This is a genomic window from Rhodococcus sp. NPDC003383 (assembly GCF_053589115.1).
Genome location: NZ_JBSFRG010000007.1, coordinates 115,344 through 172,257 on the forward strand (window position 1 = coordinate 115,344; position 56,914 = coordinate 172,257).

Genomic DNA, 56,914 nt, shown 5'->3' on the forward strand with positions numbered 1-56,914 from the left:
GCCGACCGCCTCGACGAGGCCAGCGAGCTCGCCGCGAAGGTCGCGCAGGCCTACACCGTCGGGCATCCCTCGGATCCGGGGTCCAAGCTCGGCCCGCTGGTCAACGCCACCCAGCTCGCGCGGGTCCGGTCCTACATCGACAAGGGTGTGGAGGAAGGCGCCGACCTGGTCCTCGACGGTCGCGAGACCGGCCTGACCACCGGGTACTTCGTCGGCCCGACCGTGTTCGGCAAGGTCACCGAGGACATGACCATCGCCCGCGAGGAGATCTTCGGGCCGGTCCTGTCGATCATCGGCTACCGCGACGAGGACGACGCCGTGCGCATCGCCAACAAGAGCGAATACGGGCTGTCCGGCGGCGTCTGGTCCGCAGATCCCGCCCGTGCCGAACGAGTGGCCCGCCGGATGCGCACCGGCCAGGTGTACGTCAACGGCGGCGCGTTCAACACCGAAGCGCCGTTCGGCGGCTACAAGCAGTCCGGCCTCGGCCGTGAAGCGGGCGTCTTCGGGCTCGAGGAGTTCCTCGAGATCAAGTCGATCCTGCGCTGATCCTGCGCTGATCCTGCGCTGGTACGCACAGGTCACCCGGCCCGACGGTCCGTGTACGGAAATATCTGTGCACCGACCGTCGGGTCGGGTTTTCTCGCGTAGTGCCCGTTCGCGACACGCGTAGGCGACTACGCGTGACATTCCTCACTCGCGGGACGATGGTCGTAGTAGAGACGCGAGGAAGAAGTAGAGCCATGTACCAGCCGGCGGCAGAAACGACCATTGCGAGCAGCAGCGGTGAACGCGGCCGAGGCAACGGCACCCTCGAGGGCCTGACCCTGACCGTGGACCGGGAGCGGATCGCCGGGCTGCGCGAAGTCCTCGAAAGCAAACTTCCCGACCTGGCGCCGTGCGCGCGGCTCCTCGCGGGGGACGCGGCACCGGAGATCCTCGACCGGGCGGTCGCGCGGGCCGTCGCGACGTGGCGCGGGCCCGTCGGACCGGAACTGTGCGCGTACGTGCTGAGCTGGTTCGTCTATCTGCAGCGTCCGCGCAAGGCCCCTCGGGTCGCCGGCGAGAGCCCGCGCGGTGACGTGCTGTTCGCGACGCTGCCGCCGGCCGAGCAGCTGGCGATCGTGCTGGCCGCCTACGAGGAGCTACCCGCCGATCGGATCGCCGCGGTCGTCGGCCGCGTCCTGGCGGAGTTCGAACTCGAGAAGGTCGCGCCGCTCGACCCTAACGCGGGAGCACGGTGAGGACCCGCACGATGTGGTCCCGGAACTCGGACATGTAGTTGCGCAGGAACGTCTCCGTCGATTCGTTGCTGATGCTGCCGTCGTCGCCGAACACGTCGGGTGTGTAGTGGATGTACGCCTCGGGGGCGGTCATCAGCCGGGCGTTGCAGAACGCCATCACCCCGCGCAGGCTCTGCTGGCCGACCGCGGTACCGATGGCGCCTATGGACGCGCCGATCAGTGCGGTCGGCACATGATCGAAGGAATTCTGGCCCCACGGCCGCGACGCCCAGTCGATCGCGTTCTTCAGCGCGCCCGGAATGGACCGGTTGTACTCGGGAGAGACGAACAGCACCGCGTCGACCCCCGCGATCGCTTCCTTCAGTGCCGTGCCCTCCGGCGGAAAGTCGGCGTCGTAGTCCGGGCTGTAGAGGGGCAGGTCCTTGATGGGGATCTCGACGAACTCGAGATCGTCCGGTGCCAACCGGATCAGGGCCTTCGACAGCGTCCGGTTGATGGACCGCGACGAGAGACTTCCGACGAAATAGCCGACGGTGTAGGTGGTCATGGGGAAGCGTCCTTCCAGGCTCGGGCAACCCGACGGGGAACTCCGCCCGAGTATCCGCCGATCGTGGTGCCGCCACGGCCCTTTCGGCCGATTCCGGCCGGTCGGCCCACCCGACTTTCGGTCACCGTGACGGCAAACGGTGGCGGTGACCCGGCGGCGGGCTAGCGTCGAGAGGGAACCAACCGGCATTTCGTGAGGAGCACCATGGATCTCGGCCTCGAAGGCAAGCGCGCGATCGTCACCGGAGGCAGCCGCGGTATCGGCTACGCGATCGCCCGAGCACTGGCGACCGAAGGGGCCGACGTCGTGATCGCCGCGCGCACCGCCCACGACCTCGAAATCGCCGCGAAGGCACTCGCCGACGAAACCGGGCGGCGGGTCGTCGGGGTGCCCACCGACACGGGCGACCAGGACTCGGTGGACGCTCTCGTGGCGCGCACCGTCGAGGAGTTCGGCGGCGTGGACATCCTGGTCAACTCGGCCGCCACCCCGTGGAGTGCCAACGCCCCGACCGATTTTGCCGCGACCACCGACGATGTGGTTCGCCGCGAGGTCGAGATCAAGGTACTCGGCTACCTGCGGACCGCGCGGGCCGTCGCGCCGCACCTGATCGACCAGGGCTGGGGCCGCATCATCAACATCAGCGGCCTCGGGGCACGGGCGGCCAACTCGATCGCGCAGACCGTCCGGAACGTCAGCGTCGCCGCGCTGACGAAGAACCTGGCGGACGAACTCGGACCGCACGGCATCAACGTGACGGTCGTGCATCCGGGCCGGACCCGGACCGAGCGGCTCGTCGCACAGGTCGCCGCACGATCCCAGGAGACCGGGATTCCGGTCGAGGAACTCGAACGTGAACTCGCCCAGAACTCGCTGCACCGGCTGATCGACGCGAGCGAGGTCGCCGATGTGGTTGCGTTCCTGGCCTCCCCGCGCAGCGTCGGCATCACCGGCGACGCCGTCGCCGTCGGCGGCGGCGTACCCGGAGCGGTCTACTACTGATCCGACCGCGCTCGGACACGAGAACGGCGAAGCCCCCGCACCGAATCGGTGCGGGGGCTTCGTTCGCCCGTGGGCTGAGGTCAGGAAGCCAGGCGCGTACGGCCGAGACGCAGCAGCGTCAGCGCGAGGGTGTTGCCGTCCTTGCCGAGCTCGGTGAAGCGGTCCAGGACCTGCATCTCGTGGTTCTGGGCCTCACGCGAATGGCCGGTGGCCTTCGCCGCAACCCCGATCAACTGAGACAGCTCGCAGCGCCGCTTGATCACCTCGAGAATCTGGGCATCGAGTTCCTGGATCTCGTCGAACAGATGAGCCAGTTCGACATCGGCCGAAACGAGCTCGACCTCGGTCGAAGCGGCCTGCTCGGCGGTTTCGATGCCAGGCGAATCAAGCTGGACAGTCATGCAGATTCCTCCGGTCTCGTCTGAATCGTCACAGATTGTGTCGTGTCGATCGCCGAAGGTGTTACTCATCCGTACACAAAATTCCGCGTGTTGGTACGACGCCATCCGATTCCCCCCGGTGAAACTTGGTCTGAGCAGCATGAATACGGCAACTGACTCTCGAGTATGGTGATGATCACACTGGTGCTCGAGATGTTTGTGTGCATTATCCAGGTCAGTGGGACTACTTTGGCGGTTTCTCGACCAAATGTCCAGTTCCAAGCGTGTCTACCCGTCTGGAACGCCGCGCTGCGGTAGCGTTCGCGCCCAAACCGGCACCGGCCGGGGGCGGCGGGGTCCCCTGGCGCTTCCGGAAGGGGAATCGCAGTGGGACCGGCGTTCACAGGGCGCGACGACGAACCGGAATCCGCGCCGTACGCCCCACCTCTGGAGCGACCCCCGGAATGGCCCGCCGACTCGTTCAACCGCCGGGTCGCCCTCGCGATCGGGTTCGCAGCCGTCTTCTTCGTCCTGGCGCTGTGGCGCGCCGGCACCGCGGCCGCCGAGTCGGGTGCGGTGACGCGGTTCTTCCTCGTCCTCGCGGCCCTCATGGGACTGACCGCCCTGTTCGGCTACACCTACTGGCGACCGCAGCGCGGAGCACCCGGTGTGCGGTTCGTGCCGGCCGGCGTCGCCGGGACCACCGAGGTGCGCTCGCGACGATCGGTGTTCGGGTTGCTCGTCGCGATGGTGGGATGTGCCGCCGCGCTCGCCGTCGGCGCCGCCGTCGAAATCTTCGTGTTCAGCAGCGGATTCCCGTGGGTGAGTCCCGTGCTCGCGCTGCTGGGCGTTCCGTGCGTGGCGTTCGTCGTCGAGGTCCTGCTCGGCCACATCCGCTCCGGTTCCCTGCTTCTGGGACCGGACGGGGTCCGGCAACGCGGCTGGACCGTGGAGTCCTATCTGCCGTGGGTGTCGGTGGCCGGGGTGCGCGCCGACCATCACGGCTACCCGGAATCGTGGGTGCTCGGCACCCCCACCGCGGCGTGGGCCAGGCGCCGCACCAGCCGCATCTTCCGCCTGGACCGGATGCCCGGGGAACCGATGATCGAAGTGGACTCGCGGCGGTTCGACATCGACCCCGTCCTGCTCCACCGGGTGCTCGAGTTCTATGCCCGCTTCCCCGAGATGCGGCGCGAGCTGGGCTCGCCACGGGCGGTGGAACGGATCCTGCGGCAGGACCTGAACGATCCTCACCAGCACTGATCGGTTCGTCGAGTGAATACGAACGGGGAGGGGGTATTCCGATCGCCGTCGCGCGGGTAACTTGGATTACATGCGGTACTGGCACTGGGTGCCAGACGTAGTGAACGCTTCGAGCAGATGGGACAGGAAATGACCACACCGGAACCGATCGTCGTCGTCGAAGGGGCACGGACCCCGGTCGGCAGCTTCGGTGGCGTCTTCAAGGACGTACCGGCGCACGAACTCGGCGCCACCGCCGTCAAGGCCGCCCTCGAACGGGCGGGTGTGGCAGCCGAGGACATCGACGAGGTCGTCATGGGCTGCATCGGCCAGGTCGGCCCCGATGCCTACAACGCCCGCCGCGTGTCCCTCGCGGCCGGCATCCCGCAGTCGGTCCCCGCCTACACCGTCAACCGCCTGTGCGGCTCCGGCCTGCAGGCCATCTGGTCGGCCGCGATGCAGATGCGCTGGGGCGGCGTCGACCTCGCGGTCGCAGGCGGTGACGAGAACATGTCGCGCATGCCGTTCTACGACTACTCCGCGCGGGCCGGCTACAAGCTGGGCAACCACACCCTCGTCGACGGCACTGTCGGCATGCTCACCGACCCGTTCCACAACATCCACATGGGTGTGACCGCCGAGAACGTCGCACGCAAGTACGGCATCACCCGGGAGCAGCAGGACGAGTTCGCCGTCGAATCGCAGCGTCGCGCCGCCGAACCCGCCGCCCAGAAGGCGTTCGCCGAGGAGATCACCCCGGTCGAGATCGGCGGCCGCAAGCCCGTCACCGTCACCACCGACGAACACCCCAAGCCCGAGACCACCATGGAGACGCTCGCCAAGCTGCGCGCGGCCTTCGAGAAGGACGGCACCGTCACCGCCGGCAATGCGTCGGGCATCAACGACGGTGCCGGCGCGGTCGTGCTGGCCCGGCAGTCGGTGGCCGAGGAGAAGGGCCTGCGGGGCCTGGTCACCCTCGAGTCCGTCGCGACCGCCGCGATGGAACCGGAACTGATGGGCTACGCCCCGGTGCTGGCGCTGAAGAAGCTGTTCGAGCAGACCGGCACCACGCCGTCCGACATCGACACGATCGAGCTGAACGAGGCGTTCGCGTCGCAGGCGGTCGCCGTGATCCGCGACGCCGGACTCGATCCCGAGAAGACGAACCCGTACGGCGGTGCGATCGCGCTCGGCCACCCGGTCGGCGCGACCGGTGGCATCCTCACCGTCCGTGTCGCCAAGGATCTGGTGCGCCGCGACCTCGAGCTCGGCATCGTCACGATGTGCATCGGTGGCGGCCAGGCGCTGGCGGCGCTGTTCCGTCGCATCGGCTGACGAACGGGTGCGGTGGGAGCGCCGGTGCGCTCCCACCGCGAACCGCGGCTCAGATGCTGCGCGGCCGATCCGCCCAGTAGGGCTCACGCAGCGAGCGCTTGAGGATCTTGCCGGTCGGATTGCGCGGCAGCGCATCGACGATGTCGATGCTGGTGGGGCACTTGAACTTTGCGAGATGTTCGCGGGTGTAGTCGATGAGCTCGCTCTCCTTGACGGTGCTGTCCGGGGTCGGGACCACGACGGCCTTGACGGTTTCACCCCACTTCGGGTCCGGCACGCCGATCACGGCGACCTCCGCGACCTCGGGATGTTCGACGAGTACCCGCTCCACCTCGGGGCAGTACACGTTCTCCCCACCGGTGATGATCATGTCCTTGAGCCGGTCCTCGATGTAGACGAAACCGCCGTCGTCGACGCGACCCATGTCTCCGCTGCGCAACCAACCGTCGACGATCGCCTCCTTCGTCGCCTCCGGGCGGTGCCAATAGCCCGGGGTGGTCTGTTCCGACCGCCACCACAGTTCCCCGACCGCACCGGGTGCGACGTCGGTGAGCGTGGCCGGGTCGACGATGCGCATCTCCACCCCGGGCAGCGGGGTGCCCGCCGACGCCATACGCGCGACCTGCGCCTCGTCGCGGTGCACCTCCGGCAGCAGCGCGGTGATCACCCCGGCGAGTTCGGTCATCCCGTACACCTGGACGAACTCGGTGTCCGGCCACGCCGCCAGGGCCGCGCGCAGCAGCGGCAGCGGCATGGGGGCGGCGCCATAGGTGATGCGGGTGAGCCGGGAGAACGCCGCGATCGCCTTCTCGCCGGCGGCGAGCACCCCCGCGATCACCGGCGGCACCAGGAACGCGATGTTCGCGCCCTCCGCGAGCCCGCGGAACAGCGACGGCGCATCCGCCTCGCGGGTGAAGACGCAGCGGCGCCCCGCGTGAATGCCCATCGCCGCGTAGCAGGTGCCGCCCACATGGAACAGCGGCATCGCCACCAGCAGGCAGTCGTCGTCGGTGAACGGCAGCACCGACATCACCGCCTCGGCGTGCGCGGCGAGGTTCCGGTGGGTCAGCTGCACACCCTTCGGGTGACCGGTGGTGCCGGAACTGTAGAGCAGCAGCGCCGTGTCGTCCGCGGAGACCTGCGGCAGCACCGACGGCGGCTCGGAGCGCGCGATCAGCGGTTCGAACTCGTCGTCGTCCCCGCCGACCACCAGAATCTGCGGGGCCGCGGTGAGACGGTCCCGGATGGCGTCGATCTGCTCGACGAATTCGTTGCCCACGAACAGGATTCGGGGTTTCGCGTCGTCGAGTACGTAGACGAGTTCGTCGCCGGCGAGCCGGAAATTGGGAATCGCGGTGGCTGCGCCGAGCGCGGACGCGGCATACGTGACCTCGATGCAGGCGAGGTTGTTCTTGTCCACGAACGCCACGGTGTCGCCGGGGCCGACCCCGGCGTCGGCGAGGGCGCCGGCGAGGCGCGTCAGCCGCTCGTGCCACTGCGACCAGGTGTGGCTGCGGTCGAGATACCGCACGGCCTCGGCATCGGGCGTGGTGCGCGCCCAGTGCGCGACACGTTCGATCAGGGTGGGTCGGGTCGACTCGGACATCCGAAGAGCCTCCTTCTCGCCTGCGGCGCCGTGGGGGGCGAGCGCCGCGACATAGCCCAGAGGCTATAGAGGGCCGGTGCCGCCGTCCCGGGAATCGACGGACCCGCTGCCCGACCCGGATGCCCCGCGGTCGCGGGGAAGGGGGCTCAGTCCAGCGGGCGCAGGTGCCGGTTGTGGCCGTCCCAGTGCACGTGGGTGGTCACCGCCGAGCTGTCCTCGAGGCGCCGCACCTCGTAGATGTCGAGGGCGGGAACCTGTGGCACACAACCCCACAGGGCGTGCCCGGTCATGACGAAGTCGATGTCGAGCCGGACCAGCAGACCCATCAGTTCGCCGATGGTCGGATCGTCGATCTTGGCGAACGCGTCGTCGAGCAGCACCAGCCGCAGCGCGCGGTCCACGTCCGGCAGGCTCGACAGATAGCCGTCGGCCGCGGCGAACAGCGTCACATACGACACGAACCGGGTCTCGCCCTGGGAGATCTTGGCGCGCTTGGAGATCCGCCGCTCCTGATCGGGTTCCGGACCCAGGATCGTCACGTCGACGGTGTGCCAGTTCCGGTAGTCCAGCGCCTGCGCGAGGTGCGCGGCGTACCCGGCGGACGGATCCGTCGTGTGCGAGGCCTCGACGCGCCGGCGCAACAGGTCGATCAGTTCCGACCCGTTGCCCGGCCCGGTCGGATCCGCCAGCAGCGCGGTGATGCGGGCGATCTCGTCGTCGCCGCGGTTGGGCACCCACCCGATGCGCACCCCGATGCCGTGGCTGGTGCGGCTCCCCGACAGGCTCGCGTTCATCGCGTCGACGAGTTCACCGGCGCGTTCGATGCGGCGCCGCAACTCGTCGGCGACCCCGCCGAGCACGAACCCGGTGAACACGTCCCGTTCCCGCTGGGTGAGCGCGCGCCTGCCCTCGTCGACCCGGGCAGTCACGTGCTCGAGGACCTCCGTCGGGGTGCCGTCGGCCCCCGCCCCCGAGATCCGGACCACGTGCACGCCGTCGTCGACCGTGTGCTCGACGTCGAGCTGCCCGGACACCGCCCGCGCGAGCTGCTGCAGCGCCGCGAGGACCCGGTTCTGACCGGCCGCCTTGACGGCGGGCAGTGCCGCGCGCACCGCGTCGGCGACCGCACGCACCGTGTCCGGATCGTCGGTGTGGGCCAGCGGGTCGACCTGCACGTCCGTGGCGGCGGCGATCGACGGCAGCTGCAACCGCGCGGACAGCGTGGCGGCCGCGGCCGCGAGTTCCTCCCGGTCGCGGACCAGACGCTCACGGATCGCCGAACAGCGTTCGCGCACCTGCGCGACGTCCTTGCCGAGCTGTTCCCGGTGCGCCTGCGTGCGGCGGCACTGTTCCTCGGTGCGGGCCTGCTCGGTGACGGAGCTGGACAGTTCGGCCTCGAGCTCCGCGACGCTCATCGCGACGGCTTCGTGCTGCGCCGCCACCACGGCGGCCTTGCCGTGCCACTCGTGCCAGCGGGCCTCGGCGACCGCCTCGGCCTCGACGCGCCGCGCGCCGCTGTCGGCGAACCGGTGGACGGCGCGGCTGTGCCGGTCGCGGCTCGCGCGCACGTCGTCGAGGCCGCGGGCGAGGTCGACGCATGCGCGCCCGGCGTCGGCGCACGCCTCGACGACCGCTTCGAGGGCCGCGACGTCGGACGGCATCTCGAAGTGCGCGCACGTGGCGCGGTGGGTGTCGAGGTCGGCGGACCAGCGGGCCCGTAGCTCGGCGGCCCGGTCGCGCGCCGCGACCGCCGCCTCCGCGCTGCGCCTCGCGCGCGCCTCGTGCTCGCGGGTCCGGATGCGGGCCTCGCGCAGCGCGATCGACCGCGGTGCCGTCGGCAGGTGGGTGTCGAGGTCGCGCCGGTCCTGTTCGAGAGCGCGGCGGCGCTCGGCGCGCTGCGCGGCGGCGACCTCGACGGCGGCGAGCTCCGCGGCGATCTCGTCGAGACGCTCGGCGTGGCGGCCGGGTGCGTCGGGGTCGCCGGGGTGGTGGCCGCCGATGAACCGGGCTTCGTCGGCGGTGTGCCGTCCGCGCAGCACCCCGTTGTGCCAGCGCCCGTCGCGGGACACCGACGCGATCGCGCCGGCGTCCTCGAAGCCGATCGCGGCGAGCACCGTCGCGATCGCCGTCTCCGGCACCGGGGCGGTGGGGGAGGGGACGAGCACCGTCGACAGCGGATTCCGCGGCGGTTCGTTGCGGGGCGAGACGAGGACCTGGCCGGACTGGGCGCGCAGGCGGCCGTCGCCGTCGACGGTGGCGGTGAGGAGACCGGCGGCGAGCAGTGCCGCTTCCACCCCGGCCCGGTCGTCCACGCCGAGACTGTCGGCGAATTCGACTGCGCGCCACAGGGGTACACCGTCGTTCTCGCGTCGCCACGGGGCGTCCCCGGGTGCCTGCTGCCGGTCCGCTTCGAGGGTCTTGCGTTCCTCGAGCAGCGCCGTGCGGATGGCATCGGCGTCGTGGTCGGCGAGTTCGAGTGCGGCGAGTTCGGCGGCGATGCCGTCGCGTGCGGCGCGGGCGGCGGTATCGGGGAGCCGGTCGAGTTCGGTCAGCGCCGCGTCGGCGTCCGCGCCGCCGGTGCCGGTGAGCGCCTCGAGATCCGTGGCGAGCACCTGCAGGAGTTCGGGCCCGTCCTGTTCGACCGTGGGCAGCAACCGCACGGTGCGGGGATCGGTGATCCAGGCCCGCCAGCGCCGGTTGAGGTCGATGGCGGCGTCGTCCCGGACCCGGGTCGACTCGGCGAGCTCGGCGCGGTCGCGTTCGGCCTCCCCGGCGGTCCGTTCGGCGTCCGCCTCGGCGGCGTGGACGGTGCGTTCGGCGGCCTCCAGGCGGCGGGCCTCCTCGAGCCGCCGCCCGGCACGGTCGCTGCGGCGCTGCGCGGCGATCGCCGCGTCGTGCGCGGCGTCGCGCGCCGATTCGAGGTCGTCGGGCCGCAACTGCAGGTCCGCGACGGCCGGACGCACCTGCGCGGCCGGCACGGTGTCGCGGTCGGTGCGGACCGGTTCCATGCGCGGCGGGGCGGTGTCGACGTGCAGCAGCAGTTCGGTGGGGAGGGCGGTGTGCGGCATCGACGCCGCGCCCAGGCGTGCCTTCGCCTCGGCGAGCAGCTCGGCCGAGCAGGACACCGCGGCGGTGAGCTCGTCGACGTGCTCGGCCGCGACGTCGGCGTCGACCTGTTCGTGGTGCCTGGCCCGGGCCGCACTGTCGAGTGCCTGTTCCGCGGCGTCGGCGAGGGCGGCGACGGTGGCGCGGCGCTGCGCGAGATCGTCCGCGTCCCGGAACAGCGGGCGCGACTCGAGGCCCCGGACGGCGCGTTCGAGTTCGTCGAGCTGGTCGCGACGTTCCCGCAGGCGGGTGTCGGCGGCGGCGGACTGGGCTTCCAGATCGGCGGCGTCGGCGTCGGCCTCGGCGAGTTCCGCCGTCGTCGTCGCCACCCGGTCGGCGGCGTGCGCCGCGGCGTCGGCGGCCTCGCGCAGCACGTGCGTCGCGTAGCGACGGTACACCTCGTGGAACTGTTCGAGATGTTCCCGTGTCTCTTCGAGATGTTCCTGGGCGGTGCGGGTTTCGGTGAGCCCGTCGAGACGGTCGCCGGCGGTGGTGAGCAGGTTCTCGCTCAGCGGCGGCAGCGCGTCGGACAGGATCTGCGGCAGTCGTCCCTCGTCGATGCGGTTGCCCACGTCGGGGGAGCGCAGTGTGTGCAGCAGCTGCAGCAGGCCGGTGTACCGGTCGCGTCCGGATTCGCCGCGCAGACCGAAGACTTCGGCGCGGACGGTGTCGCGGTGCTCCTCGGGGCTGCGGGTGACGCGGTCGGCGCCGACGGCGGCGATCAGGTCGTCGCGCGAGAGCGGCATCCGATGCTCGTCCACCAACGTCAGATCGTGGCCGACACGCAGGCCTGTGGTGAACAGGTGCACCTCGCTGCGATGCGCGGCCGCGCTGTAGCGGATGTGCGCGCCGATCGTGAAATATTCGTCGGGGCAGGCGAGTTCGATCCACAGATAGCCGACGCGGTTGTCCTGGTCGCCGGCGCCGGTGCGCATGAGTTCGTCGAGGTTCACCTTCCCGGCACCGGTCGCGTCCATGCGTTTGCGGTCGCCGTCGAGCAGATACGGCAACAGCATCTCGAGCGCGCGGGACTTGCCGGAACCGTTGGTGCCGCGCAGGATCAGCCGACCGCCCGAGAGCGTGAACTCGGTGTCCAGGTAGTGCCAGACGTTGACGATGCCGGCGCGCGAGAGCCGCCACCGCCGGGGATGGTGGGCCGGAGCGATCGAGGCGGAGGGTCGGGTCATGGCGCGGGTCTTTCGGTGTCCGTGTATGTTTCGGTGTCAGGTCGTTCGGCGGCGGTGGGGCGGTAGCGGGCGGCCGGGGCGTGCAGCACGAGTCCGCCGCCGTCCGGATGGGCCAGGTGCAGGTCGGACAGCAGATCCGTGATCTCGCGCCGCAGGGTGTCCGGGTCGCGCACGTACCGGGCCCGCCAGTCCCGCGCGTGGGTGGACACCAGGCTCGCGATCGCGGCGTCGACCGCGGCCGCGGAGATCACCAGATCCGCGCCCGGGGTCGGTTCGTGCTCCTCGATCAGCGACGAGATGAGAAGCAGTGCGGCCTGTTTCAGGGTTCCCGGCCCGGGGAACGACAGATCGGTGAGGGTGCCGTCCGCGTCGTACGCGAGGGCACCTTCGGTGCGGACCTCGAGGGTGAGCCCGAAATCCTCGTCGAGCCGGTGCGCCAGTTCGACCCGGTCACGGTGCAGTTCGTCGAGCTCGTCCGGGGCGAGGTCGTCGCGTGCGACGACCGGATCCTCGACGAGCCTGCGGTACAACCGCACCCGCGCCGGGACCGGCGGACCGCCGGCGTCCGGCGCCGGTGCGAGCACGTGGGCCAGCAGCGGGCGGTGCACGTCCAGCACCCCGTCCTCGCCGTCCCCGGCAGCCCACCGGTCGACGATCCCGGCGTCGTCGGTCAGCACACCCCAGTCCTGCAACGCCCGCAGCGCCGCCACCAGTTGCCGCCGGTCCGCGACCGGATCGGACCCGGCGATACCGAGCGCGGTGGCGTCCGCGTGGACCTGCTCGGCCAGTGCGGAGACGAGCACGTGATCGCCGATGCCCGGAGCGAGAAGGGCCGCGCACACCAGCGCCAGGTGGGCGTAGGTCGCGGCGCCGAACGGTTCGCCGCCGTCGCGCAGCAGCGGCCGCGGCGGTGTGCCCGGGGCCGGGGCGGCCTTGACCAGGCGCGCGAACGTCGGTTCCACGACGAGGGTGTAGCCGAGGCGGCTCGCGAACATCGTGCGCAACGCGGTCGCGTGCCGCCGGACCAGCGCCAGGGCGTCCGGGTCGCGGCCCGCGGTGAGAATCGGCTGCTGCAGCAGGGTGCGCGCCGCGTCGCGGCGTCCCGTCGCGTCCTGCGCGGCGGTACCGGTGCCGGTCGTCACAGGGCACTCACCTGCCACGAATCCACGGCGGTCGCGCGCAGCAGCACAGCGTGCACCGTCAGATCACCGTCCGGGCCGTGCACCACGGTGTCCGGTCCCGGCGCGGCGTGCAGGCACAACCCGAGGTCGCTGTCCTGCACCCGCACCGCGGTGTCCAGGGTGCGGTGCTGCGCGAGCAGCGCCGCGAGACGATCGAGCAGCAGTTCGCGTGCCGCGGCGGACACGGTCGCGCCGTGCAGGTCGCCGGCGGCGACCAGTTCGGCCGCGGCGGCACGGCGCGCCTCGGTGTCGGCGTGGGCGAGGGCCGCGATCCGCCTGCGGTCCGGCGTCGGGTCCGGCACGCGGGCGCTGTGGCCGCGGGGAGACCGGTCCCCGCGTTCCCGCAGCGACACCGGCACCGGTACCGGATCGGCGTCCCACCACGAGGTGCCCGGCCCGATCCGCGGGTCCGGCTCGTCGGGGCCGAGCAGCAGGTGCCGGCTCGGGTAGGCGGCGAAGTTCGCGGCGAACAACCGGTGCGCCTGCGCATCCGAGGATTCCGCGAACCGTCCGGCCAGCGTCAGCAGATCGGCACGCCGTGAGCCGCCCGCGCCGGTGGGCGCGAGCCGTCGTCGGGTGTGACCGAGCAACCGGCCCAGCGCCTGCCCGGCCGCCTCCCGCAACTGCTTCGGCCCGGCATCCGCGGCGTACCAGGCGGCGAGCTCCTCCCAGTCACCGCGGGTGCGGCCCGCGGGCCGCGCGACCGGGATACCGTCCGGAACGGGCGGGCCGGGAAGTGCCGCGAGCAGCGGATCGAGCCGGGGGATCAGCGCGTCCAGACGCGCCGCGATGACCGGGGTGTGCCGGGCGACGTCGCCGTCGAGCAGATCGACGTATTCGAGCAGCAACGTCTTGAGCCGGCCGAACTCGTCCCCGGACAGATCGAACCGGGCCAGCACGTCCGCGAGATACGCGTAGAAGTCGGCGATGCTGTCGGTGAACGTCCGATGGTGCGTGAACACGCTGGTGACGAGACCGGACACCGCCTCCGGGTCGGTGCGGGCCGTCCCCGGCGCGTCCGCGAGGCCGGCGAGATCCTCGGCGATCAGACCGAGCACCTCGCGGGCCACCTCGCGGGCACCGTCGCGCGCGGTCAGGACGGCGGTCGCCTCGCGATGCACCCGGCCGCCGAAGACGGACACCCGGAACCGATCCCGATCGGTGTCCGTGTCGACCCCCGCCGGCCGGGTCGCCGTCAGGTTGCCCCACTCGACGAGGCGGCGGCAGCGTTGCTCGACGACCTGCGCGGTCAACGGCCTACCCGGGATGCGGTCGGCGATCTCGGCGGCGGACAGATCGGAGGCGAGCGTGTCGCAGAGACACGCGACGATCGCGAGATAGTCGTCGGCGTCGTCGTCGGCGAGGTGGCGGAACAGATCGCGGCGGCGGTTTTCGCCCATGCCGTGCCTACCTCCCCACCCACGTTCGACGTACGGACAGGCTAACGGGGGACCGAAGACTTGGACCACCCGGTGCGGAAAACCATTGCCGGGGGTCGCGGCCCCGGAGATAGTGCGAACCGGCCGGTGCGACGACGCGCCGGAACGCGCACATCCAGGAGCACCGAGCGATGACACCTAGATCCGGGTCCCAGGCAGTCGAACGCGCGATCGCCGTGCTGGCGTGTTTCGACGGCGGCGACACCGAACTCGGACTCGGTTCGCTGGCCGTGCGCACCGGGCTGCCGGTGAGCACGACGCACCGGATCGTGCAGGCCCTCGTGCGCGGGCGGATGCTCGAACGTGTCCCCGGAGGGGACGGCTACCGGGTGGGTCCGGGTCTGTTCTCGCTGGCAGTGCCGCCGCTGATGCGGCTCGGCGTCGAGCACTGGGCGCCGGATCTGTACGCGCTGGCCGCGGACATCGACCTCGCCGCGAGCCTGGGGGTCGCGCGGTCCGGCGAGGTGCTGTCGGTATTCTCGGCCCGGCCCCCGTCCGGTGGCTGCGACGGACAGATCCCGCCCGCCGGCGAGGGTATCGACGACAGCGTGATGGGCCGCGCGATCCTGGCGTTCGGTCCCGCGCGGCCCCGATCCCCGGCGCTGGCCGCCGAACTCGAACTCGTCCGCCGCCGCGGATACGCCGTCGAGGTCCGGAACGAACGGTCCTCGGTGCTGGCGCTGGCGGTGCCGGTGTTCGGCAGCGACCGGCGGCCGTGGGGTGCGGTCGGTGTCCAGGCGGGACGCCGGCGTCTCACCGACCGTGCCGTCGGTGACGTGGTGTCCGCCATGCAGCGCGCCGCCGCCCGTATCGGCCGCCGGGTGCCTCCGGTCAGTGCCGAAAATTATTCCGGCTGAGTCTTTTTCGCATCGTGAAAAGCGGGTTCCGCCGGTGCTTCCCGGAGGGCACGGTGGTGACAGGCACCGGATTCCGGTCCGAACCACCGATCGATTCCACAGCATCGATTCCACAGTGAGGGAAACCCATGACACTCGCACCCGACACGCCTGCCGCCGCGGCCGGCACGTTCACGGTCACCCCGGTCGCCGGGCACATCGGCGCCGACGTGAGCGGTCTCGACCTGCGAAACCCGCTCGCGGACAACATCGCCGAGCAACTGCGCGCGGCTCTGCACGAATACAAGGTGCTGTTCTTCCACGGCCAGGAGATCGACCACGCGCAGCAGATCGCGTTCTCGCGCAACTTCGGCACCGTGACCCCGTCGCATCCGTACGACGACGAGGCGCCGGAAGGTTTCCCGGAGATCCTCGCCGTGGACAGCCGCAAGTACGAAAAGCGTTTCGGTCGTAAGAAGTACAGCTACGACAACCAGTGGCACACCGACGTCACCGCGGTCGTCAACCCGCCGGCCGTGACGCTGCTGCGCTCCGGGGAGGTCCCGGTGCGCGGGGGTGACACGACCTGGGCGAACCTCGTCGCCGCGTACAACGGCCTGCCCGAATCGCTGCAGCGGCTGGTCGACGGATTGCGCGCCGAACACCGCTTCGGTGGCCGCCGCCCGCAGTGGTCCGCGGACAGCGACTACGCCCGCCGTGTGCAGGAGAACCCGCTGGTGTCCGAACATCCCGTCGTGCGGGTGCATCCGGTGACCGGCGAACGGGCCCTGTTCGTGCAGCCCGGCTTCACCGCCCGGATCGTCGGCCTGTCCCCGTCGCAGAGCGACCGCCTGCTCGATCTGCTGTTCGAGGAGGTCACCAACCCCGCCTACACGGTGCGTTTCCGCTGGCGGCCGGGTTCGCTCGCGGTGTGGGACAACCGCGCCACCGCCCACCTGGCACCGACCGACCTCGACCATCTCGACGTCACCCGGGTGCTGTACCGCACCACCATCGAAGGCGACGTCCCGGTCGGCCCGGACGGCCGCGAGTCGGTCGCCCTCGCCGGTGACGCCTTCCGCGGACAGGAGTAGGACCATGACTGCCATCGCAGAACGCGCCACCGAGCCGACGGTCGCGCCGATCGCCGGATACCTCGGTGCGGAGGTCACCGGGGTGGACCTGAGCGGCGAACTCGACGCCGCGACCGTCGCGCAGCTGCGCGAGGCGCTGCTCGACCACAAGGTGCTGTTCTTCCGGAACCAGCCGCTCGACCACGCCCAGCAGATCCGGTTCACGCAGTACTTCGGCCGGGTCACCCCCGCGCACCCGTACAACTACGATCCCGACTCGCAGTTCCCGGAGATCCTCGAGGTCGACAGCCGCAAGTACGCAGCGCGGGCCGGGACGAAGAAGTACTCGTACGCGAACTTCTGGCATTCGGACATCTCGGCGCTGGTGAACCCGCCGGCGATCACGTTCCTGCGGTCCGAGCTGGTACCGGACGTCGGCGGCGACACCACCTGGACCGACCTGGGCGCGGCATACGCCAACCTGCCCGAGTCGCTCAAGGCGTTCCTCGACGGTCTGCGCGCCGAGCACCGCTTCGGCGGCCGGGTACCGCGGTGGGCGGCCGGCAGCGAGTCGGAACAGCACGTCGTCACCGAGCCGTACGTGACCGAACACCCGGTCGTGCGGGTGCATCCGGAAACCGGGCAGCGGGGGCTGTTCGTCACGCCCGGGTTCACCAGCCGCATCCTCGGGGTGTCGCCGCGCCAGAGCGACCGGCTGCTCGACCTGCTGTTCGAGGAGATCACCAACCCGGCCTACACCGTGCGGGTGCGGTGGGAGAACGACAGCATCGGCGTGTGGGACAACCGGATCACCGCGCACCAGGCGCCCACCGACCTCGACCACCTCGACGTGGTGCGGGTGCTGCACCGCACCACCGTCGAAGGTGACGTGCCGGTGGGACCGGACGGGCAGCGGTCCGTCTCCGTGATCGGCGAGCCCTTCCACGGGCGCGACTGACGAGGAGACACGGATGCCGTCGATGCTGCGAAGAAGGGTTTCGGTGGGCGCGGCCCTCGCCGCGCTGCTCGCACTCGTGTCGACGGCATGCGCCGGCCCGGCCGGGGACACCGGGCAGGTGTCCCCGGCCGGGAAGACGGTGCTGCGATACGAGGGCACGGCCAGTGCGGTCACCTTCCCTGAACTGGCCGAGGACCTCGGCTACTTCGACACGGTGACGTTGGAGTGGTTGGGCGACAACACGAGTGGGCCGTCGAGCATTCAGAACACCGCGACCGGCGAAACGGATTTCGGCTCGGCGTTCTACGGGGCGATCGCCAAACTGGTCGACGCGGGAGCGCCGCTGACCACGGTGATCGCGAACTACGGTTCCGACGGTGACACCGAGGAGGACAGCTTCAACGGGTACTACGTGCTCGACGGCAGTCCGCTGCGGTCGGCGCGGGACCTGATCGGCCGGAAGATCGGGATCAACACCCTCGGCGCGTACCACGAATACGTGATCAAGGAGTGGCTGTTCCGGGCGGGACTGACCGACGAGGAGATCGCACAGGTCGAACTCGTCGTGGTGCCGCCTCTGAACACCGAACAGTCGTTGCGGCAGGGGCAGATCGACGTCGGCAATCTCGGCGGGGTAGTCAAGGATGCGGCGCTCGCGCGCGGCGGACTGCGCCCGCTGTTCACCGACGTGGATCTGACCGGGCCGCTCGGGATCGGCGGGTTCGTCTTCCGGGACGATTTCGTCGCCGAGCATCCCGACGCGGTCGCCGACTTCGTGCAGGGCACCGCGCGTGCGTTGCGGTGGGCGCAGGTCACGCCGCGGCAGGAGGTGATCGACCGGTTCGTGGCGATCATCGAAGCCCGCGGACGCAGCGAGTCCACCGATTTCGTGCGGCAGTGGAAGAGCACCGGGGTGCCGACACCGGGCGGGGTGATCGCCGCCGAGGAGTTCGCGATCTGGATCGACCAGAGCGTGCGGCTGGGCAGTCTGCAGCCCGGTGCCGTCGAGCCGGAGGAGCTGTTCACCAACGAGTTCAACCCCTATGCGAACGGCACCTACCCGCCGGACAGCGGCCCGGACGGGCAGCCGGTCGGAGCTGCCGGCTGAAAAGGAGCTGCCGGCGGGCCGGGGGCGCCGGCAGCGCGTGCCCCGAGGCGATTCGTCGCCTCGGGGCACTCCCGTGTTCGTGGAATGTTCCAATGGCGGAACCGGATCGTTGTCACCGGATCCGGACCCGACCGAGGAGAACCGCGTGAGTGCACCGCAAACCCTGATGTATGCCGAGGACCTGGTGGTCGGCGACCGGATCGAATTGGGGACCCACACGGTCGGCGAGGACGAACTGGTCGATTTCGCCCGGTCGTGGGATCCGCAGTGGTTCCACACCGACCGCGACGCCGCGGCATCGGGGCCGTTCGGAAGCCTGATCGCCAGCGGAATCCACACCCTCGCGGTCGCGCAGCGGCTCACCGTCGAAGCCGCCTACGGACGGTGGGCGGTGATCGCCGGCAGGCAGCTGAGGCAGGTCCGGTTCCTGAGCCCGGTGCTGCCGGGATCCACGCTGACCGGGACCTATGTGATCGACGACGTGACGCTCGACGACCGCGGTCGCGGGCTGGTCACCGCCACCGTCACGCTCGTCGACGACGCGGGAAGGGCGGTGCTCGACGGGGTGGTCGAGTCGTATGTGCGTCGTCGGCGCTAGTCCCGATTCGTGTTCCGGGCCACTCGAGGCTTAAGGTTGCTGTGTGCAACAGAACGATTCTGTGCCCGGACCGGCCGACGCCGAATCCGACGCCTCGCTGCACCCGGCCGTCGTGGCCGAGGTGTACGACGAGTTCGTCCACCTCGTCCGGTACCTGATCGCGGGGGAACGCGCGCACAGCGGCGCGCTGACTTTTACGCAACACTCCCTGCTCGGGTACATCGCCCGAAACCCCGGATGCCGCGCGACCGACGTCTCGGACGCCTTCGGTGTCAACCGCTCCACCGTGTCCCGCCAGCTGCGCACCTGCGTCGACGCCGGCTGGGTCGCGGCGGAACCGGGACCGACCCGGCTCGGGCATCCGCTGAACCTGACCGACCGCGGCCGGACGGTCCTCGAGGACACGGTCGCGCGCCGACACGACGATGTGCGTGCGGGGCTTGCCGGTTGGAACCAGGATGAACTCGACCGGTTCGTCCACCTGCTGCGCCGATTCCGTCACGGTGTGGACACCGCCCCCGCCGCGACGACCGACCCGAACGATGGAGATGCCCGTGCGTGAGTACTCGACCCCCGCCCAGTTCACCGTCGGCGACGACGAGTCCGTCGTCCACACGGTCTTCGTGCACGCGGAGAAGACCCCGCACCGGGTGATGTTCTCGCGCCCCGAAGCGCAGGGCGAATGGGTCGCCGTGACCGCGAGCCAGTTCGCCGAGCAGGTCACCGGCGTCGCGAAGGGCCTGATCGCCAACGGTGTGCAGCCCGGCGACCGGATCGCCCTCCTGTCGGCCACCCGCTACGAGTGGTCCCTGTTCGACTACGCGATCTGGGCCGCCGGCGCGGTGTCGGTGCCGATCTACGACTCGTCGTCCACCGATCAGATCCGCTGGATCCTGCAGGACTCGGAGGCGGTGCTCGCCGTCGTCGAGACCGCCGGCCACGAGGAGCTGTTCGTCGACATGCCGGACACCCTGCGCCGGATCCTGCAGATCGACGGCGGTGCCGTCGACACCCTGATCGCCGAGGGCGCCGACATCGACGACCTCGAGGTCCGGACCCGCCTCGACGGCATCCGCGCCGACGATCTGGCCTCGCTGGTCTACACCTCCGGCACCACGGGCCGGCCCAAGGGCTGCATCCTCACCCACCGCAACTTCCTGTCCGAGGTCCGTGCGATCCTCACCTCCGCGGTCGGCGCGGTCGCCAAGCCCGGCAACCGCGGCCTGACCTTCCTGCCGCTCGCGCACGTGCTGGCCCGCGCGGTGGCGTTGGCGCTGTTCGAATGCGGCGCGGCACAGTCGCACTGGTCGGACTTCTCGACGGTGTCCGCCCAGTTCGAGCGGTACTCGCCGAACATCATCCTCGGTGTGCCGCGCGTGTTCGAGAAGGTGCGCGACGCCGCCGCCGGCAAGGCGGCCGCGGGCGGCAAGCTCAACGCCTCGATCTTCCGGTTCGCCGAGGAGACCGCCATCGCCTACAGCGAGTCCCTCGACCAGGGCGGCCCCTCCCTGGCGCTCAAGGCCAAGCACGCGATGGCCGACAAGCTCGTCTACTCGAAGCTGCGGGCGGCGATGGGCAACGACTGCTGGTACGCGATCTCCGGTGGCGGCGCGCTCAGCCCGAAGCTCGGACACTTCTTCCGCGGCGTCGGCGTGCCGATCTACGAGGGCTACGGCCTGACCGAGTCCACCGCCGCGCACAGCGTCAACATGCCCGGCGCACAGAAGATCGGTTCGGTCGGTCAGCCCTTGGGCGGCAACAGCACCCGCATCGCCGAGGACGGCGAGATCGAGCTGCGCGGCGGCGTGATCTTTCAGGGCTACTGGCGCAACGAGAAGGCCACCGAGGAGGTCTTCCGCGACGGCTGGTTCCGCACCGGCGACCTCGGCGAGATCGACGACGACGGTTACGTGTACATCACCGGCCGCAAGAAGGACCTCATCGTCACCGCCGGCGGAAAGAACGTCTCGCCCGGCCCGCTCGAGGACCGGATGCGTTCGCACACACTGGTTTCGCAGGCCGTGGTGATCGGTGACGGTCGCGCGTTCATCACCGCGCTGCTCACCGTCGATCCCGACGTGTTCGCCAACTGGAAGGCCGAAAACGGCAAGCCCGCCACCGCGACGATCGCCCAGCTGCGGCACGACCCGGCGCTGCGCGACGCGATGCAGACCATCGTCGACGACGCCAACTCGACCGTCTCGCACGCCGAGGCGATCAAGAAGTTCGTGATCCTCGATCGCGACCTGACCGAGGCGACGGGCGAGCTGACCCCGACGCTGAAGATCAAGCGCAACATCGTCACCGAACGCTTCGCCGAGGACATCGAGAGCATGTACGGCCACTGATCGCCGGCGTCGACAGATCCGATGCGGACCCACCCGAACACGGGTGGGTCCGCATCGTCGTCCTGGGTGGATCCGGAAGTCAGCCGCGGACGGCGGCGGCGAGCGCGGCGAACCGGTCGCTACCGGCGAGGTCGTCGAGCAGCACCGCGCGGCCACGACCGTCGGCGAGCGGGATCCGCCAGTTCGGGTATTCGTCGGTGGTGCCGGGCTGGTTCTGGCTGCGTCGTTCACCGACCGCGTCGACGAGTGAAACCGCCAGCAGCGCAGAGGGACTCGCTGCGATCAGCCGGTGCAGCGCCTCGACGGTCTGCGGGTCGGCGACGTCCTGCTCGGTGTCGTCGGGGTCGGCCGGCGGGAGCAGACCCCGGTCGCGGGCGAGCTGCAGCACCGCATCCCGTTCCTGCTCGGCTTCGGCGAGTTCGGCGTCGAGATCGCGTTCGAGCAGGCCGAGTTCCGAGCGCAACCGCACGTGGTCGCCGGCGAGATAACCCGCCGTGGGCGGCAGATCGTGTGTGGTCACCGACGTCAGGCACAGCTGCCGGTAGCTCTCCGGTGGCCGCGGATCGTGCCCGTCCTTCTCGAACCACAGGATCGACGTGCCCGCGACACCGCGACCGGCCAGGTACTGCTGCACCCAGCCCTCGAACACCCCCAGGTCCTCGCCGATCACCACGGCCCCGGCGCGCTGTGCCTCCAGCACCAGGATGCCGACGAGCGCCTCGTGGTCGTACCGGACGTAGGTGCCTTCGTCGGGGGTGCAGCCGTCGGGCACCCACCAGGTGCGGAACAACCCGAGGATGTGGTCGACGCGGAGCCCCCCGGCGTGCCGCAACGCCGCCCGCAGCACGTCCCGGAACGGCCGGTATCCGAGTTCGGCGAGCCGGTCCGGCCGCCACGGCGGCTGGTTCCAGTCCTGACCGCGCTTGTTGAAATCGTCGGGGGGAGCGCCCACCGTCACGCCGGTGGCCAGCGCATCCCCGAGTGTCCACGCGTCGGCACCGTTGCGGCGCACCCCCACCGCCAGGTCGTGCACGATGCCGAGATCCATGCCCGCGGTCCGTGCGGCCTCCTGAGCCGTCGCGAGCTGCTCGTCGCACACCCACTGCAGCCAGCAGTGGAAATCGATGCGGTCGGCCAGTTTCGCGCGCAGCCGCTCGGTGTCCGGGTGATCCGGGGACGGTGCCCGCTTCGCCCACCGTTCGGGGCGATCGCCGAACTTCTCGGCGAGCGCGCACCACAACGCGAAATCCGCGAGCGCCCGGCCACCCTCGGCGCGGAACGTCTCGAACGCCACCTGCCGGGACGCCGAACGCGGCACCCGGTACACGTGTTCGAGCACATCGAGTTTCGCGCGCAAGGTCGCGTCGCGGTCGAGCCGCTTACCCTTGCGGTTCGCGCGCGCGAACTTCGCCGCGTACGCGTCGAGCCGCTTGCGGTGCTTGGTGGGCAGATAGGCCGTCTCGGGGATGTTCTCGACGCGCACATACAGCGGATCGGCGAAGCGCCGCGACGAGGGCAGATAGGGCGACGGCTCGACCGGGGGCCGGGGATCCCCGGCGTGCACCGGGTTGACCAGCAGGAAGTCTCCGTCGTACGCCGCGCCGGTCACCGCGGCCAGATCCGCGAGATCCGCGAAGTCGCCCAGCCCCCACGACCGGCTCGACCGCACCGAATACACCTGGGCCGCAACACCCCACCGTCGCTTCTGCAGCAGCCGGTCCGCGGCCGCGAGCCGGGCGGGTGTCACCACGAGCGTCACGGCCGCCTCGACGTCGTTGCTGCGCGCGCGCAGCGTGTGCCAGCCCGGCGGCAGATCCGGCACCGCGAACGTCGCCCGGCCCACGAGCCGGTCGTCCACAGTGCGCGGCTCGACCCACACGTCGAGCTGCTCGGCCTCGCGTTCGGTGCCATCCTCGGCGACCACCCACACCTCGACGGGATCGCCGTGCGGCACATGCACCGGAAAGGTGCGATGCTCACCCTCGACGACGACCAGCGACGGGGGCAGCATCCGCCGCCACACCCGGTTCGGGACGTCCTCGAGGGACGCGGCGATCTCCTCGTCCGAGCCGGCCGGGATGTCGAGCGCCCCGAGCACCGCCTGCAGCGTGTGGTCGCAGACGTAGTGTTCCTGCCCGTCCCAGCCCCGGTACGAGCAGGAGACGCCGGAACGTTCGGCCAGTTCGCGGAGCTTCACCGTCGCCGTCACGGGATGCGATCATGCCAGGAAAAGGTCCGTCCGTCAGTGCGGAAGGAGCGAATCGTGCCCGACATCGAGATCGTCCCGGGAGACATCACCCGGATCGCGGCGGATGCGATCGTCAACGCGGCGAACTCGTCGCTGCTCGGCGGGGGTGGGGTGGACGGCGCGATTCACCGCGTCGGTGGCCCCGACATCCTCGAGGCCTGCCGGGAACTGCGCGCCACCAGGCTGCCGGACGGGCTGCCCGCGGGCGAAGCCGTCGCCACGACCGCGGGTCGGCTGCCCGCCCGGTGGGTCATCCACACCGTCGGACCGGTGTACTCCGCCCGCGAGGACAGATCTGCGATCCTGCGCTCGGCGTACACGCGCAGCCTCCTCGTCGCCGACGGTCTCGGCGCCCGCATCGTGACGTTCCCGCTCATCTCTGCGGGCGTGTACGGGTGGCCGGTGGACGACGCCGCCCGGCAGGCGGTCGCCGCGATCCGCGCGTCGGTAGCCGCCGTGGAGCGGGCCGTGATGGTCGCGTTCGACGCGGCTGCGGAAGACGCGCTGCGGCGTGCGGTGGCGGGGGAGGAGCGCGATGGATGAGGCCTTCCGGCTTCCATACCGCCCAGGCCGACCCGTGGCCTAGTCGAACAGGGTGGGCTCGTCCGGATCGTCGAACAGGGCGGGCTGTTCCGGCGCGGCCGCCTGGGCCGGCTTGTCCGACACCGCCGGGCGAGCAGGCTTACCCGGCTTCGCCGCCGGCGCGCGCGGCGACTCGTCCGCCGGCCTGTCGAGGAACTCCAGTGCCGCGGTGAGGGATCGGCCCGTCAGCTCCCATTCGAGCGCGCGGGCGTCGGCCGCCTCCATGCCGTCGTCGTCGCCGGCCGCGGCGCGCTCGAGCGCTTCGCACTCCCAGCCGACCTGCTGCTCGACCGTCATCGCGAGGAAACGCTGGAGCTCGGACGGTTCGTTGTCGCCGATCGCCGCGACCGTCTTGACCTGGATCTCCACCTCCCCGTGCAGGTGGAAGTCGCGCAGCGCCAGCAGCGCGAGCGGCAGATCGCCCTCCGACTCGGGAGTCCACGGCGGGTCCTCGTCGTCGTCCGGCGCGCAGACGTGGTCCGGCTCGCGCAGCAGCTCGCCGCCGAGATGGGTGGCGAACTCCACCTCCAGCGTCTCGAGGAACTCGGCCATCCGGTCGAGCCCGGACAGCAGGTGGGCGGGCACGAACGGCGAACTCGGCAGGTGCAGCGCCACCGCGACCCGATCCTCGACCAACACGAACTTCAGGTGCGGCCAGCGGCGGTTGAGATCGGCGACGACCTCCGCGGCGCGGGTACGGCCGGTGATGGTGTGCACAATCGGCGCGAACAGGTCCACCGTCCCCGAACCCTGTCCGATGCCGACGAACAGCAGCACCCCGGCAACGCGCAGCACGATGTCGCCGTCGTCGTCCCACGGCGGCGCCGACCCGATCCGCCGCTGCACGGTCGCCTCGACGAGCTCGCGCAGATGCTCCTCACCGGTCGGCTCGACGGCCACCGGCAGCGCAGGGACAGCGGGTGCCTCGCGGACCGTCGGGAGCGGCTCGAAGGCCGGAGTACGGCCGGGGCCGAACGTCTCGATACGCAGGAACAACGGATGGGGCACACCCCAGATCTCGCGCAGCGCCCGCACCGACACCGCCGCCAGCTCGTCGGACCAACCGGTGGGCCGGTCCATCCAGTAGGCGGGCGAGCCGCCGTCCTCCGGCTCGTCCGGGCCCCGGGTGGGTTCCTGCAGACCCAGCTCGGTCAGCAGCGCCCGATCGGCGGTGCTCAGGCGGCGATCGTCGTCGAGGTGCGCATCCGACGGCACCTCGACACGCACCTGCCCACCGTCCCACGCGTAGAACTGCACACACGGCCCGGCAGGCCCGGCGGACTCCTCGGCCAGCGGTTCGAGCACCAGGCCGTCGCCGTCGCGCATCGCCGCCACGTGGTCGGCCAGGCGCTCCCGGAATTCCTTCCACGCCCGTTCGACGTCGCGATCGAACCGGGTGCCGGCCTTCTCCCATGGCGTACCCGGCATGATCGACCTCTCTTCCGTGACCCGAACGATGTGCCGGAAAGACTAGCGGGGGACTCCGACAATCGACGCTGTCGCAGAGTGTGAGTTGCGATCGCGCTGATCGGAACGGTTCCGTCGCATCCGTGCGGCGCGTCATCATCGCCGCATGATCGGATCCGCCGTGTTCGGCCGTGCCCTCGCCGCCCTCCGGAAACTCGTGGACGCCACGGGCGTGTCCGAGTGTGCCGGTGACGCCGTGGCGACGGTGGCGATCAGGTTCACGCTCTGAGGCAGTTGCCCGCCGGCAGGCAGAGGCGCGGGTCCGTCGTGCCGCCCGGACGCAGACGCCCCCGCCACCGGAAGAGGTGGCGGGGGCGTCCGAATTCCCGTTGCGATTACGGGATGGTGAGCACCTGGCCCGGGTGGATCAGATCCGGGTTCGCGATGCCGTTCGCATCGGCGATGCGCTGGTACTGGTTGCCGTCACCGTAGACGCGCTCGGCGATCGCCCACAGGCTGTCGCCGGGGGCGACGGTGTGGGTGCGCGGCGCCGGCGGGGCCGGGGGCGCGGGTGCGGGCTCGGGAGCGGGAGCGGGCTCGGCGGGAGCAGCGGGAGCCTCGGCCTGCGCGATCGCGGTGTCGGTGGCCCAGATGGCGCGATCACCGGCGTACAGCACGACATTGCGGTCGTCCTGCACCGTCAGGCGCACACCGGAGTTGCCGCTGGTCTGCGACGCCCACACCGGCTCGTTGTTCTCCTTGTAGACGACGAAGTTGCCGTCCTCCTGAACATCCGCGCGCACCGCGCCGGAGCCGTTCGTCATGGCTGCCCAGACGGCCTTGCCGCCTTCGTTCAGCACGAGGTTGCCGTCCTGCTGAAGCGTGAGGGTGTAGGCACCGTTGTCGGACTTGAGTTCCTGGCCGACGCCGAGGCTCTGGCCTGCGTTGAGAGAGCTCACCGCTGTCCCTTTCGGATCGATGTAACACGGTCGGCGTCCGCTCGCGGCGGTTGCCGAGACGAACAGTACAGAGCGGACAGCCGGTGCACGTGGATTCGACACGCGTCCCGCGTGTTTCGACGACGCGCGTCACATCCGGCAATCGGCGGGCGGTTGGGCCACGTGGCCGAACGCGTGGATCACCCGGCCTGGTTCCGGGTGGCGCTCACGTCGAGGGCCCGGACAAAGGAACCGATCTCGGCGACCGCGCGAGCGCCCTCGGGCACCACGGCCGATGCGGCCTGGAACACGTGCACCTGACGTTCCCAGATCTGCAGTTCACACGGCACCCCTGCGGCGCCGAGTCGGTGCGCCATCAGCTCGGCGTCGGCGAATGTCATCTCGTGCGAACCGGTCTGGATCAGAGTGGGCGGCATACCCCTCAGGTCGGCATCGACGGGTGAGCCGACAGGTTCGTGGCCGGCGCCGCGGGCCGTGTCGACCCGCTCGATGAGGGAGGCCAGGGCGGGAACGGCCCGGCGCGGAAACAGCGCGCAGTGCCGCGAATTCGGGTGGTCGAGTTTGCCGTGCGGATCGAGGTCGGTCAGCGGTGACAGCGCGACGATGCCCGCGGGCCGGCCCAGGCCCAGCCGCAGCGACTCGAGCGCCACCGCGAACGAGAGGAATCCCCCCGCGGAATCGCCCGCGATCACGATGCGTTCGATAGGGACACCCTGAGCGAGGAGCCATCGCAGCCCGGCGACCCCGTCCTCGACGGAGTGGCGGATCGGGTGTCCGCGCAGCATCCGGTAGCCGACGTTGAGCACCGGGGCGCCGGTGGCCGCGGAGATCCGCGACACCATCTGCCGGTGGGTGCCCAACCCGCAGCACAGGAATGCGCCGCCGTGCAGATACAGGATGGTGGTCTGCCCACCCGGTACCGCCGTGTCGACGCCGGGCCCGGTGAGGTATTCGGCCGGACAGGTCGGCAGCTTCACCGGCCACCGCCGCGTGCCGGGCACCTGGGCGAGCGGAAACGCGAGCCGCTCGACGAGGGTGGTCGGCCACGGAAGGTTCGGTGCCAGCGCCCACGCATCGATGGCGGGGCGAACGGTCCGGCGCACCGACGCCGACAGCAGGCGGGACGCGGTGCTGATCCCGGCGAATTCGCGCACCAGCACGGGGGTGCTCACGAGCGCGATCGGGGCTGCGGTGGACAGGGCTGCGGTGGACAGGGCTGTACGTGCCAGTGCGGTGTTCATGCGCGGCCTCCTCGTCGCTGCTTTCGCTCGCCCCTTCCCCAGTGAATGCTTGCTGAACTCCGGATACCCGAGGGTACGACCGACGTAACATGGTCGGCAGGTTCGTAACTGGATAGAGATCCTCGCGAAAGGGGCACCGCAGGTGGGAATCATGTCCGTTACGGATTCGATATTCCTGTTCGCCGAGACCCGCGAACACCCGATGCACGTCGGATCGGTCCAGTTGTTCACTCCGCCCGCGGATGCCGGACCGGATTACGTCGCCGATCTGTACGCCCGCATGATCGGCGTCACCGACATCGACCCGCTGTTCCGCCGACGTCCCGGCGATCCGGTTTCGACGCTCGGGCACGTGTGGTGGTCCGAGGACCGCGACGTCGACCTCGAATACCACGTGCGGCACTCGGCACTGCCTGCTCCCGGCCGGTTCCGGGAACTGTTCGCCCTCGTCTCGCGATTACACGGCACCCTGCTGGACCGGCACCGGCCACTGTGGGAGATGTACCTGATCGAAGGGCTCGAGGGTGGACGGTTCGCGTGGTACTCGAAAATCCACCATTCGCTGGTCGACGGGGTGTCGGCGCTGCGGTTGCTGCAGCGCACCCTGAGCCCCGACCCGGATCTCGCCGAGCCGATCGCCCCGTGGCACCTGCCGCGCCCGGACCGAGCCGGCAGCGACGGCGCTGCGCCGTCCGGATCGTTGCTCGGGACGGCCGGAGCGTTGCTCGGGACGGCGCGGTCGCTGGCCGGTGATGTCGCCGATGCTGTTCCGGCCGCAGTGCGGATCGGGCGGCTCGCCGTCGGTCCGCGCAAGGTCGCACTGCCGTACGAGGCGCCCCGCACGATGTTCAACGTGCCGATCGGAGGTGCGCGACGGTTCGCTGCGCAATCCTGGGATCGCGAGCGACTCGCCCGCGTGCGCCGCGCCGCGGACGTATCGGGCAACGATGTGGTCCTGGCGATGTGCGCCGGTGCGTTGCGGGCATATCTGCTCGAACACGATGCGCTGCCGGATGATCCGCTGATCGCGATGGTTCCGGTGTCGCTGCGTCCCAAGGATCGGCCGGGCGACGGCGGCAACAGCGTCGGGGTGACGTTGTGCAATCTCGGCACCGACCGCGCGGACCCGCTCGATCGGCTCTCCGTGATCTCCGACTCCATGAGCCAGGGCAAGTCGCTGTTCGGTGACATGACCGCACTGCAGGCGCTCGCGTGGTCCGGGTTCATCATCTCGCCGCTCGGCCTGGCTCCGGTTCCCGGGTTCGTCCGGCTGACCCCGCCACCGTTCAACATCGTCATCTCCAACGTACCGGGTCCTCGGAATCCGTTGTACTGGATGGGATCCCATCTCGAGGGGATCTATCCGACCTCGATAGTCATGGACGGTCTGGCGTTGAACATCACGGTGACGAACACCGAGAAGTCCGTCGACTTCGGTGTCGTGGGCGGGCGCCGTGCGGTTCCGAGCCTGCAGCGGATCCTGGTGCACCTGGACGAGTCGCTCGTGGAACTCGAAGCGGCACTGCAATTGTCGTGACGGGAGGCCGGAGGGTCGAAGAGTTCCTGCGGCCCGACGGGAGTATCGCGACCTGCCGAACGAGCGGTCGTCGACGGCAAGGTACTACGCCGGCGAGCTGCCCGAGGAGGGGAGTTCTCCGTCAGCAGGTGCGACGATGCCCGGACAGGTTTCGCAGGGCTGTCCGCAGCCCGGTGCGGGAAGCCGGAAACTCGACGCCGGTCTCACACGAGGCGCGGAACTTCAGTTCGGAGGCCGTCTCCGGGGCATCGTCGGCGGTCGCTCGCAGGAATCGGTCGGGCAGTGCGAGCTTGTGGATGGTGCGCAACGTCAGCAGGTACTGCCGTGCAAGGGGGCCGGTGGTGTAGGGCAGGTCGTACTTGTCGCACAGTGCTTTCACCTTGGTGGAGATTTCCGCATAGCGGTTGCTCGGGATATCGGGGAAGAGGTGGTGCTCGATCTGGTAGCAGAGATTGCCGCTCAGGAATGCCATCACCGGGCCGGCCCGAAAGTTGGCCGTGCCGAGCATCTGCCGCAGATACCATTCGGCCTTCGTCTCGTTCTCGAATTCGGCGAGGGTGAACTTCTCGGCGCCGTCGGGGAAGTGCCCGCAGAAGATCACCACGTACGCCCACACGTTCCGCAGCAGATTCGCGGTCAGGTTCGCCGTCAGTGTTCGCCGCCAGCGGCGTCCGGTGAGGGCGGGAAAGAGCAGGTAGTCCTTGCCCGTCTGGCGGGCGACCTTCCGGATCAGCACTCGAAAGCGGTCGGATTTCCCGGCACCGGCAAGGTTCTGTTCGGCGTGTACGTCGTGCAGAGCGATGCCCCATTCGAACGTGGCTGCCAGCAACAGGTTCTGCAGCGGCTGCAGGAGATGTACGGGCTTCCACGGCTGGTCGCGGGTGATGCGGAAGACGTCGTAGCCGAGGTCGTCGTCCAGTCCGACGACGTTGCTGAACACGTGGTGGCGGTAGTTGTGGGAGTAGCGCCACTGCGACGAGGGGCCTGCCATGTCCCATTCCCAGGTGCTGGAGTGGATTTCCGGGTCGTTCATCCAGTCCCACTGGCCGTGGGAGACGTTGTGGCCGATCTCCATGTTCTCGACGCTCTTGGCCACGCCGAGCGCTGCCGTCCCGAGGATCCAGCCCGGCAGGCTCCTGCTGCCGTGGATCACCAGCCGCGCAGCGGCATCCAGTATCCGCTGGAAGGCGATGGTGCGGCGGATGTAGGCGGCGTCGGCGGCGCCGAGCGACTCGATGACACTGCGGCGGATGCCGGTCAGCTCGTCGCTGAGCGACTCGACGTCCTCGGCGGCGAGGTGGGCGTACTCCTTGATGTCGGAGATGGCCATGGTGTGCTCCAGGTTCCGACCTCACCCGGAAACCCCGGGTGCGGGGCGGCGAGAGCGACCGGCGGGAAGGACGTTCCCGAAGACGATGATCGTGACCGCTGCCCGAGGTCCACGTTGTAGGACCAGTCAACGCCGCCGCCGCCGAGGTGTCAACACTGTAGACCTACACACAAGGTCTACGGCAGAGGTCTACGGTGGAGGACAGTGAGTGAAGGAAGGGTTCCGATGGCCGAATCTCCCGCTCGTCCCCCGCGCAGCTCAGGCGGTGATCCAGGCCCGGAACGTAGCCCGATCACCCAGCAGCGAATCGTCGCTGCGGCACTCGAGATCGTCGACCGCGACGGCGTCGATGCGTTGTCCATGCGCCGGCTGGGCAAGGTCCTCGGCCGTGACCCGATGACCCTCTACCGTCACGCCCCGAACAAAGCCGCTCTCCTCGACGCCGTCGCCGAGAGCGTTCTCGAACAACTCCGGGTCGGCACCGACGAGGGAGATTGGACAAGCCAACTCCGGGAGGTCGCCCGGAACTTCCGCCGGTTGGCGCTCGAGCATCCCCACGTGGTCCCACTGCTGGTCACCCGGCCCCTCGAGACGCCCCTCGGATTGCGGCCCCGGGGAACACTGCGTCCGCTCGAAGACATCCTCACCCTGCTCACCCGGGCCGGTTTCACGGCGACCGACGCCCTGCACGTCTACCGGCCGCTCTTCGGCTTCCTCTACGGTCACGTCCTGAACGAACTCCAGGAACTCGTCGAACGACCCGACGAGCACGAAGACCTGCTGCGCCTGGGCCTGCATCGCCTGCCGATCGGCGAGTTCCCGCTCCTGCGCAGCCTCGCACCCGTACTGGCGTCGTACGACGGTGCTGCGGAACTCGAACGCGGCCTCGACATTCTGATCGCCGGCCTCGTCGCCACACTGCCTCACCCCGACAGCCCGGCCCCTGCGGCGAGCTGAATCCGGAAGTCGGTCGTTGCAGCCGTCCCGGACACGGTCCGCTGCCCGCAGCCATGTTGCGAAGATGGCTGAGGCACAACAGAAATGGGTGGATCAGGTCGAGGGTCGAGGAACACCACCGCAACCATCGACGGGGACCGCATTCCGCGCGCTCACCGAGTTGACGAGCGCGACGTGCGCCCTGTCGGCTCGCCGATCCACGACCGTGACACCGAGTGCAGGTCTACCGCATCGTCCGCGAGTAGAGTCGCTGTGACAGCCACCGAGCGTGGTGCAGTGTCACGCCCTCGACCGAAGGGAAGGACGGCCGCCATGTCTTCTGCCATCCAGCAGGCGCCCACCAGCATCGTAACCGCGTCCATCAAAGCGGCAGACCTGCCGGGGTTCGCCAGCGAGGGGCCGATCCTCGTCGAGGTGGACACCTGGGAGCAGGCGGGGCGAATGTACCGGCGCAGCTATCTGGTCGAAACGACTGTCGAGCGACAACAAGACGAAGCACCTCATGCTCGCGAAATCCGGGTCACCTTCGCGGAATCGGGAATCGACGCAGTCACTTTCGCGCCTGCGGACGATGTGGTCGTTCTCCGTCCGTTCCTTGTCAGGCATCGTTGATTCCTCGCGAGGGGAAGAGTCCGACCGGCGCACTTCGGTATTCGTTCGAGCCGGTTCATCGGTCGGCCGAAGGTTGCGTCGTGACCTTCACTTCGTGTGGAGGATGTCGACGAGTTCGCGTTCCAGCGCCACGAATTCCGGGTCGGTGAGGGTCTCGAGCGTGCGCGGCCGCGGCAGCGGGACCCGCACCTCGTGCCGGATCCGCGCCGGGCGCGGGGAGAGCACGAGCACCCGATCGGACAGCAACACCGCCTCGCGCACGTCGTGCGTGATCATCAGCACGGTCCAGCGGTCCCGCATCCACACGTCCTGCAACCACAGCTGCATGTCGGTGCGGGTCAGCGAATCCAGCGCGCCGAACGGCTCGTCGAGGAGCACGACGTCGCGGCCCTGCACGACCGTGCGTGCCAGCGCCGCCCGTTGGCGCATCCCGCCGGACAGTTCCCCCGGACGCGCATTCTCGAACCCGGCCAGCCCGAACGCGGGGAACAGCTTCGCGGCACGCGCCCGGGCTTCGGCGCGCGGGATCCCCTGGACCTCGAGGCCGAGCGCGCAGTTGTCGACGACGCTGCGCCACGGGAACAGCAGGTCCTTCTGCGGCATCAACGCGGCCCGGCCGGGCGCGGCCGGTGCGCCGCCGACGGTGACGGTGCCGGTGTCGGGGGTGTCGAGGCCGGCGATCAGCCCGAACAGCGTGGACTTGCCGGAGCCGCTCGGTCCGATCACCGACACGAACTCGCCCCCGGCGACGTCGAAGTCGATGCCGTCGAGCACCGCGCGGTCCGCGAAGGAACGGTGCACCGCGGAGACGGTCACGGCGGTCATCTGCGGCTCCCCGTGGACAGGGCCCAGGGCGCGACGATCCGCTCGACCAGGTAGGTGAGCAGATACAGCGCCAGCGACAGGGCGGCGGTGACGAGCACCGCGGCGAGCACCAGATCGGTGCGGAACGAGTTCTTCTGGGTGCTCATGTAGATGCCCAGCCCCGACGTGGCCCCCACGTACTCGGCGAACACCGCGCCGACCACCGCGTAGGTGATGCCGATGCGCAGCGCCGTGAAGAACCGCGGCAGCGCCGACGGCAGGCGCACGTACCGGAACACCTGGCCGCGGGACGCGCCCATGCTGCGCAGCAACGCCCCGGCCTCCCGGTCCGCGGCGGCGAACCCCTCGATCAGCCCGATCGCCATGGGGAAGAACGTCGCCAGCGCGATCACCAGGACCTTCGGCAGCAACCCGAAACCGAACCAGATGATCATCAGCGGGGCGATCGCGATGATCGGCAGGGTCTGCGACACCACGAACAGTGGCACCAGCGCGCGGCGCAGCCACGGCGAGAAGTCCACGACGATCGACAGGGCCCACGCAACCACGAGGGACACCGCGAACCCGATGATCGTCACCTGCAACGTCGACCACGTGTGGGCGGCCAGGTCGTCGCGGTGCGCCCACCCCTGCCCGAGCACCCGGGCGGGGGAGGGCAGCACCTGCGGGCGGATCCCGGAGACCGTCACGTACAGCTGCCAGAGCGCGACGAGCGCGAGCACGACCACCGCGGCGGGGGCGGCGATGCGGACCCAGCGCGGTGACGACGGGTCAGGACGTGAGGTAGTCATCGGTGAAGTAGGTGGACCAGTCCGGCTCCTCGGTCAGCGGCCGGCCGTCGGGTCCGGCGAGCAGACCCTTCTCGTACAGGAACCGCGAGTAGCCGGTCCAGCGTTCGAGGGTCTGGGTGCCCACGTTCCCGTTCTCGTCGCGCAGCTGGTCCGCCGAGAGCATGCGCTGGCTCTCGAAGACGAGCGCTTCGTCCTCGAAGGCCCCCGGGTTGGCGTCGATGAGGTCCCGGGCGGCGCGCTCGGGATCCTCGGCGGCGATCTCGTAGCCGCGCTGAACGGCCTGCACGAACGCGCGTGCCTGCTCCGGGTGTTCGGCCAGCCAGTCCTCGTTGCCGCTGATCACGATGGCGTAGGCGTCGGGGAACCCGTAGTCGGTGTACGAGAAGTAGCGCATCGGCAGGCCGCGATGTTCGGCCTCGATGCCCTCCCACGCGAGATAGGACGCGGTGAAGTCCGCGGTTCCCGAGTACACCGCCTCGTACGCGGACGTGCCGAGGATGACGGACGTGAACTCGCCGCGGCCACCGTCGTTGCGGATGACCTGACGCAGCGTCTCCTCGTCGCCGGGATCGCCGAACCCGGCGTAGATGTGACCGTCGAGGTCTCTCGGCCGCGCGAGATCGGCGCGGTCCGCCTTGACGGCGATGCCGGTCGCCCAGTGCTGCAGCGGGGCGAGCACCGAGACGGTGTGCGATCCGGCGGCGCGGGCGAAGGTCGTCATCCCCTGGGTGGAGATGCCGAACTCGGCGTTGCCCGCGTCGACGAGGGTATCCGGGGTCGTGTTGTTGTACGGCAGGATCTCCACGTCGAGACCGGCCTCGTCGAACAAACCCTCCTGCATCGCCACGTACAGGCCGGTGTGGTTGGTGTTCGGCGTCCAGTCCAGTGCGAAGCGGATCGTGTCGTCCGATTCGGACGAGGAACAGGCGGGGACCAGGGCGATCGCGACGATCGCGACCAGCAGGGCGGTGAGGCGGCGGAGAGTCACGATTCCGGCCATTCCTGCCGGTGCAGCGCGGTGTCCCAGAACATCAGCTCGTAGCGGGTCGCGACGGTGAACGCGTCGAGCATCGCGGCACGGTCGGCGTCGGTGGCGGCGACCGCCGCGGCGTCGACCAGTTCGCGGGCGGTCGCGACCGCGGCGTGGAATTCGGGGGCGTCGTAGGTGGTCACCCACTGCGCGTACGGGTGCTGCGGGTCGGTGGCGAGGACCCCGGAGGCGCGGGCGGCGAGGTCGCGGCCCACTTCGGCGTAGATCCAGAAACACGGCAGCACGGCCGCAGCACCGACCGCGTACGGCTCGGTGGCGACGGTCGCCGTGAGATAGGAGACGTACCCGAGGCAGGCGGGGGAGTGGGCGGGCGCGGCCTCACCGGGCGGCAGAACCCCGCCGGTGAGCAGGCTCTTGTGCAGCGCCGACTCCTCGGTGGCCGCCGTGGCGGCACTGGTCGCCCAGAACGCGGCGGTTGCCGGATCCGGGGACTTGGCGGACAACAGCGCGAGGGCCTTGGCGTACCCGGCGAGGTACAGCGCGTCCTGCTCGATGTAGAAGCGGAAGGCGTCGAGCGGCAGCGTTCCGTCGCCCAGGCGGTGGAGGAATTCGAGGTCGTCGATCGACCGGCGCAGCGTCTCGGTGTGCTGCCACATCCGATCGGTGAAGCGGTCGGTGGAAACAAGAGGCGAAACGTCGACAGGCACAGACATGCCGGGACATCCCTTCGTCAGCATTACCTGATGCAGGTTCTACGGGTGTGATCTCAGCCCCGCGCGCGCGGAGCACCCCGTGTCGGACGAACGCGACCTTAGCAGGGCGTTCCGCGCAACGGGCCCCCGGGGTACCGGACCCGGGGGCTGCGCCGGGAATGTCCGGACAACCTGTTCCGTGGACACAAAACAGCCTGTATGTTTGGCGATCGTCAGCGCGGTCTCCGGCGGTGTGAAGGGCCCGACGATTCCGTGCGACGACCATGCTGCGAGACCTCCCGGCTCGCGCTCGGGCGGTCGCGGGAGGGTGTCGACGGCGACTCCGCCTGCGCACAGCGATGTGGGGAAAGGTGGAATACGGGATGCGGGATGTCGAGGATTCCGGACGGTCGGAACTCGAGAATCTGCCGCGACTGATCGCGAATGTCGTCTCGCGTGACCCCGAACGGGTCGCTCTGGTGCGCGACGGTGCCGTCGTCACCTACGCCGGCCTCAACGAGGAACTGGCTGCGCTCGGCGCCGCCATGGGCGACGCGATCGGACCCGACGCACTCGTTCCCGTCGTGCTCACCGGACTGCTGCCCGGGCTCGCCGGGAGTGGTCCCGACGAGGTCGCCGTCGCTCTGGCCGAACTGTCCGAGGACCTCGCCGCGTTCGCGGGGGAGGAGCAGGCGTCGCCGGAGCCGGCGCGACCGGACACCCTGCCCGCCGCCTTCGCCGCGCAGGCCGCCGCCACTCCCGACGCCGTGGCCGTCGAGTTCGACGGCGCCGAGTACACCTACGCCGAGCTGGCGGACCGGTCCCGGCGGCTGGCCCGCCGCCTCGTCGAGTCCGGTGTCGGGCCGGGTCTCACCGTCGCCGTCGCCCTGCGCCGGTCCTTCGATCTGCTCGTGGCCGTGTACGCGGTGCTCGAGGCAGGCGGTGCGTACGTGCCGCTCGACCCGGACCATCCCGCCGAGCGACTGGCCTACATCCTCGAGGTCGCCGAGCCCGCGGTCCTGCTCACCGAGACCGCTGCGCCGGTGCCCGCAGACGGGATCGAGGTGCTCGACGTGACGGCCCTCGACCTCGGATCGGAATCGGCGGACCCGCTCACCGATGCCGACCGCCGTCGTCCCCTGCACGCCGCCGACACCGCCTACGTCATCTTCACCTCCGGATCCACCGGCCGGCCCAAGGGCGTGGCGGTGACCCACGAGGCGATCGTCACCAACCTGCGCTGGCGCCAGGAGCAGTACCGGCTGGGACCTGCGGACGTGGTGCTGCACAAGACTCCGGTCACCTTCGACGTGTCCGTGTGGGAGTTGTTCTGGCCGTTGCAGGCCGGCGCGCGTCTTCTCGTCGCCGTGCCCGAGGGGCACCGGGACCCGCGCTACCTGGCGGATCTCATGCGCGACCGCGGGGTCACCGTCGCGCATTTCGTGCCGTCCATGCTCGCGGTGTTCGTCGCCGAGGCCGAGCTCGATTCGCTCACCCCTCTTCGGTACCTGTTCGCATCCGGTGAAGCGCTGCCGGCGCGTATCGCGGTACTGGTACGGGAACTGCTGCCCGGGGTCGCGGTCCACAACCTGTACGGGCCCACCGAGGCGGCCGTCGACGTGACCCATCACGAGGTCACCGATGCCGACATCGACTCGGTGCCGATCGGCGCGCCCATCGCCGACACCGACCTGCTGATCCTCGACAGCGCCCTGAACTGGGTTCCGGCCGGCGCGGAGGGCGAGTTGTACCTGGCCGGAACACAATTGGCGCTCGGATATGTCGGCCGGCCGGACCTGACCGCGGAACGGTTCGTCGCCAATCCCTACGGGGCGCCCGGCGAACGCATGTACCGGACCGGCGACCTCGTGGTGCGTTCCCGCTCGGACGAGCTGGAATACCTCGGACGCAGCGACTTCCAGGTCAAGATCCGCGGACTGCGCATCGAACTGGGTGAGATCGAGGAAACCCTCACCCGGCAGGACGGCATCGCCCAGGCCGCCGTTCGCGTGCATGCCGACGAGACCCTGGGTGATCGCCTCGTCGCGTACGTGCGGCTGCACCCGGGCGCCACGTGGGACGAGGAGGCGCTGGGCGCCGCGCTCTCCGCGTCCCTGCCCGACTACATGGTCCCGACCGCGTACACCGTGCTCGACGAGTTCCCGCTCACCACCAGCGGCAAGCTCGACCGCGCGGCACTGCCCGCGCCCGAGACCTCCGCCGCGACCGGTGACGATCGCCCGCTCGAGACGGCCACCGAGACGGCGGTCGCCGAGGTGTTCGCCGAGATGCTCGGGCGGGATCGGGTCGGCGGCGACGACGACTTCTTCGCGCTCGGCGGCAACTCGCTCGCCGCGGTCCGCGCGGTCTCGCGCATCTCGGCCCGAGTCGGCCGGCCGCTGTCCGTCCAGGACTTCTTCGACGCACCGACCGTCGTCGAGGTGGCGCGGTTGCTGGACCGCACACCCGGCGAGGACCGCGCAGACGGCCCGTTGGCCGCCGGACCACGGCCCTATCCGGTGCCGCTGGCGCCGTCGCAGACGCGGCTGTGGGTGCTCGATCGCCTCGATCCGGGCTCGTCCCTCTACAACATCCCGCTCGTGGTCCGCCTCACCGGCGACCTCGACGTCGACGCGTTGCAGCAGGCCGTCGGCGACCTCGTCGAACGGCACGAGGTGCTGCGCACCGCCTACCCGGAGGTCGACGGCGAAGGCACCCAGCTGGTGCTTCCGATCGGCGCCGCCCAGCGTGCCGTGCCGGTCGAGACCGTCGCCCCGGACGAGGTTCCGGCCCGGATCGACGCCCTCGTGTCGGAGGGCTTCGACATCGCCGAGGCCGCCCCCGTGCGCACCCACCTGCTGCGGGTGGCGGACGACGAGCACGTTCTCGTCGTCGTCGTCCACCACATCGCCGGCGACGGATTCTCGGCGGGACCACTCACCCGCGACCTGATGCGGGCCTACGGCGCCCGCACCGCGGGAGTGGCGCCCGAACGCCTCCCGCTCGCCGTGCAGTACGCGGATTACGCGCTGTGGCAGCGTGATCGGCTCGGAGATGCCGACGAGCCGGATTCGCTCATGGCACAGCAGCTCGCCTACTGGCGCAAGCAACTGGCCGGCCTGCAGGACCGGCTCGAGCTCCCCACGGACCGGCCGCGGCCGGCGGTGGCGTCCCAGTCCGGTGCCGCGGTGCCCGTGGAGATTCCGGCGGACGTCCACCGCGCGGTGGTGGACCTGGCGCGGGCCACCGGCACCACCGAGTTCATGGTGGTGCACGCGGCGCTCGCCGTGCTCCTCGCGCGGCTGTCCGGGACCGCGGACGTCGCGGTCGGCACCCCGTCGGCCGGTCGCGGGGACGCGGGCCTCGACGACCTCGTCGGCATGTTCGTCAACACGCTGGTGCTGCGCACCCCGATCGACGCGGGGGAGTCGTTCACCCGGCTGCTGACCCGCGTGCGCGACATCGACCTGGAGGCGTTCGGCAACCAGGACGTGCCGTTCGACTGCATCGTCGACGACCTCGCCCCGGCCCGGTCGCAGGCCTACCACCCGTTGTTCCAGGTGATGTTCGCCTTCCAGAACCTCGACGCGACACAGCTCGAGCTTCCGTCGCTGACCGTCACCACGGTCGACGTCCCGACCCGGCGGGCGAAGTTCGATCTGCAGGTCACGCTCGCCGAGCGACTCGGCAACGACCACGAGCCGGGCGGCATGTTCGGTGAGGTCGCCTACGCGACCGACCTGTTCGACGAGGGCACGATCGCGATGTTCGTGCGGCGCTTCGTGCGGATCCTCGCCGAGGCCACCGCCGCCCCGGACCGTGCAGTCGGCGATCACCGCCTCCTGGATCGGGCCGAACTCGGCACCGTGCTGAGCCGCTGGAACTCGACGGACCGGCAGGTGCCGCCGGCCACGGTGCCGCGGCTGCTCGATGCGCAGGTCGCGCGCACTCCCCATCTGCAGGCCGTCGTCGACGACGACGGGATCCTGACCTACGCGGATTTCGCCGCCCGGGTGCACCGGCTGGCCCGGCGGCTCGTCGCGTCCGGGGTCGGACCCGAGCGCACCGTCGCGGTCGTCGCACCGCGCTCGGTCGAGCTGCTGGTGGCGGTCCATGCGGTTCTGCACGCCGGTGGGGCGTACGTGCCCGTCGACCCCGATCAGCCCGCCGCGCGCACCGAGCGGGTGCTCGCCGCGGCCCGGCCCGTGGCGGTGCTCATCGGCTCCACGGTGGAGTGGAGCGACGAAGGCCGGGCGGTGCCCGTGCTGCGGATCGGCGACTTCCCCGACCTGAGCGGTGCGCCGCTGCACGACTCGGAGCGGCTCGCACCGCTGCGTCCCGACAACACCGCGTACGTGCTGTTCACCTCGGGCTCGACCGGTGAGCCGAAGGGTGTCGCCGTGCCGCATCGGGCGGTGGTCAACCAGCTGTTGTGGATCGCGGATCTGTTCCGGATCAGCGTCGCCGACACCGTCCTGTGGAAGACTCCGGCCACATTCGACGTCTCGGTGTGGGAGATGTTCGCGCCCTTGGCATCCGGAGCCAGGATGGTTGTCGCCGCGCCGGATGCGCACCGCGACGCGCGGCAGCTCGCCGACATCATCGACCGCCGCGCGGTCACCCTCACCTCGTTCGTGCCCTCGATGCTGTCGGTGTTCGCGACGACGGTGCCCGATCCGGCGGCGCTGCGCACGCTGCGCGCGGTCGCCGTGGCGGGGGAGGCGCTGCCCGCCGCGACCGTCGGCGCGTTCCGGGCGGTGTCCCGCGCGGCCGTGCACAACCTCTACGGGCCCACCGAGTTCACGGTGCACGCGACCTCGGCGCTGGTGCCGCCGATGCCGTACCTGGCGACGCGGCCGGTGCCGATGGGCCGGCCGGTGTGGAACACCCGTGCGGTGGTGCTGGACTCGCGGATGCATCCCGTCCCGGTCGGGGTCAGGGGTGAGCTGTACCTGTCCGGCGTCCAGGAGGCCCGCGGCTATCACGGCCGGCCGGACCTGACGGCCGAACGATTCGTCGCCGACCGGTTCGGCCCGCCCGGCGCGCGTCTGTACCGCACGGGCGACAGTGTGAAGTGGACCCCCGAGGGGCAGCTCGTCTACCTGGGACGCACCGACTCCCAGGTCAAGATCCGCGGCGTGCGCATCGAACTGGGCGAGATCGAATCGGCGCTGCTGAACCGGTCCGAGGTCGCACGAGCGGTCGCCACGGTCCATCACGCCGACGCCGGTGATCGGCTCGTCGCGTATGTCGTGCCGGTGCCGGCCGACAACGCGAACGATGTGGATCCCGGTGCCCTGCGCAGCGCGCTCGTCCGGGTTCTGCCCGCCCACCTGGTGCCGGACACGATCGTCGTCGTGGACGACTTCCCGGTCACGTCGTCGGGCAAGCTCGATCGTGCGGCCCTGCCCGCGCCGGTGTTCGAGACCCGCGAATTCGTGGCGCCCGCAACGAAGGTCGAGCGGATCGTCGCGGACGTGTTCGCCGCGGTCCTCGACGCCGAGACCGTCGGTGCGCAGGACGACTTCTTCGCGCTCGGCGGGAACTCGTTGTCCGCCACGCAGGTGGCGGCGCGGCTTGCCGACGAACTGGGTGTCGAGGTGACCGTCCGGTCGCTGTTCGACACCCGCACCGTCGCCGAATTCGCTGCGCTGCTGGAGGATTCCGAGCCCGCGGTGGCCGTCGCCGGTCCGGTGGCCGGCCCGCGGCCGGAGCAGGTCCCGCTGTCCTGGTCGCAGTCGCGGATGTGGTTCCTCAACCGGTTCGACACCGGTTCGGGGTTGCACAACATTCCGCTGGTGGTCCGGCTGTCGGGGACCCTCGACGTCGACGCGCTGGGCGAGGCGTTCGGTGACGTCGTGGCGCGGCACGAGGTGCTGCGCACCGTCTATCCCGAGGTGGACGGTGCCGGCCTGCAGGTCGTGCTGCCGGTCGAGCAGGCCCGGCCGCAGTTGCCGATCCTCGACGTGCCCGCGGACCGGCTCGACGAGGAGCTCATCGCCCTCGCCGGTGCCGGATTCGATGTCACCGCCGAGGTTCCCGTGCGGGCCCGGCTGCTGCGCGCCGGGGACGACGAGTACGTGCTCGCGGTGGTCGTTCACCACATCGCGGCGGACGGCTTCTCGGTGGCCCCGCTGATCCGGGACCTCATGGCGGCCTACGCCGCCCGCGTCGCCGGGCAGGCACCCGACTGGGAACCGCTGCCCGTGCAGTACGCGGACTACGCGCTGTGGCAGCGGGAGATGCTCGGCGACGAATCCGATCCCGAATCGGCACACAGCCGCAAACTGGCCTACTGGCGGGAGCGCCTGGCGGGACTGCCCGCCCAGCTCGACCTGCCCGCCGATCGGCGCAGGCCCGCCACGGGATCCGGCCGCGGCGGCAGGATCCACATGAGGATCCCGGCCGCCACCCGCGCCGCGATCGACGCCACGGCCGAGCGACACGGTGCGACCCCGTTCATGGTCGTGCACGCCGCGCTGGCGCTGCTGCTGTCCCGGCTGTCCGGCTCCACCGACATCGCCATCGGGACCCCGTCGGCGGGCCGCGGTCACCCGGTCCTCGACGATCTCGTCGGCATGTTCGTCAACACGGTCGTGCTGCGCACCGAGATCGACCCCGCCGAGTCGTTCACCGCGTTCCTGTCCCGGGTCCGGGACATCGACCTCGGCGCACAGGCGAACTCGGAGATCCCGTTCGAGCGGCTCGTCGAGGTGCTCGAGCCCGAGCGGTCGCCGGGGCGGCATCCCCTGTTCCAGGTGGCGCTGGCCTACCAGAACTTCGCCCGGCAGGAGCTCACGCTGCCGGACCTGACCGTTGCCGAATTCCCCGTCGAGACGCACCTGTCGAAGTTCGACCTGGAGTTCGCGATCGGGGAGGCCGCCGACGACACCGGCGCGCTGTCCCTCGGGATCGGCTACGTCACCGACCTGTTCGACGCGGCGACCGTCGAGGTGCTGGCCGAGCGGCTCGTGCGGATCCTCGACGCCGTCACCGGCGTCCCGGACACGGCGGTCGGCGACGTCGAGATCCTCTCGCCCGACGAGCGGGCCGGGGTGCTCGCGTCGGGCCGGCGGATCGGATTGCGGCCGCAGACGCTGCCGGAGCTGCTCGACGCGGCCGCCGCCGACCCGACCGCGGTCGCGGTGGTGAGCGGCGACACCGCGCTGACCTACGCCGACGTCGACGCCGCTGCGCGCCGGTGGGCGCGGACCCTGCGGGAACACGGCGTCGGCCGAGGCGATCTCGTGCTCGTCGCGGTGCCCCGGTCCGCCGAATCGATCCTCGCGATGTGGGCGGTCGCGCGGTGCGGTGCCGGGTTCGTACCCGTCGACGTCGACTATCCCGCGGACCGGCTCGCGCACATCGTCACCGATTCCGGTGCGCGGGTGGGCCTGACCCTGGCCGAGCACCGTCCGGCGCTGCCGGAGGGGCCGCACTGGCTCGCGCTCAACGAAGAGGACGAAACAAGCTCCGCCGCAACCGATTCCGATATCGATCCGGACGGGTTCCCCCGGGTGCGTCCGGACGACGTCGCCTACGTGATCTACACCTCCGGCTCGACCGGCACCCCGAAGGGTGTGACCGTCACCCACACCGGTCTCTACAACCTGTGTGTGGAGGTCCGCGAACGGTACCGGCTCGATGCGCGGTCCAAGGTGCTGCACGTCGCCTCGCCGAGCTTCGACGCGTCCGTCCTCGAGCAGGTCTTCGCGCTGTCGGCCGGCGCGACCGTCGTCGTCGCGCCCGCGCACGCGTACGGCGGCACCGCGCTCGCCGCGCTGATGCGGGACCGGGCCGTCACCCACGCGTTCCTCACCCCGTCGGTCGCCGCCACCGTCGACCCGGACGATCTCGACGACTGCCGGGTTCTCGTCACCGGTGGGGAAGCGGTGACCGGCGACGTGGTCCGGAGATGGTCGACCGGTGGACGCGCCGTGTTCAATGCGTACGGACCCACCGAGGCGACGATCATGACGCACACCGCCGGTCCGCTGTCGCCGGATGTTCCTGTGGCACTGGGTCATCCGGTTCGCGGAGCCGGACATCTGGTGCTCGATTCGCGACTGCGGCCGGTGCCGGCCGGTGTTCCCGGCGAGCTGTATCTCGTCGGTGACGCGCTCGCCCGCGGTTACCACCGGCGGCCCGCGCTCACCGCGGACCGGTTCGTCGCCAACCCCCACGGCGGGTGGGGCGAGCGCATGTACCGCACCGGGGACGTGGTGAGCCGCACCGCCACCGGCGAACTCGTCTACCACGGACGCGCCGACTTCCAGATCAAGATCCACGGGCTGCGTATCGAACTCGGAGAGATCGACGCCGCGCTCCGGGCCGACGACTCGGTCGCCGCGGCGGTGACGGTGGGACGGGACACGGCACCGCGACTCGTCTCCTACGTCGTGCCGGCCGCCGAGGGTGTCCTCGACGAGCAGGAACTGCTGCGCACCGTCGCCTCCCGACTGCCCGCACACATGGTGCCGGCGGCGATCGTGGTGCTCGACGAGCTGCCGCTCACCCCGTCGGGCAAGCTGGACCGGCGGGCACTGCCGGTGCCGTCGGTGGCGGCGCGTCCGTTCCGGGCCCCCTCGACCCGGTACGAGCAGGGCGTCGCGGAGATCTATGCCCGGCTGCTCGGCGTCGAACAGGTCGGTGCGGACGACGACTTCTTCGAACTCGGCGGGCACTCGCTGCTGATCCTGTCGCTGGCCGCCGCGGTGACCGAGCGCTTCGGCGTCGAGGTCACGGTGCCGCAGCTGTTCGAGCACGCACCGGTCTACCGGCTGGCCCGGCTGATCGAGGCCGGAGCGCAGGAGGCCGCGCCCGCCGCCGAGTGGGAGGGCGATCTCGAACTCGCCGCGGACATCGTCCCGGACGGGATCCCGGCAGCGCGACCGGACGGCCGCCGCGTCCTGCTGACCGGAGCCACCGGTTTCCTCGGCCGCTACCTGCTGCGGGACCTGCTCTCGCACAGCGGCATGCGCGTGTGGTGCCTAGTACGGACGGCCTCCGAAGAGGAGGGCCTCGACCGCATCGAGGCGGGGATGCGCGCGTTCGGGCTGTGGCGCGAGTACTACCGGGGCCGGATCGTGGTGGTGCCGGGTGACCTGGCGCAGCCGCGATTCGGGCTGTCCGACACCGAGTTCGACGATCTCGCCCGCGGCGTGGACTTCATCGTGCACAACGGTGCCCGCGTCAATCACATCGAGCCGTACAGCAGGATGCGGGCGGCGAACGTGTCCGGCGCCGAGGAGATCCTCCGTCTCGCCGTCACCGGGACGGTCAAGCCCGTGCACTTCGTCTCCACCGGGTCGGTGCTCACCGACACCGCCGCGCCCGCGTCCGAGGACGGCGCACCGCGGCTGGTGGGCGAGGACGACCGGCTTCCGAGCGAGCGGGTCATGGAGTCGGGGTATGTGCGCAGCAAGTGGGTGGCCGAGGAACTCGTCGCCGTCGCGCGGCGCCGCGGCATCCCGGTCTCGATCTACCGGCCGGGTCTGATCAGCGGCGACACCGTGTCCGGGGCGGCCGGAACCGACGACGCGTTCTGGAACGTGGTGCGGGCGATGGTGGCGCTGCGGATGGTGCCGGAGTCGGCGGTCGGCTCGGTCGCGCTCGTCCCCGTCACGTACGTCGCGTCGGCGCTGGTCGCGCTCGCGCTCGATCCGTCGACCGTGGGCGGGAACTTCCACCTCGTCAACCGGCGCCGCGTCGCCGCGGAGGACATCGTGGCGCGGTTGCGGGCACACGGCTTCACGCTGCGGCCGGTGACCGACGAGGTGTTCGCGTCGACGCTGATCGAGATGTCGCAGACGCTGGCCGAGCGCGGCGACGACAGCCTCACCCGCGCGGTGCTGGTTGCCGGCGAGTTCGCGCAGGGCCTGTCCGAGGCGGAGGACTTCGACGACGAGAACGCGCGCCGTGCGCTCGCGGACTCCGGCATCGAGTGCCCGGTGGTCGACGACGAGGTGCTCGCCTGGTACGTGACCTACTTCGCGCACATCGGCTTCCTCGTGCCCCTCTCCGACGAGGTGCTGCCCGACCAACCGGTCGAGCCGGAGGCGGTCGTCGACTAGAAGCGACCACCGGTCTCTGCACCGAGCGTGCAGACAGTTGGTACCTTGGCGACAGTCGCCGGGAAACGGGAGGTCACGTGGAACCCGAGACACTCACGATCGACTGCAAGTACGGTTCGGCCCGCGGGTACCGGGACGGATCGGTGTTCGTGTGGAAGGGACTTCCGTATGCGGCGCCGACCGGGGGCGACCTGCGTTTCCGTGCCCCCGAGCCGCCGGAACCGTGGGCCGGGGTCCGCGACTGCCGCGACTTCGGGCCGATCGCGCCGCAGGGCCGCGACAATCCGATCCCGGTCGATCCCGGCCAGACGATCGGGGAGGACTGCCTCTCGCTGAACATCTGGGCGCCCGAACCGGACGGCGAGCCCCGCCCGGTGATGGTGTGGATCCACGGCGGCGCCTACATCCTCGGCTATTCCGGGCAGAAGATCTACGACGGCCGCCGGCTCTGCGAGTCCGGCGACGTCGTGGTCGTGACGCTCAACTACCGGCTGGGCGCACTCGGGTTCCTCGACCTGTCGTCGTTCTCGACGGCGGACTCGACGTTCGAATCGAACCTGGGGCTGCGCGACCAGATCGCGGCCCTGGAATGGGTACGCGACTGCATCTCGGCGTTCGGGGGCGACCCGGCGCGGGTGACGGTCTTCGGGGAATCGTCGGGCGGATGCTCGATCACGACGCTGATGACGGTGCCGCGCGCCGAGGGACTGTTCCACGCGGCGATCGCCCAGTCGCCGCCGGCGACGTCGGCGTACGGCCGCGAGCGTGCGGCCACCGTCGCCGAACGGTTCCTGGAGGTCCTCGACATTCCGACGTCCCGGGTGGCGAAGCTGCGCGACCTGCCGCACGAACAGCTCACCGCGGCCGGGGACGTGCTGGCCCGCGAGATCCCGATGAAGGTGCCGGGCACTCTGGCGCTGGCACCGGTCGTCGACCGGGACCTGGTGCCGAAGTATCCGGTGGCGGCGTTCCAGAAGGGTCTGTCGCACCGGATCCCGCTGATCATCGGATCGAACCGGGACGAGCCGTCGATCTTCCGGTGGATGAAGTCCCCGCTGATGCCGATCGACGACGCCGCGGTGCAGGCCATGTTCGCTGCCCTCGCCGCGGACGGGGCGGACCTGCCGCCCGAACGGGTCCGGGAGATCCTCGCGGCCTATCCGGCCGAGACGAAACCGAGTGGCGCGATGGCACTTTCGCGGGATGCAGGGTTCCGGATGCCGGTGTTGTGGATCGCCGACGCGCACAGCACCCATTCACCGACCTGGGTGTACCGCTTCGACCACGCGACGCCGGCGCTCCGCGCGGCCCGCATCGGGGCGGGACACGCCACCGAACTGCCGTATGTCTTCGGCAATTTCGGCACACTCGGCCGCGACCCGACGTTCTGGCTCGGTGGGCGGAAGGCTGCGACCGAGCTGTCCGGCCGGATCCGGCGACGCTGGACGGCGTTCGCGCACCACGGCGTGCCCGCCGCGCTCGACGGGTCCCGGCACTGGGCGCCGTACACGGCCGAGACCCGCATGACCCTCGTGCTCGACGGCACCGATTCCGTCGTCCCCGATCCGGACGGGCATCTGCGGGAGATGTGGGGCGACCGGGTGATGGGTTTCAGTTAGCGGTTTCGGTCAGCGCCGAACGATCTCGACCATTTCGAAGTCCGCCTTGGCGGCACCGCAGTCCGGGCACGACCAGTCGTCGGGAATGTCATCCCAGCGGGTGCCCGGCTCGATGCCCTCGTCGGGCCAGCCGGCTGCCTCGTCGTACTCGAAACCGCAGACGAGGCAACGGAACAGCCGGTAGTCGGTAGCCATGTCAGGTGCCTTTCGGTTCGAAATCGATCTTCTCGCGGACTCCGCAGTCGGGGCAGCACCAGTCGTCGGGCACCGCCGCCCACGCGGTGCCGGCCGGGAATCCCTCGCGCGGTGCGCCGGTAGCCTCGTCGTAGACGTAGTTGCACACCGGGCATTCGTACGCGGCCATCAGCCGGTCTGCCCGTATCGGGCGAGGATCTTCTCGCGCTTGCTCGGCTGGATGTTCACGCGGGACAGATCGCCGTCGTAGTGGTCGAGGACCCGATGGTCCATCACCTTGCGCCACAAGGGCGGGAAGTAGGTCAGGCCGACCATGCTCGCGTAGCCGCTGGGCAGATTCGGGGCGCCGTCCATGCTGCGCAGCGTCTGGTAGCGGCGGGTCGGGTTCGCGTGATGATCGCTGTGACGCTGCAGGTGGTACAGGAAGATGTTGGTCACGATGTGATCGGAGTTCCAGCTGTGTTCGGGCGTGCACCGTTCGTAGCGGCCGGATTCGGTGCGGCGGCGGAGCAGTCCGTAGTGCTCGAGGTAGTTCACCGATTCGAGCAGGGAGAAGCCGTAGACGGCCTGGATGATCAGGAACGGCAGCACCGCCGGCCCGAACACGACGACCAGCACGGTGAACAGCGCCACCGACAGCAGCCACGCGGACAGGACGTCGTTGCGGAAGGTCCACGGACCCTTGCCGAGTCGCTCGAGCCGCGTCTTCTCGAGGTGCCACGACGACTTCAGTCCACCCCACACGCTGCGCGGCAGGAACGACCAGAACGACTCGCCGAAACGGGCGCTCGCCGGATCCTCGGGTGTCGACACCCGGACGTGGTGGCCGCGGTTGTGCTCGATGTAGAAGTGGCCGTAGAAGGTCTGCGCCAGGGCGATTCTCGACAGCCGGCGTTCGAGCTGCTCCTTCTTGTGGCCGAGTTCGTGGGCGGTGTTGATGCCGACGCCGCCCATCACGCCGATGCTGATCGCCAGCCCGATCTTCGACACGAGGCCGAGGCCGCCGTCGAGCCCGAGCCATCCGAGTTCCTGCGCCGACCACAGGTAGCACGCGAAGACGAGGCTGAGGATCTGGAACGGGATGTAGGCGTAGGTGCAGTACCGGTAGTAGCGGTCGGCGGCGAGACGTTCCATGACCTCGTCGGGCGGGTTCTGGCCGTCCGGGCCGAAGAAGCGGTCCAGGATCGGCAGGATCACGTAGACCAGCAGGGGGCCGATCCACCACCACACGGGAGCCACGGCGCTCCAGCCGAGTTGTCCGAACGCCCACACGAGGGCGGTCGCGACGAAGATCGCGGTGGGCGGGACCAGTCCGAGCAGCCACAGATATCGCTTGCGGTCGCGCCACTGCTGCGCAGCTGCCGGCTGCGGCCGGTCGATGTCGCGTGTCGTCACCGTCTTCTCCTCCGTATGACGTGGATCACCCTGTGGTGGACGTTACGCGCGACACCATCCACTGTCTAGACATATGGAGCGATTTGTAAATCTTCACCGATCGCGTACACGAAAACGTCAGCCGCCCACGTTTCGGACGTGGGCGGCTGACGTTTGCGTCTGCGGTTGTGTGCCTGACCGGACCGATCAGTTGCGGTACTCGGGATGCTCGGAGACGAACTTCGCGACGTAGGAGCACGAGGTCCCGATCTTCAGACCCTCGGCGCGGGTCGCGTCCAGCGCCTGGCGGACGACGTCACCGGCGACGCCCTGACCGCGGAACTCCGGCTCGGTGACCGTGTGGTCGAAGTCGCGCACGTCGCCGACCTGCGTGTAGTCGGCGTAGCCGGCGAGCGCGTCACCGATGTAGAGAGCGAATCGCGACTGCTCGGGAAGATGCTCGACGCGACGATTGTCGTTGTTCTGGCTCATGAATTCACCCTACCGACCGGGCGCTCTTCGCGACCGCGAGGACCGCGGGGGAGGTGCGCCCCGGCCACGTGCCGGTGAGGACGCCGCCCGGCCGGGCTGGTCCGTCCTGCTCATCGAGTACGCGCAGCACCTCGATCTCGACGTCGCCCGCCGACACCGTGGTCGTCGTCGAGTCGCTCGTGTGGGTGATCCGGCCGAGAGCCGGTACCGGTGCCTCGGGGGATCCGCTGCCGGCCACCTGCACCGGGGCGTCGATGGTCGCGCCGGTCGTGGCATCGAAGAGTTCGGCCGCGCCGCCGCCGGTCGCGATCGTGGTGACCAGCGCGGCGACGTACACCGGGTCGGCGCACGCGTCGTACACCCAGCGGGTCCCGAGCACGGTGTGCTCCATCATGCCGACCAGCGAGTCCTCGGCGCCGTCGAGCGGGGCGGCGCGATAGGTCAACGGGACCTGCAGGATTCGCCCGTCCCCGGTGCGCAGCAGGTGGGTTTCGACGCCGACCTCGCCGTCGGGGTCGTCGAAGCGGAACCCGCCGATCCGGTCGAGGTCGGTCGCGCCGGCGGCCCACGGCTGCGATGGCACCCATGCCGCAAGGACCTCGGCCTTCGTCGGCGACAACCGGGCGTTCTGATGGATGATTGCCATGGTCGAGACGATACGTGCGGTCACGCCGGCGGCGGCGGTGCCACCGGCTTCGGCAGCTTCGCGGCCTCGAGGTCGGTGCGCAGCAGCATCACGTTGTAGTCCGACCACGTGCTGGCCAGGTAGTACAGGTCCTTGCCCGACGACCACGGGTGGATGAACGCGCCGTACACGCTCGGCACGTCCCGGCTGCTCACCAGCACCTTCGGTTCGCTCCAGCCGGATTCGAGCGTTGCGGAGGTCCGCGCGACGATCGAGTTCGTCGCATCGGTGTATAGCGCCACGAACCCGCCGAGATGCTCGTTGTAGGCGACGGACAGTTCGCTGACCGGCCCAGGGATCACGACGCCCGCGGCCTTCGGGTCGGTCGGCACCCAGGCTCCGATGCCGTCCCAGTACTCGTAGGCGAGCGGGTCGAGCAGCGATTCCGGCCGCACCCGAGCCAGGTGGGCGGCGCCGTTGCGCCCCGACGGGGTGCCGAACTTGTAGATCCAGCCGTCGTGTTCGACGAACGCGCCCATCTGGAAGTTGGCGTTGCCGCTGACGGATTCGTTCAGACGTGCCGTGAGGGGGTGGACCGTCCAGGTCTCCCCGTTGTCCGTCGACGAGGCGAGCGCGGAGAAGTTCGTGTGCCACTCGCCGGGGGCACCCCAGCTGCGTACCGACATGAAATCGAGGTACTGGACCCCGCCGACGGCGATGCCGGCGGTGGGGATCGTGGTGATCTCGACGCCGTTGACCTTGCGGCTCTCGATCAGTTCGCGGGCGTGGTTCGGGCGATCCAGGGGAGCGCTGTCGATGCTCATGCCGTCGGACAGGTTCCGGTCGGTGCTGCGGAACAGGACGTTGCTGCGCCAATCGCCGACGAGTCCGCAGAACGGATTGCGATTGAACCCGAACGTGTCTCCGAAAGCCGCGAGGACCTGACCCTCGCCGTTGTCCCACATGATGCCGAGATCGGTGCCGAGTACGCCGAACCGGGGCACGGTGTCGTTGTCACCCATCAGTCCGGTCATGTGCGCGACCGCGGTCGTGGTGCCCTTCAGCTGGGGGAGGCGGCCGTCCTGCCCGTTGAGCCAGGGGATCGGGGTGACGCCGGGCTCGGAGCTGCCGGGCAGCGCGCTGCCGGTGCCGGGCAGTCTGCTCCCGGTGCCGGGCAGTGCACTGCCGGTCCCCGGCGCCGAGCTGCCGGTACCGCTGCCCGGTGGGCACGCGGCGTATGCGGTTCCGGTCCCGCCGAGCACGAGAACGCAGGTCGCGGCGAGGGTCACGGGCAGGGCGAGAGCCAGACGATGTCGCAGGGACGAGCGCATGGGACCTCCGGAGTGATGCCGCACAGTCGACGCCGTGCCAACGTAACAGCAGTCACATCAGTCACACATGTCACTTAGATAACGACACGGTCCCGGGATTGCCCTCAAGAATGCGATGTCGCCGGGGGATGAGTGGACCGCACCGCGTCGACGAACCGACGCTTCTCCGTGACGTACCGGTCCCGGAACCCGTCCGGATCGTCGATGCCGTCGCTCGACGCCGCGGTGAGGAACGCGAACGCCGACTCCGCCGCGGCGAGCACCGGATCCGGTGCCGTCAGCCGCATCTCGTTCACGATCGCGTCGAGATCGACGATGCCGCGTGCGATCGCCCGCAGACGCGGGTCCTCCGACTGCAGGGCCTCGTCGAGTTCGACGTCGGCCAGCTCGGAGCGGTCGAGCTCGAAGAGATGATTGTGGACGTTGTCGGCGACCTGGAGAAACCGCACGTGCAGGGCACGATCGGTCGCGCGCAGCACCGGCGCGGGTGCCGGTTGCCGGGTCGCCTTCCGGCCACCGCGCGCGGCGACCACCCCGAGTACCACTCCGACGACGAGAGCGACCGGTGCCGCCCACCAGGGCGCAGTACCGGCGCTGAACAGATCCGACAGCGACTCCATCGTCGGATGTTAGCAGTGAGAAGTATCCGTTCCGTCCGATGTGTCCACAACGATCGTGTCGTCGTCGGTCAGAGCCCGGAACGCGATGCCGTTGCGCGTCAGGAGATCCACGGCGCGGCGGCTGCCGCCGTCGTCCAGCGGCGACCCGCCGGCGTGCGGCACGATCGCGAAATCCACCAGACCGAGGCCGTCCCACTGCGGGGCGATCCCGCACGTCGGCTCGACCTCGCCCGGGTCGTCGGAGAACTCGACGCCGCGCAGCGTCGGCGTCACCACGCACGCGCCGGCGCTGTACCCGGCGTACGCGAGCGCCCCGGACCGGACGAGGTCGGTGAGCACCGTGTCGCCGCCGGAGCGCGCGAGCTGGGCCCGCAACACGAACGTGTTGCCGCCGCGCACCCACACCACCCGGAACTCGGACAGCCTGGCGCGCAACGACTCCGGTGCGCCGACGTGGTCGCGCAGATCCACCTCGACCGGATCGAATCCGAGTTCCCGCAGCGGACCGAACTCGCTGTTCAGCGACGACTGCCGGGCCTGCGCGGGCCAGGAATCGGCGGCATTCGCGATCACCGCGAGCGGCCCGGGCGGACCGGTCACCCGCAGCAGCGCCGCCGGGTCGGCGCCGAAACGGTACGACGAGAGGAACAGGCGCATCGGGAACGGTCAGATGGTGAACGCCAGATTGTCGACGATGCGCCGCCCGACCGTGGTGTCCCCGCCGAGGGTGATCTCGTCGAGGTGGTCGAACGCGCGGACGCGTCCGCCGGCGAGCCGCGCGAACAGTCCCGAATCGAGGGTGATCGTGCTGGTCGCCTCGCCCGACAGCGCGGGAACGAGCGCGGCCCGTCCGTGGACCTCCACGTGCAGGGTGCGGGCGAGCGGGCCGGTCAGCTCGAACGTGATGCGGGAGCCGTCCGGGGCCTTGCCGAGCTTGCCGACGACATACGCCAGCGACCCGACGATCTCGGCGAACGCCAGCTCGGCGCGCGGACCGCCCTCGTCGCCGGGGATCCCGAGCGCGTCCCTGATGTCGAGTTCGTGCATCCAGCAATCGAATACGCGGATGCGCATGAAGCGCCCGTAGGTCGCCGGACCGGCCGGCGTCTGCGCGGGTGTGTCGAACCATTCCTGTGTCATCTTCGAGAGCTGGTCGCGCCGGCGCGCGACGATCTGCCGGTACCGCTCGAGGATGGCCGTGCCCGGTGTGCCGCGCATCGACTCCACCCACCGTTCGTTGAGCGCGCCGATCTCGTTGTGCACGTGACCGAGCGCGTGCACGTCGATGTCGACGTGCGGGGTCTCTTCACCCGCGAGGAGCGATTCGGTGCCGATCAGGTGCGCCACGATGTCCTTGACGGTCCAGCCCGGCAGCGTCGACGGGGTGAACCAGGTGTCCGTGTCGAGGTCGGCGATCAGATCGTCGATGACCGCGAACTGCTCGAACAGCAGCGAACGGATCTTCTCCACGGGAAATTCGGGGGTTTCGGGAGTCTGGTCGGTGCTCAACGGGGATCCTCTGCTTCCAATCGGTCCAGTCCGGCGCGGATCAGGGCTGCGATCGCGTCCGGGTCGTCGGGGCGGCGCCGGAGGAGCCCGGCCGCCAGGCGTACCTTGTCGCCGTTCCAGCGCGGCAACACGTGCAGGTGGGCGTGATCGACGGTCTGGAACGCGGCCCGGCCGTCGTTGAGCACCAGGTGGGCGCCGTCGGGTGTGAGGTCCGAGCGGGCCAGTGCCCGCGCCAGGCGCTGTCCGACGCGGAACATCGCCGCGCCGTCGTCCGGCGCGAGTTCCTCGAGCCGGGCCGCGTGGGCCCGGGGCACCACGAGGACGTGACCGCGCGAGATCGGCCGGATGTCGAGGAACGCGACGACCGTCTCGTCCTCGAACACCCGCCGCGCCGGTGCGGTACCGGCCACGATGTCGCAGAACACGCAGGCTCCCACGGTCGTCACTGTAACGCCGCCACCAGTGCGGGCAATCCGATCGCCGCGGTCGTGCGCCACACGTGGTCGACGCGGTCCGAGAGTTCCGTCGGCTCGGGCCCGATCTCGACGACCGGCACGCCGCGATCGCGGGCCAGCGCGGGCAACCCGGCGGCGGGGTACACCATCCCGGAGGTGCCGACGACGAGCAGCAGGTCGGCATCGGCGACGACCTCGGTCGCCGCGTCCCACGGTGCGCGGGGCAGCAGTTCGCCGAACCACACGACACCCGGACGGACCCGGCCCCCGCACCGGCTGCACGTCGGCGGCGTCAGCCGGGCCACCGGCTCGGCCGGCGGATCCGGAAGCTCGGCGGCGGCCTCGCAGTCGGCGCACCGCGGCGCGAACAGGCTGCCGTGCAGGTGCGCGCTGACGACACTGCCGGCGCGTTCGTGCAGATCGTCGACGTTCTGGGTGACGATGTGGACGTCCGTGTCGCGGGCCCAGTCGGCCAGCGCGAGATGGCCGGCGTTCGGTTCGACCTTCCGGACCAGCGCCACGCGCCACTGGTACCACGCCCACACCGTCTCCGCGTCGGCGTGCCACGCCTCGGGGGTCGCGAGGGCGGCGGCGTCGAACCGGGACCACAGGCCGGTCTGCGCGTCCCGGAAGGTCGGGACGCCGCTCTCGGCGGACATGCCGGCGCCGGTCAGGACGGCGACGCGGCGCGCGGCGCGGGCCAGGCCGAGAATCTCGGAGGGAACGCTCATTGCGGTGACGGTAGGGGATCGGTGTGCCCGGTGTCGCGCGGGTGACCGCAGCGTGGGCACTGCCCGGCCGTGCTCTCGAGGACGTGGTCGTCGAGGAACAGCCCACACTCCGGGCACACCCGATCGAGCCAGCACACCGGGTCCCCGCCGAGGTCGGGGTCGCGGGCCGTCACCGGGCCTCCCGCAGATGCTCGGCGAGGATCACGGCGCCGCTGTGGTCGAGATCGCGGGTCGCGGTGAGCAACACCAGGGGGCGTCCGTCGGCGAGGCGATCCAGCCGGGCGACGGCTTCGCGTCCGGCCTCCGTGGTCAGCTCGTGGAGGTAACGGGTGCGGAACTCCGAGAACAACGCGGCGTCGTGCGAGTACCACTTGCGCAGCTCTGCGGAGGGCGCGAGGTCCTTCGCCCAGTCGTCGTAGTGGAACGCGTCCTTGCGGAGCCCCCTCGGCCACAGACGGTCCACCAGGACACGGAACGCGTCCTCGTCTGCGGGGTGGTCGTAGACGCGTTCGACGTCGACTGTGCGACGTTCCATCGGCTCCTCCTCGGGCTTTGCATTCACCAGCGGTACGCTCGTACTGTGAAGTGAGCTGCATCACAATTCTCGCACTGCATCCTTGTTCGGACTCGATTCAGACAAAAGCAAGCGGTTGCAGTGTCGTCGCCACCACGGTAGGTCTGCTTTAGCTCATCAGGCCGGCGTGTACTGCCGTGGCCTCGATGTACGCAGCCCGCCGCTCTCGCGGTGAGGCCCTCATTCGAAGCAGGAGTCAGGGGAAGTTGGATACCGAAGGATTGAGCACGGGAAGAGAGGCACAGCGTCGTCCGACCGTCGGCGTCGTTCGCGAAACGAACGACGGTGAGCGTCGCGTCGCGCTGGTCCCGAAGATTGTTCCGTCTCTGATCGGCAAGGGTCTCGACGTCGTCGTCGAGGCCGGTGCCGGCGAGGCGGCACTGATTCCCGACGAGCTGTACGTCGAGGCCGGTGCCACGATCGGTGACGCCTGGACCGCGGACGTCGTGGTGAAGGTCGCGCCTCCGTCGGATGCGGAGGTCGCGCGGCTGCACTCGGGCCAGACCCTGATCGGGTTCCTGGCGCCGCGCAATGCGGAAAACCAGATCGGCGCGCTCGCTGCGGCCGGAGTGCAGGCGTTCGCCGTCGAGGCGATCCCGCGCATCTCGCGTGCCCAGGTGATGGACGCGCTGTCGTCGCAGGCGAACGTGTCCGGCTACAAGGCGGTGCTGGTCGCTGCGTCGGAGGCCACGCGCTACTTCCCGATGCTCACCACGGCCGCGGGCACCGTCAAGCCCGCGACCGTGCTGGTGCTCGGCGTCGGTGTCGCGGGTCTGCAGGCGCTGGCCACCGCCAAGCGTCTCGGTGGTCGCACCACCGGATACGACGTGCGCCCGGAGGTCGCCGATCAGGTGCGTTCGGTCGGTGCGCAGTGGCTCGATCTGGGGATCGACGCGGCCGGTGAGGGCGGCTACGCCCGCGAACTCACCGACGCCGAGCGCGCCCAGCAGCAGCAGGCTCTCGAGGAGGCCATCAAGGGCTTCGACGTGGTCATCACGACCGCGCTGGTGCCGGGCCGTCCGGCGCCGCGTCTGGTCACCGCTGCCGCGGTGAACGGCATGAAGCCCGGCTCGGTCGTGGTCGACCTCGCCGGCGAGACCGGCGGCAACTGCGAGCTGACCGAACCCGGACAGACCGTCGTCAAGCACGGCGTGACGATCTGCTCGCCGCTGAACCTGCCCGCGACGATGCCCGAGCACGCATCCGAGCTCTACTCGAAGAACGTCGCCGCCCTGCTCGAGCTGATGCTCGACGACAACGGCGCGCTGGCACCGGACTTCTCCGACGAGATCCTCGACGGCGCGTGCGTGACCCGCTCGAAGGAGAACGCGTAGATGTACACCGAACTGCTCGCGAACATCGCCATTCTGGTCCTTGCCGGATTCGTCGGGTTCGCCGTTATCTCCAAGGTCCCGAACACGCTGCACACGCCGCTGATGTCGGGCACCAACGCCATCCACGGCATCGTGGTGCTCGGTGCGCTCGTGGTGCTCGGGCACCTGCCCGGGGACGCCCCGTGGAGCATCAAGATCATCCTGTTCGTCGCGCTGGTGTTCGGCACCCTGAACGTGGTCGGCGGCTTCGTCGTCACCGACCGCATGCTCGCGATGTTCAAGCCCAAAAAGGACGTTGTGAAGGCGTCGGCGGAGTCGAAGGGAGCTGACGCCCGATGAGTTACCTGGTGACCATCCTGTACATCGTCGCGTTCGCGATGTTCATCTACGGTCTGATGGGCCTGACCGGCCCGAAGACCGCGGTCCGCGGCAACTACATCGCCGCGGCCGGCATGGCGATCGCCGTGATCGCGGTGCTCATCGACATCCGTGACACCGAGAACTGGGGTCTGATCGTCGGCGGCCTGGCCGTGGGTGTGATCCTGGGTGTGCCGCCGGCACTGAAGACCAAGATGACCGCGATGCCGCAGCTGGTCGCGCTGTTCAACGGCGTCGGTGGTG

The 56,914-nt window shown here is 70.2% G+C and carries 50 protein-coding genes and 1 riboswitch (2 of these 51 only partly in view); of the genes, 22 read left to right on the forward strand and 28 right to left on the reverse strand.

All coding sequences use genetic code 11. The features are described 5' to 3' along the window. Together ACWDTS_RS09135 and ACWDTS_RS09140 are read left to right on the forward strand one after the other, a co-directional pair. Positions 1-549: the final stretch of an aldehyde dehydrogenase family protein gene (locus ACWDTS_RS09135; RefSeq protein WP_450109833.1), read on the forward strand. 876 nt of this gene lie to the left of the window's left edge; 549 of the gene's 1,425 nt are visible here — the last part of the coding sequence; its start codon lies off the left edge, out of view; its stop codon occupies positions 547-549. Positions 550-743: 194 nt separating this feature from the next. Continuing rightward, complete coding sequence (locus ACWDTS_RS09140; protein WP_231610578.1) at positions 744-1,244, forward strand: hypothetical protein; 501 nt, start codon at positions 744-746, stop codon at positions 1,242-1,244. Here the strand turns inward: ACWDTS_RS09140 and ACWDTS_RS09145 are convergent. Continuing rightward, the gene (locus ACWDTS_RS09145) at positions 1,225-1,791 is read right to left on the reverse strand and encodes an NADPH-dependent FMN reductase (protein WP_450109834.1); all 567 of its coding nucleotides are present in this window, start codon (positions 1,789-1,791) and stop codon (positions 1,225-1,227) included. The genes ACWDTS_RS09140 and ACWDTS_RS09145 overlap by 20 nt on opposite strands. A 204-nt stretch (positions 1,792-1,995) precedes the next feature. On the opposite strand from ACWDTS_RS09145, the gene ACWDTS_RS09150 reads away from it, so the two are divergent. After that, a complete protein-coding gene (locus ACWDTS_RS09150; protein ID WP_450109835.1) occupies positions 1,996-2,793 on the forward strand; it encodes an SDR family NAD(P)-dependent oxidoreductase in 798 nt (265 codons plus the stop codon). A gap of 80 nt (positions 2,794-2,873) precedes the next feature. Here the strand turns inward: ACWDTS_RS09150 and ACWDTS_RS09155 are convergent, their stop codons facing one another. After that, positions 2,874-3,194, reverse strand: coding sequence for a chorismate mutase (locus ACWDTS_RS09155; protein ID WP_197252378.1), 321 nt, complete (start codon positions 3,192-3,194; stop codon positions 2,874-2,876). A gap of 366 nt (positions 3,195-3,560) precedes the next feature. Here ACWDTS_RS09155 and ACWDTS_RS09160 point away from each other — a divergent pair, with 366 nt between their 5' ends. Next, positions 3,561-4,436 carry a hypothetical protein gene (locus ACWDTS_RS09160; RefSeq protein WP_248675698.1) on the forward strand — a complete coding sequence of 292 codons (876 nt, stop codon included), beginning with the start codon at positions 3,561-3,563 and terminating at the stop codon, positions 4,434-4,436. Positions 4,437-4,565: 129 nt separating this feature from the next. Next, positions 4,566-5,750 carry a thiolase family protein gene (locus ACWDTS_RS09165; protein ID WP_450118015.1) on the forward strand — a complete coding sequence of 395 codons (1,185 nt, stop codon included), beginning with the start codon at positions 4,566-4,568 and terminating at the stop codon, positions 5,748-5,750. A 49-nt stretch (positions 5,751-5,799) separates the two neighbouring features. On the opposite strand, the gene ACWDTS_RS09170 is transcribed toward ACWDTS_RS09165, so the two are convergent. The 4 genes from ACWDTS_RS09170 to ACWDTS_RS09185 form a co-directional block, all read right to left on the reverse strand. Next, positions 5,800-7,356: a long-chain-fatty-acid--CoA ligase gene (locus tag ACWDTS_RS09170; RefSeq protein WP_450109837.1), complete on the reverse strand. Its 1,557-nt coding sequence runs from the start codon at positions 7,354-7,356 to the stop codon at positions 5,800-5,802. Between the two features lie 146 nt (positions 7,357-7,502). Beyond that, positions 7,503-11,648, reverse strand: coding sequence for a TIGR02680 family protein (locus ACWDTS_RS09175; RefSeq protein ID WP_450118016.1), 4,146 nt, complete (start codon positions 11,646-11,648; stop codon positions 7,503-7,505). Continuing rightward, positions 11,645-12,790: a TIGR02678 family protein gene (locus ACWDTS_RS09180; protein ID WP_450118017.1), complete on the reverse strand. Its 1,146-nt coding sequence runs from the start codon at positions 12,788-12,790 to the stop codon at positions 11,645-11,647. The genes ACWDTS_RS09175 and ACWDTS_RS09180 overlap by 4 nt, the downstream gene beginning before the upstream one ends. Beyond that, a complete protein-coding gene (locus ACWDTS_RS09185; protein WP_197252373.1) occupies positions 12,787-14,229 on the reverse strand; it encodes a DUF2397 domain-containing protein in 1,443 nt (480 codons plus the stop codon). The genes ACWDTS_RS09180 and ACWDTS_RS09185 overlap by 4 nt, the downstream gene beginning before the upstream one ends. Positions 14,230-14,399: 170 nt before the next feature. On the opposite strand from ACWDTS_RS09185, the gene ACWDTS_RS09190 reads away from it, so the two are divergent. The 7 genes from ACWDTS_RS09190 (at position 14,400) to ACWDTS_RS09220 (ending at position 21,189) form a co-directional block, all read left to right on the forward strand. Beyond that, a complete protein-coding gene (locus tag ACWDTS_RS09190) occupies positions 14,400-15,125 on the forward strand; it encodes an IclR family transcriptional regulator (RefSeq protein WP_450109839.1) in 726 nt (241 codons plus the stop codon). A gap of 128 nt (positions 15,126-15,253) precedes the next feature. Next, complete coding sequence (locus ACWDTS_RS09195) at positions 15,254-16,198, forward strand: TauD/TfdA dioxygenase family protein (RefSeq protein WP_197252371.1); 945 nt, start codon at positions 15,254-15,256, stop codon at positions 16,196-16,198. Between the two features lie 4 nt (positions 16,199-16,202). Further along, positions 16,203-17,135, forward strand: coding sequence for a TauD/TfdA dioxygenase family protein (locus tag ACWDTS_RS09200; protein ID WP_197252370.1), 933 nt, complete (start codon positions 16,203-16,205; stop codon positions 17,133-17,135). 22 nt (positions 17,136-17,157) lie between these two features. Next, positions 17,158-18,243, forward strand: a complete 1,086-nt coding sequence (locus ACWDTS_RS09205) for an ABC transporter substrate-binding protein (RefSeq protein ID WP_450109862.1) — start codon at positions 17,158-17,160, stop codon at positions 18,241-18,243. Between the two features lie 145 nt (positions 18,244-18,388). Next, positions 18,389-18,841, forward strand: coding sequence for a MaoC/PaaZ C-terminal domain-containing protein (locus tag ACWDTS_RS09210; protein ID WP_374068692.1), 453 nt, complete (start codon positions 18,389-18,391; stop codon positions 18,839-18,841). Positions 18,842-18,902: 61 nt separating this feature from the next. Then, the gene (locus ACWDTS_RS09215; protein ID WP_197252398.1) at positions 18,903-19,403 is read left to right on the forward strand and encodes a MarR family winged helix-turn-helix transcriptional regulator; all 501 of its coding nucleotides are present in this window, start codon (positions 18,903-18,905) and stop codon (positions 19,401-19,403) included. Next, positions 19,390-21,189, forward strand: coding sequence for an AMP-dependent synthetase/ligase (locus ACWDTS_RS09220; RefSeq protein WP_374068691.1), 1,800 nt, complete (start codon positions 19,390-19,392; stop codon positions 21,187-21,189). The genes ACWDTS_RS09215 and ACWDTS_RS09220 overlap by 14 nt, the downstream gene beginning before the upstream one ends. A gap of 79 nt (positions 21,190-21,268) precedes the next feature. On the opposite strand, the gene malQ is transcribed toward ACWDTS_RS09220, so the two are convergent. Further along, positions 21,269-23,398, reverse strand: coding sequence for a 4-alpha-glucanotransferase (malQ, locus tag ACWDTS_RS09225; protein ID WP_197252368.1), 2,130 nt, complete (start codon positions 23,396-23,398; stop codon positions 21,269-21,271). A gap of 54 nt (positions 23,399-23,452) precedes the next feature. Here malQ and ACWDTS_RS09230 point away from each other — a divergent pair, with 54 nt between their 5' ends. Then, positions 23,453-23,980 (forward strand): O-acetyl-ADP-ribose deacetylase, encoded by a 528-nt coding sequence (locus tag ACWDTS_RS09230; protein WP_197252367.1) that lies wholly within the window; start codon positions 23,453-23,455, stop codon positions 23,978-23,980. Between the two features lie 39 nt (positions 23,981-24,019). On the opposite strand, the gene ACWDTS_RS09235 is transcribed toward ACWDTS_RS09230, so the two are convergent. Beyond that, positions 24,020-25,447, reverse strand: a complete 1,428-nt coding sequence (locus ACWDTS_RS09235) for a T3SS (YopN, CesT) and YbjN peptide-binding chaperone 1 (RefSeq protein ID WP_197252366.1) — start codon at positions 25,445-25,447, stop codon at positions 24,020-24,022. A 145-nt stretch (positions 25,448-25,592) separates the two neighbouring features. Between ACWDTS_RS09235 and ACWDTS_RS09240 the strand changes: the two genes are divergently transcribed. Further along, positions 25,593-25,715, forward strand: coding sequence for a hypothetical protein (locus ACWDTS_RS09240; protein ID WP_269437609.1), 123 nt, complete (start codon positions 25,593-25,595; stop codon positions 25,713-25,715). Positions 25,716-25,821: 106 nt separating this feature from the next. On the opposite strand, the gene ACWDTS_RS09245 is transcribed toward ACWDTS_RS09240, so the two are convergent. Together ACWDTS_RS09245 and ACWDTS_RS09250 are read right to left on the reverse strand one after the other, a co-directional pair. Beyond that, complete coding sequence (locus ACWDTS_RS09245) at positions 25,822-26,385, reverse strand: LysM peptidoglycan-binding domain-containing protein (protein WP_450109840.1); 564 nt, start codon at positions 26,383-26,385, stop codon at positions 25,822-25,824. A 179-nt stretch (positions 26,386-26,564) separates the two neighbouring features. Beyond that, positions 26,565-27,626, reverse strand: a complete 1,062-nt coding sequence (locus ACWDTS_RS09250; RefSeq protein ID WP_197250181.1) for an alpha/beta hydrolase — start codon at positions 27,624-27,626, stop codon at positions 26,565-26,567. A 151-nt stretch (positions 27,627-27,777) separates the two neighbouring features. Here ACWDTS_RS09250 and ACWDTS_RS09255 point away from each other — a divergent pair, with 151 nt between their 5' ends. After that, positions 27,778-29,163: a WS/DGAT/MGAT family O-acyltransferase gene (locus ACWDTS_RS09255; protein ID WP_197250182.1), complete on the forward strand. Its 1,386-nt coding sequence runs from the start codon at positions 27,778-27,780 to the stop codon at positions 29,161-29,163. Between the two features lie 121 nt (positions 29,164-29,284). On the opposite strand, the gene ACWDTS_RS09260 is transcribed toward ACWDTS_RS09255, so the two are convergent. Beyond that, the gene (locus tag ACWDTS_RS09260) at positions 29,285-30,493 is read right to left on the reverse strand and encodes a fatty acid desaturase family protein (protein ID WP_197250183.1); all 1,209 of its coding nucleotides are present in this window, start codon (positions 30,491-30,493) and stop codon (positions 29,285-29,287) included. Between the two features lie 225 nt (positions 30,494-30,718). Here ACWDTS_RS09260 and ACWDTS_RS09265 point away from each other — a divergent pair, with 225 nt between their 5' ends. Continuing rightward, on the forward strand, positions 30,719-31,450 hold the full coding sequence (locus tag ACWDTS_RS09265; RefSeq protein WP_450118018.1) for a TetR/AcrR family transcriptional regulator C-terminal domain-containing protein: 732 nt from the start codon (positions 30,719-30,721) through the stop codon (positions 31,448-31,450). Positions 31,451-31,762: 312 nt separating this feature from the next. Continuing rightward, entirely contained in the window at positions 31,763-32,062 is a 300-nt protein-coding gene (locus tag ACWDTS_RS09270) for a hypothetical protein (protein ID WP_450109841.1), read from the forward strand. Between the two features lie 87 nt (positions 32,063-32,149). Here ACWDTS_RS09270 and ACWDTS_RS09275 read toward each other — a convergent pair whose 3' ends face one another. The 4 genes from ACWDTS_RS09275 to ACWDTS_RS09290 all read right to left on the reverse strand — a co-directional run bounded on the left by ACWDTS_RS09275 (position 32,150) and on the right by ACWDTS_RS09290 (position 35,382). After that, a complete protein-coding gene (locus tag ACWDTS_RS09275; RefSeq protein ID WP_197250185.1) occupies positions 32,150-32,887 on the reverse strand; it encodes an ABC transporter ATP-binding protein in 738 nt (245 codons plus the stop codon). Continuing rightward, entirely contained in the window at positions 32,884-33,678 is a 795-nt protein-coding gene (locus ACWDTS_RS09280) for an ABC transporter permease (protein WP_450118019.1), read from the reverse strand. The genes ACWDTS_RS09275 and ACWDTS_RS09280 overlap by 4 nt, the downstream gene beginning before the upstream one ends. Further along, on the reverse strand, positions 33,659-34,678 hold the full coding sequence (locus ACWDTS_RS09285; RefSeq protein ID WP_450109842.1) for an ABC transporter substrate-binding protein: 1,020 nt from the start codon (positions 34,676-34,678) through the stop codon (positions 33,659-33,661). The genes ACWDTS_RS09280 and ACWDTS_RS09285 overlap by 20 nt, the downstream gene beginning before the upstream one ends. Further along, positions 34,663-35,382 (reverse strand): TenA family protein, encoded by a 720-nt coding sequence (locus tag ACWDTS_RS09290; RefSeq protein WP_197250188.1) that lies wholly within the window; start codon positions 35,380-35,382, stop codon positions 34,663-34,665. The genes ACWDTS_RS09285 and ACWDTS_RS09290 overlap by 16 nt, the downstream gene beginning before the upstream one ends. Next, a riboswitch (TPP riboswitch) is annotated at positions 35,375-35,472 on the reverse strand. (Overlaps the previous gene by 8 nt.) Before the next feature lie 272 nt (positions 35,473-35,744). Between ACWDTS_RS09290 and ACWDTS_RS09295 the strand changes: the two genes are divergently transcribed. Together ACWDTS_RS09295 and ACWDTS_RS09300 are read left to right on the forward strand one after the other, a co-directional pair. Further along, positions 35,745-45,434, forward strand: coding sequence for an amino acid adenylation domain-containing protein (locus tag ACWDTS_RS09295; protein ID WP_450118020.1), 9,690 nt, complete (start codon positions 35,745-35,747; stop codon positions 45,432-45,434). A gap of 77 nt (positions 45,435-45,511) precedes the next feature. Continuing rightward, positions 45,512-47,053 carry a carboxylesterase/lipase family protein gene (locus ACWDTS_RS09300; RefSeq protein ID WP_197250191.1) on the forward strand — a complete coding sequence of 514 codons (1,542 nt, stop codon included), beginning with the start codon at positions 45,512-45,514 and terminating at the stop codon, positions 47,051-47,053. Positions 47,054-47,062: 9 nt separating this feature from the next. Here the strand turns inward: ACWDTS_RS09300 and ACWDTS_RS09305 are convergent, their stop codons facing one another. The 13 genes from ACWDTS_RS09305 to ACWDTS_RS09365 form a co-directional block, all read right to left on the reverse strand. After that, entirely contained in the window at positions 47,063-47,248 is a 186-nt protein-coding gene (locus ACWDTS_RS09305) for a rubredoxin (RefSeq protein ID WP_197250192.1), read from the reverse strand. 1 nt (position 47,249) lies between these two features. Further along, positions 47,250-47,417 (reverse strand): rubredoxin, encoded by a 168-nt coding sequence (locus ACWDTS_RS09310; protein ID WP_197250193.1) that lies wholly within the window; start codon positions 47,415-47,417, stop codon positions 47,250-47,252. Next, positions 47,417-48,643 carry an alkane 1-monooxygenase gene (locus tag ACWDTS_RS09315; RefSeq protein ID WP_197250194.1) on the reverse strand — a complete coding sequence of 409 codons (1,227 nt, stop codon included), beginning with the start codon at positions 48,641-48,643 and terminating at the stop codon, positions 47,417-47,419. Before ACWDTS_RS09315 ends, ACWDTS_RS09310 begins: the two co-directional genes overlap by 1 nt. Before the next feature lie 186 nt (positions 48,644-48,829). Continuing rightward, a complete protein-coding gene (locus tag ACWDTS_RS09320; protein ID WP_197250195.1) occupies positions 48,830-49,114 on the reverse strand; it encodes a GNAT family N-acetyltransferase in 285 nt (94 codons plus the stop codon). A gap of 4 nt (positions 49,115-49,118) precedes the next feature. Then, entirely contained in the window at positions 49,119-49,760 is a 642-nt protein-coding gene (locus ACWDTS_RS09325) for a CG0192-related protein (RefSeq protein WP_197250196.1), read from the reverse strand. Between the two features lie 20 nt (positions 49,761-49,780). Then, complete coding sequence (locus ACWDTS_RS09330; protein WP_197250197.1) at positions 49,781-51,070, reverse strand: DUF4185 domain-containing protein; 1,290 nt, start codon at positions 51,068-51,070, stop codon at positions 49,781-49,783. 104 nt (positions 51,071-51,174) lie between these two features. After that, on the reverse strand, positions 51,175-51,690 hold the full coding sequence (locus ACWDTS_RS09335; RefSeq protein WP_450118021.1) for a hypothetical protein: 516 nt from the start codon (positions 51,688-51,690) through the stop codon (positions 51,175-51,177). Positions 51,691-51,699: 9 nt separating this feature from the next. Beyond that, a complete protein-coding gene (locus tag ACWDTS_RS09340) occupies positions 51,700-52,347 on the reverse strand; it encodes a Type 1 glutamine amidotransferase-like domain-containing protein (protein WP_450118022.1) in 648 nt (215 codons plus the stop codon). Positions 52,348-52,356: 9 nt separating this feature from the next. Then, on the reverse strand, positions 52,357-53,199 hold the full coding sequence (locus ACWDTS_RS09345) for a maleylpyruvate isomerase family mycothiol-dependent enzyme (protein WP_231609792.1): 843 nt from the start codon (positions 53,197-53,199) through the stop codon (positions 52,357-52,359). Then, positions 53,196-53,636: an HIT family protein gene (locus ACWDTS_RS09350; RefSeq protein ID WP_248675928.1), complete on the reverse strand. Its 441-nt coding sequence runs from the start codon at positions 53,634-53,636 to the stop codon at positions 53,196-53,198. The genes ACWDTS_RS09345 and ACWDTS_RS09350 overlap by 4 nt, the downstream gene beginning before the upstream one ends. Before the next feature lie 5 nt (positions 53,637-53,641). Further along, the gene (locus tag ACWDTS_RS09355; protein ID WP_231609793.1) at positions 53,642-54,385 is read right to left on the reverse strand and encodes an SIR2 family NAD-dependent protein deacylase; all 744 of its coding nucleotides are present in this window, start codon (positions 54,383-54,385) and stop codon (positions 53,642-53,644) included. After that, positions 54,382-54,558 carry a hypothetical protein gene (locus ACWDTS_RS09360; RefSeq protein WP_197250201.1) on the reverse strand — a complete coding sequence of 59 codons (177 nt, stop codon included), beginning with the start codon at positions 54,556-54,558 and terminating at the stop codon, positions 54,382-54,384. The genes ACWDTS_RS09355 and ACWDTS_RS09360 overlap by 4 nt, the downstream gene beginning before the upstream one ends. Next, a complete protein-coding gene (locus tag ACWDTS_RS09365; RefSeq protein ID WP_197250202.1) occupies positions 54,555-54,920 on the reverse strand; it encodes a DUF488 domain-containing protein in 366 nt (121 codons plus the stop codon). The genes ACWDTS_RS09360 and ACWDTS_RS09365 overlap by 4 nt, the downstream gene beginning before the upstream one ends. A gap of 260 nt (positions 54,921-55,180) precedes the next feature. Between ACWDTS_RS09365 and ACWDTS_RS09370 the strand changes: the two genes are divergently transcribed. The 3 genes in view from ACWDTS_RS09370 to ACWDTS_RS09380 are tightly spaced (each overlapping or abutting the next) and all read left to right on the forward strand, a layout consistent with a single transcriptional unit that may run on beyond the window. After that, on the forward strand, positions 55,181-56,293 hold the full coding sequence (locus ACWDTS_RS09370) for a Re/Si-specific NAD(P)(+) transhydrogenase subunit alpha (RefSeq protein ID WP_374068498.1): 1,113 nt from the start codon (positions 55,181-55,183) through the stop codon (positions 56,291-56,293). Beyond that, on the forward strand, positions 56,294-56,632 hold the full coding sequence (locus ACWDTS_RS09375) for an NAD(P) transhydrogenase subunit alpha (RefSeq protein WP_197250204.1): 339 nt from the start codon (positions 56,294-56,296) through the stop codon (positions 56,630-56,632). Further along, on the forward strand, positions 56,629-56,914 hold the start of the coding sequence (locus ACWDTS_RS09380) for an NAD(P)(+) transhydrogenase (Re/Si-specific) subunit beta (protein ID WP_197250205.1). The gene runs 1,145 nt beyond the window's last position; the window shows 286 of its 1,431 coding nt (coding positions 1-286); the start codon lies at positions 56,629-56,631; the stop codon falls past the right edge of the window. The genes ACWDTS_RS09375 and ACWDTS_RS09380 overlap by 4 nt, the downstream gene beginning before the upstream one ends.

What these genes read in the sequence shown, in the direction of transcription:
- ACWDTS_RS09140 (WP_231610578.1), top strand. Translation starts at nt 744, where the DNA reads ATGTACCAGCCGGCGGCAGAAACGACCATTGCGAGCAGCAGCGGTGAA.
- ACWDTS_RS09145 (WP_450109834.1), bottom strand. Translation starts at nt 1,791, where the DNA reads ATGACCACCTACACCGTCGGCTATTTCGTCGGAAGTCTCTCGTCGCGG.
- ACWDTS_RS09150 (WP_450109835.1), top strand. Translation starts at nt 1,996, where the DNA reads ATGGATCTCGGCCTCGAAGGCAAGCGCGCGATCGTCACCGGAGGCAGC.
- ACWDTS_RS09155 (WP_197252378.1), bottom strand. Translation starts at nt 3,194, where the DNA reads ATGACTGTCCAGCTTGATTCGCCTGGCATCGAAACCGCCGAGCAGGCC.
- ACWDTS_RS09165 (WP_450118015.1), top strand. Translation starts at nt 4,566, where the DNA reads ATGACCACACCGGAACCGATCGTCGTCGTCGAAGGGGCACGGACCCCG.
- ACWDTS_RS09170 (WP_450109837.1), bottom strand. Translation starts at nt 7,356, where the DNA reads ATGTCCGAGTCGACCCGACCCACCCTGATCGAACGTGTCGCGCACTGG.
- ACWDTS_RS09175 (WP_450118016.1), bottom strand. Translation starts at nt 11,648, where the DNA reads ATGACCCGACCCTCCGCCTCGATCGCTCCGGCCCACCATCCCCGGCGG.
- ACWDTS_RS09185 (WP_197252373.1), bottom strand. Translation starts at nt 14,229, where the DNA reads ATGGGCGAAAACCGCCGCCGCGATCTGTTCCGCCACCTCGCCGACGAC.
- ACWDTS_RS09190 (WP_450109839.1), top strand. Translation starts at nt 14,400, where the DNA reads ATGACACCTAGATCCGGGTCCCAGGCAGTCGAACGCGCGATCGCCGTG.
- ACWDTS_RS09195 (WP_197252371.1), top strand. Translation starts at nt 15,254, where the DNA reads ATGACACTCGCACCCGACACGCCTGCCGCCGCGGCCGGCACGTTCACG.
- ACWDTS_RS09200 (WP_197252370.1), top strand. Translation starts at nt 16,203, where the DNA reads ATGACTGCCATCGCAGAACGCGCCACCGAGCCGACGGTCGCGCCGATC.
- ACWDTS_RS09205 (WP_450109862.1), top strand. Translation starts at nt 17,158, where the DNA reads ATGCTGCGAAGAAGGGTTTCGGTGGGCGCGGCCCTCGCCGCGCTGCTC.
- ACWDTS_RS09220 (WP_374068691.1), top strand. Translation starts at nt 19,390, where the DNA reads ATGCCCGTGCGTGAGTACTCGACCCCCGCCCAGTTCACCGTCGGCGAC.
- ACWDTS_RS09235 (WP_197252366.1), bottom strand. Translation starts at nt 25,447, where the DNA reads ATGCCGGGTACGCCATGGGAGAAGGCCGGCACCCGGTTCGATCGCGAC.
- ACWDTS_RS09240 (WP_269437609.1), top strand. Translation starts at nt 25,593, where the DNA reads ATGATCGGATCCGCCGTGTTCGGCCGTGCCCTCGCCGCCCTCCGGAAA.
- ACWDTS_RS09250 (WP_197250181.1), bottom strand. Translation starts at nt 27,626, where the DNA reads ATGAACACCGCACTGGCACGTACAGCCCTGTCCACCGCAGCCCTGTCC.
- ACWDTS_RS09255 (WP_197250182.1), top strand. Translation starts at nt 27,778, where the DNA reads ATGTCCGTTACGGATTCGATATTCCTGTTCGCCGAGACCCGCGAACAC.
- ACWDTS_RS09260 (WP_197250183.1), bottom strand. Translation starts at nt 30,493, where the DNA reads ATGGCCATCTCCGACATCAAGGAGTACGCCCACCTCGCCGCCGAGGAC.
- ACWDTS_RS09265 (WP_450118018.1), top strand. Translation starts at nt 30,719, where the DNA reads ATGGCCGAATCTCCCGCTCGTCCCCCGCGCAGCTCAGGCGGTGATCCA.
- ACWDTS_RS09270 (WP_450109841.1), top strand. Translation starts at nt 31,763, where the DNA reads ATGTCTTCTGCCATCCAGCAGGCGCCCACCAGCATCGTAACCGCGTCC.
- ACWDTS_RS09275 (WP_197250185.1), bottom strand. Translation starts at nt 32,887, where the DNA reads ATGACCGCCGTGACCGTCTCCGCGGTGCACCGTTCCTTCGCGGACCGC.
- ACWDTS_RS09280 (WP_450118019.1), bottom strand. Translation starts at nt 33,678, where the DNA reads ATGACTACCTCACGTCCTGACCCGTCGTCACCGCGCTGGGTCCGCATC.
- ACWDTS_RS09285 (WP_450109842.1), bottom strand. Translation starts at nt 34,678, where the DNA reads ATGGCCGGAATCGTGACTCTCCGCCGCCTCACCGCCCTGCTGGTCGCG.
- ACWDTS_RS09290 (WP_197250188.1), bottom strand. Translation starts at nt 35,382, where the DNA reads ATGTCTGTGCCTGTCGACGTTTCGCCTCTTGTTTCCACCGACCGCTTC.
- ACWDTS_RS09295 (WP_450118020.1), top strand. Translation starts at nt 35,745, where the DNA reads ATGCGGGATGTCGAGGATTCCGGACGGTCGGAACTCGAGAATCTGCCG.
- ACWDTS_RS09305 (WP_197250192.1), bottom strand. Translation starts at nt 47,248, where the DNA reads ATGGCTACCGACTACCGGCTGTTCCGTTGCCTCGTCTGCGGTTTCGAG.
- ACWDTS_RS09310 (WP_197250193.1), bottom strand. Translation starts at nt 47,417, where the DNA reads ATGGCCGCGTACGAATGCCCGGTGTGCAACTACGTCTACGACGAGGCT.
- ACWDTS_RS09320 (WP_197250195.1), bottom strand. Translation starts at nt 49,114, where the DNA reads ATGAGCCAGAACAACGACAATCGTCGCGTCGAGCATCTTCCCGAGCAG.
- ACWDTS_RS09325 (WP_197250196.1), bottom strand. Translation starts at nt 49,760, where the DNA reads ATGGCAATCATCCATCAGAACGCCCGGTTGTCGCCGACGAAGGCCGAG.
- ACWDTS_RS09330 (WP_197250197.1), bottom strand. Translation starts at nt 51,070, where the DNA reads ATGCGCTCGTCCCTGCGACATCGTCTGGCTCTCGCCCTGCCCGTGACC.
- ACWDTS_RS09335 (WP_450118021.1), bottom strand. Translation starts at nt 51,690, where the DNA reads ATGGAGTCGCTGTCGGATCTGTTCAGCGCCGGTACTGCGCCCTGGTGG.
- ACWDTS_RS09340 (WP_450118022.1), bottom strand. Translation starts at nt 52,347, where the DNA reads ATGCGCCTGTTCCTCTCGTCGTACCGTTTCGGCGCCGACCCGGCGGCG.
- ACWDTS_RS09355 (WP_231609793.1), bottom strand. Translation starts at nt 54,385, where the DNA reads ATGAGCGTTCCCTCCGAGATTCTCGGCCTGGCCCGCGCCGCGCGCCGC.
- ACWDTS_RS09365 (WP_197250202.1), bottom strand. Translation starts at nt 54,920, where the DNA reads ATGGAACGTCGCACAGTCGACGTCGAACGCGTCTACGACCACCCCGCA.
- ACWDTS_RS09375 (WP_197250204.1), top strand. Translation starts at nt 56,294, where the DNA reads ATGTACACCGAACTGCTCGCGAACATCGCCATTCTGGTCCTTGCCGGA.